The following is a 57,671-nucleotide window of genomic DNA, read 5'->3' as shown; positions in this document are numbered from 1 at the left end:
CAGACCAAACATGGGTCTGCTGTAGGTCACGTCACTAGGTCAACTAAACCGTCAGCAGACCCGTTCTCGAAATCACCGGGGCCAATGTCCCGAATGCCATCCACGCGGCGAGCGGCACCTGGATCCTGCACGAGTCAGATCTGGCTCGGGAGTTGTGACGAGTGCGTCACCTCGGTGGAAATTGACATATCACCATGTTTGGAGTTCTACAGAACTAGCGGCGGTAGCCCTCGACCTGCCGCGGAGCGGCACTCTTGCCATTACTAGGATTAGGCACAGGGCTACCGAGCGAGACCGCGTCGTAGTCGATCAGTTAACCCCGCCCACGGGTGCATCCCCTACCATCGGGATCAAGGTCTGGAACCCTCGCCACTGCGTGCCAGGTACTCGGATTGGTCCTCGCCAAACTGGCTGTGCACCACGAGGGCCCCAGCGCCATTGAGTGAAGTGGTATAGGGCCATCTCGCCGTTCGGGTAGATGCCTGCGATGAACCCCGAGTTCAGGGCGAAGACACGTTCGAAGACGTTCCACCCATTACCGATTTTGTGTGGGCCTTCGAGAGCCGTGCCCGGATTGGGCCAGGACGTGTGGCGGTGCCAGAAGAGGTCGCCGCTCTCATCGATGCCGTAGAGCACGCCCTCTCCGCCGCCAAAGAACTTGGGGTAATACCGCCACTGTGAAACGATCATGGAGCTCTTGCCCAACGAGCCTGTGCCATTGGATGCATCCCGGTGCCTGATCAACTCGAGCGAACGCTTGATGCGGAAGTCACGGGGATCATGGAAGGTTCGTACAAGCATGAAGCTGCCGCCCCCAGCGTTGACGTGCCATTGTCCTTCCCCTAGCAGCGGGAATTCGTATGGGGCTCGGATTCGTCGGGGGCCCGACCACCCGGCTGGACCTCTGCCGACGTCGTCGTGCCGATACCAGTTCACTGCACGGTCACCAGAGAACGCATACATGATCTTGTCGTACGTTCCGTGGACCTCGGTGAAGTTGTGCCAGCCGGTACCAACTACCCCACCTATCGGGGTGACTTTCGGAGGATCGGTGAGTGCAGTCGTAGTCTCGAGCTGGAAGCGGTGGAGATCGCCGTTGGGCCGGATCCCATACAACGTCAATCTGTGCGCTGTCCAGTTCGGAAACTGACCTATAAATGGGTCGACGAGGGTGCCCCGAGTCTTGATTCTAGTGACAGCATCCTCCAGCATGCGCAAGGTCATAAGTTGGGGGAACTCGTCTTCCAGGATTGCCTCGTCACCTTCGGCGATCCGCGGGTCGGCTGTGCAGAACGTACTGGTCGTGGGGCGACCGACGTGCATCGAGACTCCGCGCAGGCCCTTTCGCGTCCGTTCGATGTCGTTGACGGCGACGAAACTGTAGTCGCAGCGTCCGGTGGGGGTGACGTATCTGGTGCTTATGATGATTTCGACGCGTACTGCGTGCCGGAAGCGCTCCGCCAGCGATTGGGGGGGAGTCTGGTACTCGACGTACTCGGCGCGTGTGGCAACCCACGTGAGTACTTCGTCGGCGCCCTTGCGGTAAGTCGCGCGATCGCCGCTTGCGCGAATGGCTTCCTGCGCTGAGAACACCCATATCATCGCCCCGTACGCGAAGATTGGGAGGGGGAGTCCCTTGAATCGCGTCGGCGCCGGGCGCCAACTGCTCGGAGCGTCATCTGGCTTCTTAATCGCGTCGCTCCAGAGCCATAGATCGTCGTCTCGGTACATCGCGCGCAACCGGTCTAAAGCGTTGGCCGCAACGACTGCCGCATCCTGGGGTCGATTCGTGAGGTCGCGCCCAAGCTCACTGAAGGAGAGTTGGTGCTCTCGCATCGTGCGGACGCGAGCTCGATTCTCACCTTGGGCGACCTTCGCCTCCAGCTCGCTCAAGCGTTCATCAAGATCGGTGACGAACTGCTCTAACCGAGTAAGCCGCTCGTCCAACTCTCGAAGCGCCTTCTCGACCTTGCTCTCGCGACCGAAGTTGTAGATGGCCTCCAGGGCTTTATAGGCCGTCACGACGTAGTTCACGTACGGGACCATCTGCGCCACGGTGACGTAGACCTCGTCACCTTCGAGATCGGGCATCACTGCCTCCTTCACTGGTTCCCACGACGGACCACCAGCTACATGTGATATAGGATACTCGCCCAGGTTTCTCGCGACTAGGGCAAGACGAGCCTCATCTGCAGCGCACTCGGAAACAGAAGTCCAGCTGCCAGCGCGATGAAGGGAGTGTCCCGCAGAAGCCGACGCGTCGGTCGTAAAACCCCTATCCGAGACATACGAATCGGCAACTGGAAGCGGCGCCAACTGCGCTTTGGTCATGGGTGCGCTGATGGGGCTCGTGCGTCTTGTGCGGGCTCCGCGATGGACGACTGTTCCGGTCGCGGTCATCGGACTGGTGCTCTTCGTGCTGCTGGTGCACCCGGAGCCCAGTGTGATCCGTGCCGGGGTGATGGGCAGCATCGCGGCGGTGTCGCTCTTCGCCGGGCGCGGCCGGGCGGCGTTGTCGCTGCTCTGTGTCTGTGTGCTGGGCCTGTTGGTCTTTGATCCGTTCTATGCGACTGAGCCGGCGTTCCAGCTTTCCGCGGCCGCCACGGCGGGGATCGTGGTGATCGGGACCCGGATCCGGGAGCGGCTGGAGACGTTCCTGCCGGCGATTCTCGCGGCGCCGCTGGCCCTGGCGTTCTCCGCGCAGCTCTTCGTCACCCCGGTGCTGCTGCCGCTCTCGGCCGCAGTCAACACCTACGCGGTGCCCGCCAGGTGCACCGGCCCCAGGTCGGGGAGAGCTTCGAGTTCACCCAGGGGCTCAGTGTGCGGCTGACCATATGGGCCGCCGAGGCGCATCACGCTGAGGCCAATGACAACTCTCTGGTGGCGCTCTTCGAGATCGCGGATCCTCAGCTGGATGAGGGGGCGGTGGGCTCCGCGGGTCAGCCGCTGCGTCTTCTGGCCTTGGGGGATCTGGAGGAGGAGGTGGCTGCCTCGTGGCTGCGCCGGACGGGAGCCCCTGAAGGTGTTCATCTGCTCAAGGTCGCTCATCATGGGGCGGCCAACGGCGGCACCGAGGTGCTGGAGGTGACCCGGCCGGCGCTGGCGCTGATCGGGGTGGGGGAGGACAACACCTATGGACACCCCTCCGCTGAGATCATCGCCACGTTGGAGGACCTGGGTGCCGCGGTCTACCGCACTGATCTGCACGGGACGGTGGTGTTCACCTTGGATGCTGGTGGCTTGGACGCGACCGCTGTTCCTTGATTCGAGCCGAGATCGGATGGGCTTGGGAAGCCTTCGGATCTGCACCTTCCCGCGCCCGGTGATCCCGTTGAGCTGAATCCCCAGTGGTCCTGCGGACGAATCGATGTTTGATGCCCCCACCAATCTTGGGGTCTGCTCAGCCTTGTCTGCAGCGCTTCCCGAATGGGTGAGGGTCTGTGAGCCGGGCCGATCACGGACGTTTCCGCAGTGGGCCGAGTTCAGCGCCGGACACCGGCCAGGTGGGTGCCGGCCGACCTCTCCGATGAATGGACAAGTCTTCTGAAAGACACACGAAGCCGAGGTTCATTGGGTGTACGAGTAGCACGCGGTGGACGCTTGCGACGACATGAGTCTCGGCTTAGCCTCGCGGCGGGCAGGCCGCCCTGTGGGCTGAGTCGCTGACGCCGGCGATGACCGGCCCCGCCATTGGAAGGAAGGTTGCTCACCTCGCCTTCGGGCGCGTCTGCTCCGACGTCCTAGGGGACTCAGACACGGCGGCCCCCGCGGCCATCAGCCTGGGTACCAGCACGGGGAGTACAACGTCCAGGGACTCGGTAAAAATCAGGTGCTCGTCGCTGTCGATGATGAGCAACTCTTTGTTCGGGGCCTCGATCCGTTGGAACACCTGGCGGGTATAGGAGATGTCGAACAACGGGTCGCCGGTCGCGGCGATGACGACGACAGGGCAGCGCGCCGGGCCGGGCAGCTCGCTGGTCATCATCTCGGCCAGCAGGCTGAGGGGGTAGGAGCGCAGACCGAGGGGGTCGGTGTAGAACCGTTTGATGACCTCGGGGTTGCCACAGACCCGACGCGCGTCAAGGTAGGCGTCGAACGGCACGGGTGCCCCGGGAGCGACCCGGCCCAGGACGCCGATGCCCCGCCTTAGGGCGCCGTACACCGGGGACAACCAGGTCGGTGCCCGGGTGACCCCGAGAGTGGCGGGCAGAGCCGGGTCCAGGACGTTGTGAGCGAACACAGCTGCCACGCCGGGTGCGCGAGCTGCCACTGCCAGAGCCAGCACCCCGCCTTGAGAGGATCCGAGCACCATGACGGGGGCACCCGCGTACTGGCTGTGCATCCATGTGACGGCGTCCACAGCGTTCATAATGAGGTCACCGAAGGTCAGGTGTCGGCGGTGAAGCCGGGGGCTCTTCCCGTGCCCGGCCGGGTGAAGCCCAACGACGGTGACACCGGCGCGGTTCACTGCGTCCAGGAACTCCTCGTAGAACAGCGGGTGAGTCATCGTCCCAGGAAGGAAGAGAACCGCGGGCGCACCGGGCCCTGCGTCCCAGACCGACAGCGCGACCGGGAGCCCACCGGAGTCGATGAGGACTTCGCGGTACGCCTCAGTGCGCTGAACTGCATTCAGGCTGCGTTGTTCTGCTGTGCGCATCTGACACCTTTTCCACATTGGCGCTCCGCCCCTTCGGGTCGACGCGAGCCACCAGCGGCGCTACCCACTGCAGCGCCTCCTCGTACCGACCTTGGAGTGAGCAGCGTTGCCGAGGTGTCAGGCCGAGCAAGCCCGTGAGCAGGCGCCGTTCATCGGCCGTGCCGACCCGCCAACCACTTCCGGAGCCGAGGCTACCAAGTCAGCAAGGCGCCCGGCTAGAACCCACGGGAAGGTGACCTCCACCGAAGTCCACTGGCCTCGGTTCCCTGCAACAGCCTCGGACCGGTGCCGGATACCGGCCGGGTCTCTGACCGACGGGCTCACCGGATGTCCGTCGGCGGGCACGAGGTCCACGTCCTGAGTCAGTACCGCTCCGGCACGTCGTAATTGACATCGGTGATCGTCAGCCGGATGTAGGAGAAGTCACCGTTCTCGCGGGAGTAGGCCGCCTCGCCTTCGGTTGGTACGCGGACACCGTCGAACTCTCCATAAGCATTCATCGGCGTCGACCACGGCAACACCGCCCCGTAGTCACGGTCGTACCGCTCAGCGATCATGTTCGTGGGCCGACCTTCCCGGTCGAAGAAGAAGGTGGCCGTGCCACTGACGCCGCCGTAGGACATGGTGGCCCGGGCGGCGCCGTCGTCGATGGGGTCCCAGGTGATCTCGGGGATCAAGGAGCCGGCTGGGAACCACAGGATCTCGTTCAGGTACCGCAGCAGGTCGCCCTCGTCCATCTCGGGCCCAGTATCACGGGCCACCGGAACCAGACCCAGCACGCGCATCTCCAGCGCGCCGCGACCGTCGAGATAACTGTCCTTCCCGATCACCGGTAAGCCCGGTGCGATGCGGGTGTTGGCCTTCCAGACGAAGGCCGGCGGCTGCGTCGAGTAGTACTCCTCGGCGGTGAACGGGAGCCAGCCGAGGTCACCCACGAGCAGCTCGCCTTCCTGCTGCAACCGGACCGTGGAGGGGATCGGCTTGCCGACCACCCCGGACCACCGCAGCCAGCGTTGAACAGGCCCGGGGAGGCCCACGAGGTCTTCCTGGCACACTGGATCGAAGGTGACCGCAGCACCGGACTCCAGCACCTCGTCGATCTGGCCGTTGATCCGTCGCTCGAAGGTGTACCTGCCGAGGCCGATGACCGATGCCCCCACCAGGACGACAAGGGTCAGGCCGCCGTAGACCATCAGCGTGCGGTTGTGGATTCTGGCCACCCGTCTCACCTCTCATCGAGCCAGTGCGGGACGGACCCAGGACCTCCGTCACTGACGGTACTCAAGTTACCGCGCGAGACGCGCTTGGGGCGATCCGCTGCACGCTTGACCCTGCGATGAGACGCGGTGGGCGACCGGGCCAGCCGGGCCGGGGAGACGGTGGTGATCAGGGCGTCCAGGTGGGTCGATGTCACGAACTGGGAACCGTGCGGTCCGTCAGGGTGCGCCCACCCATGTCGTCTGTGCGCGGTCTGACCAAAGGCCCTTCACGGCGCGAGGAGAGATCCTTATGATCCAGAGCCAAGGGCTCGCGCCTGGCGCTGAGGATTCGACCGCGGAAGGGGTTGTCATGAAGGGAGCGTGGTGGTGGGTGACCGCGGCGATCATTGGGTTCCATGGCCTGATCCACCTTCTCGGCGCGGTCAAGGGATTCGGTTGGGCCGACGTAGAGGCGCTGAGCTCCTCCATCTCAGTCCTGGCTGCAGCGTTCTGGTTGCTCGCGGCCACACTTGTCATTGCGTCGGCCGTGACGCTCGCCCTTGGTCCACCTCGCTGGTGGGCGGCGCTTGCGGCGCCCGCTGCGATCGTTTCGCAAGTCATGGTCATCTCTTCCTGGTCGGACGCCAAGGCAGGCACCGCCGCCAACGTCGTCCTCCTTGGTGCCGCCATCTGGACAACTGCCTCGCAGGGGTCACGCGGCCTGGGGGCAGGAGGCCGGCCCCGCACTCGGCGCGTCACAAGAACAGGTGCTCCCAAAAGCTGAATCCGTGCCGGTCGTCAAGTAACACACACGGCCGTTCAGTGGGTTTGCGAGCAGCGCCGCGGCGGGCCGACGCCAGGTTGTGGCGGGTCGCCGGTCGGAACGCTCTGGGCTAGGTCCCAGCCCGTACGTGGGTTACCCGTCGCCGGCCGTCGTTCACTCGCAGTACGCCACGGCCCCGGACGTGCTGAGGTAAGCACTCGTGCCCGCGATGGCGATCGCCGTCGCACCGGCGGTCAGGGGCAGCTGTGGCGCGCCCCGATGGAGGGGGTGCGCGGGGCTGGTCAGCATGTGCCACCCCCCCCTAGACGGGTGATCTCGCCGTGCACCCATCTTGGGGACCAGGTCTCGTGCCGTCGGCTCGTAGGGTGCGGCCTTGGAGGAAAGCGAGCGTGGCGATCGGTAGCGACATCACGGCGCTGGTGAGGCTGACGATGCCCGCGAGGGGGCCCGTCCCTGCGGCGTACAGCACGAATGCCGCGATGGAGAGCGCACCCATCCCCGTGAGCCAACCAGCCAACCAGCGTCGACCGTGTTCGGCCAGGAGGCTGGCCAGGAGCAGTGCGGCGGCACCAAGGAGTGCGTAGCCGGCGAGGTCGATGGCGTAGGGGATGGACTCGACGTCGTGGAAGTACCATTGCGCGGCGATTGTGGGGTCGCGGTCCACGAGGTCGGGGAAGAACGTGTACTGGGAGGTGTAGGCCAGCGTCGCGAACGCGACGTAGGCGCCCAGGAGCACACCGGCTGTCGACCGGCGCACCGAGGACGGGGGTACGCCCGCCGCGGCTGCCAGAAGCAGCACGATGGAGACGAACGCGGGGGCGAGCAGCGAGGCACCGACGAACCCCCACTGGTATAGCGCGCGGCCCTGCTCGAAGTCGTACATTCCCTCGAGCAGCCGCGGCGGTGGGGAAGAGGCGAACACCAGGCCCATCATCGAGGCTGCAACCACATAGACGGCGCTCGCTACGACCAGGCCCGTGCCGACCCGGCGCCCCCAGGCAGCGCCTTCGTGCTGCTCGCGTGCCGAAGTTGTGTGCGGTGTGTTCATGGTTCCTCCCTGGTCCTGTGTCCGGACCGCACGTTCACGAGTTCCGGAACCATCGCGATGTCCACCCGGAGCTCGTGGGTGCGGCGCGATCCAGCGTCGCCAGCCAGCGGTGGCTCATCGGCCACCGGCGGAATATCGGTAACCGGAACAGCGCCGTGAGCAGCGGGCGGCGCTGCCGTGTGCGCCACGCTCCGACCCGATCGAGCGTGAGCGTCACCCGGTCCTCGGTACGTTCGAGTTCGCAGCGTCCGCGCAGTTCGGGGCTGCCGTCGGCGTGCAGCGCGATGGTCCCCTTGAAGCACGCAGGCGGGGACCGACGGCGAGGGGCCGCGCAGTGGCGGATCCAGCCGAACCCCGGCAGCCAACAGTCCGGCGGTGGCCGGTACGAGCACGGCCATGACGACCGACACAGCGGTCGACGGCTGGCCGTCCCGGACACCATGAGCTGGCGGCGTGGAAGCGCCTACGACTGAGGCGACGTGGGGCTTGCGCTGCCGTTTCGGCCCCTCAGTGAGCCACATATCAGTCATGGCAATCCTCCATCTTCGCGCCCCGCATCCTGGGCGACTTCGACTGACACGACCACCGTACGACGGCGCACAGACGACCACTAGTGGCGAAGGCCCGACCAGAAGTGACCAAAGGCCCTGTCGTGCGGACCGGGACGAGGCGCATGCTGAGATCGGCTGCAGGGGACCCGCCGCTGCAAACCCATGGCGCCCTCTGGAGGTCCCGTGTTCGCAGTTCCCGCTCACCCGCAACGCGTGCGACAGGTCGCTGTCGGCGGTTCACTCATGGTCGCTGCGGTCTATGGGGAGCGCCTCCGTCCAGGTCCTGCGCCCGTGTTGCTCCACTTGGTCCCCGGTTCCAGAGTTGTCGAGAGGCAACGGGGGTGACGCAGATCATCGCCGTCACACCGTCTGCTCCGTGTCGTCGTCGAGCGGTTGGAAGCACCCTGGGAATCAATGCCGCGCAAGTCCGGTACAGAGTGGCGGCGCCGAACTTGGGAGCAGCGGACCGTCTGGAGCCTCCACGAGGCGGAGCCTCGATGTACTGCGTCGTCATATGCCGCTACAGCTCTCGCACTATCAGGAGCCGCGACACGAGCACCACCGGTATCGGGCATGAGGGGATCCCTTCCCGGACGGCAGGACTCAGTGCCTCCTCTCACGCGACCGACGTTCGCGTGCCCGTCTGCTCCTCGCCGGCCCGATTCACATCCTCGTCTGCGATCAGGCACGATCCAGGTCAGAACAGGCCAGATGGTCGTGGGACGCCATGAAGCGGCTCCCGCGTGCCTTCACGGTTCGACCGCGCAGCCCTGAACGATCCCCCGTCGCAGGAGACTGGATGTGGGACGTCCGACGAGGACTCAGAAGGACAGTGGTCGTGATGCTGGTTCCGACACTGGCCGTCACGGGGCTCTTGGCGTGGTGGAGCCCAGGAACTACCGAGGCGTTCCTAGACGCCGACGGCCGCACGGTCCCCGGCAGCATCTCCGAGAAGCGTGCCGTGTCCATCAACGGTGTGCACCAGGGCATGGTCATCCGCGGCCAGGACGCCACCAATCCGGTGCTGCTCTGGGTGCACGGCGGGCCAGGCATGCCCGACTACCCCCTCACTCAGCAGTGCCCGACGGGCCTGGAGGACTTGTTCACCATCGTCTGGTGGGACCAGCGCGGCGCAGCCCTCTCATACGACCCCCGCATCCCGCCCGAGTCCATGACCATCGAGCAGTTCATCGACGACACGATCGCGGTGACCGACTACTTGCGCGGCCGGTTCGAACAGGACCGGATCTACCTGCTCGGACACTCTTGGGGCAGTCACATCGCCCTGCAAGCCGCCGCACGATCACCAGAGCGGTATGCGGCCTACCTCGGCATGGCGCAGATGGTCCACCAGCTTGAGTCCGAGAAGATCGCCTACGACTACATGCTGACCGAGTACCGTCGACGTGGAGATACGGGCATGGTGCGCGTGCTGGAGGCGAGCCCGGTCACCTTGACCGAAGGAACGCCGACCCCTTACCTGAAGGTCCGCGACACCGCCATGCACAGCCTCGGGATCGGCACCACTCACGACATGAGGTCTGTCATCTCCGGCATCTTTCTGGCCTCTTGGCGCTTCCGCGGCTACACACCGAAGGAGAAACTGAACCTGTGGCGCGGCCGAGTGTTCTCGCGGGGCTTCGGACTGTGGGACCAGTTCATCAGGACCGACTTACGCAGCACCGTCCCAGCACTGCAGATCCCGGTGTACTTCCTCGAAGGCAAATACGACTACACCTGTGCCACCTCTCTGGCGAGGGACTACTTCGAGCAGCTGCAAGCCCCTGTCAAGGGCTTCTACGTCTTCGACGACTCGGCACACAGCCCTCTTCTGGAGGAGCCCCGCAAAGCCCATCGCGTCGTCGAGCACGACGTACTCACCGGCACAACGGCCCTCGCAGATGGCAACGGTGCCTGAAGAGATGACTCTCGGCCGAGATGGGGCCATGCCCCCGTGGGGGAGTTGCCGACGGCCGGGTCCATGGTGACGAGCCAGAAGGTCGCGGGGGCCGATGCCGGTCCAGCTACCGGTCATCACCGCTGCGATCGGTCGCGGGGAAAGAGTCTTGCGCGGCCGACCAACCGAGTGCTTGACTAGTTTCACAAGCCGCTAGAGAGTGAGGCGTCGTGTACGCCCGCATGGTCCTCCGAGATTACCGTCGCAACCGCGGGGTCACCCTGATCCTCGTTCTGCTGATGATGCTCGCAGTGGTGCTGGCGACCGCGAGCGCCGGGACCCTGGTCCGGCTGGTCGGAGCGTCGGACAGTCTGATGACCCAGGCCGATGCTCCCCACGTGGCGCAGCTGCATGCGGGCCTCCACGACCAGGAGCAGCTTGACGCCTGGGTGGCCGGCCGGGAAGAGGTGGCCGACCACCAGACCATGCTGCTGCTGGGCATCGGTGGGTCGGACCTGTTCTTCGACGGGGTGGCCCAGACCGACAACATCCAGCAGAACTCGCTGGTGGTGCCGAACCAGGAGCGGGACCTGCTGCTCGACCTGGACAACGAGCCGATCCTCGAGGTGGAGCCGGGCACTATCGTACTGCCGGTCATCTACCAGGTGGAGGCGGGGCTGGATGTGGGAGACCCCGTGCGGATCACCGGTTCGGACGGCTTCGCCACCGAGCTGGTGATCGCCGGCTTCGCCCGCGACTCGATCATGAACCCTGCGGTGACCAGCTCCAAGCGGCTGGCGGTGTCACCGTCAGACCTGGAGGAGGTGCGTGCGCACACCGGGCAGGTGGAGCAGCTCATCGAATTCTGGCTGCACGACCCCGAAAGCCAGAGTGCGACCTTCCAGAAGGCCTACCAGGACTCGGGGATGCCGGCGGCGGGTCAGATGGTGGACGCCGCAGCGTTCCGCATGTTCACCATGGTCGGTGACGGGATGGTGGCTGCTGTCATCATCCTCGTGGCTGCGCTGCTGCTGGTCGTGGGGATGCTGTGCCTGCGGTTCTCGTTCCTGACCGCGGCCGAACAGGACTACCGCGAGATCGGGGTCCTGAAGGCCATCGGTGCCCCCGGGCGCGGCATCAAACGGATCTACCTGACCAAGTACGCGCTCCTGGCGGGGGTCGCCACGGTGCTGGGCCTGCCCGTCGGGTTGGTGCTGACGCCTGTGCTCACCCGCAACATCACCCGCTACATGGGCTCGGTCCCCAGCGTCTGGAACTGGGTGGTCCCCGTATTGGCCGCACTGGCGGTGCTGACCCTGCTCGTGCTGTTCGTGGTCCTGCTGCTGCGCCGCTTCGACAAGATCAGCGCCGTGGCCGCGCTCAGCGCGGGGTCCGCCGGCGGGCGGTCCAGGTCGAGTATGCGGCTGCACCGCTCGAGGATGCCGGTGCAGCTCCGCCTCGGTGTGATGGACGTCGTGAGCCGCGCGCCGACCTACCTGCTGCTCTTCCTCGTCTTCGCCGTGAGCACCTTCATCATCATCGTGCCTATCAGTTCGGCCGCGACGGCCAGTGCCCCCGGTTTCGTCAACTACATGGGTACCGGCCAGGTCGACATGCGCATTGAGCTGCGGCAGGCGGACCCCGCCTCGGCGGAGCAGTTCGCACGGATCGTCGAGCGGCTGGAGTCCGACCCCGAGGTGAGCGCCGTCGCCCCGATGGTCACCACCCGCAACGACACCATCGACAAGGACGGGAACACAGCGAGCCTCTACGTGGAGAACGGGAACCACACCCTGCTCCCGCTGACGTATGCCGAGGGTCGGGCACCGGTCGACGGCACCGAGATCGCGCTGTCACTGCTCGCGATGAACCAGACCGGGCGCCAGGTCGGTGACACCCTCCCGGTCCAGGTAGGAACCCAGGAACGGGAGCTGGCGGTCGTCGGGAGCTACCAGGACATCACCAACGGGGGGACGACGTCGAAGTCCGTGCTGCCCACCGGTGAGGGCGAGGTCATGTGGTACATGGCCGGTGTCGAGCTGGTGCCAGGCACCGATGCCGGTGACAAGGCCGCCGCCTTCGCCGACGAGTTCGCCCCGGCCACGGTCGCGGACATCGAGCAATGGCGGATCCAGACCCTGGGCCCGATCGCCGAGCAGATCACCATCACCGCGCTCGTCTCCGCCGCCGTGGCGCTGGCCCTGGCCGCTCTGATGACCGCCCTGTTCGTGCGGATGCTCCTGGCCCGCGACGCCGGCCAGATCGCCGTGCAGCGCGCGGTCGGTGCCGACGACGCCGGTCTGCGGCGGCAGTACCTCACCCGGATGCTGCTGGTGCTCCTGATCGGCGTCGTCGTCGGGACCGTGGCGGCCAACACCCTGGGCCAGGGGATGTTCAACCTCATGTTCGAGTTCGTCTACGGCGGCATCGAGTCGCTCGGACAGGGCACCAGCCGCATCGACTTCATGGTCAACCCCCTCCTCACCTACCTGGCCCTGCCCGCCGCCCTGCTCGCGACCGTGGCCCTCACCACCAGCGCCAGCTCCCGCTCCATCTCCGAGGCCAGCATCTCCACCCTCACCACCGAATAGGCGACCGCGATGAACACCGACACCCCCCTCCTGCAGGCGACCGGACTGACCAGGGCCTTCTCCGGACGGACCGTGCTGCACAGCGTGGACCTGCAGGTCCGCGCCGGCGAGTACCTGTCCGTGATGGGACCCTCGGGGTCGGGCAAGTCCACCCTGCTCTACACCATCAGTGGCATGGACACCATGAGCGCCGGCACCGTCACCTTCTCCGGTCAGGACCTGGCCTCGATGAAGCAGAAGGACCTGGCCCGCCTGCGGTTGACCAGCATGGGGTTCATCTTCCAGCACGTCCACCTGCTGAAGAATCTGTGCCTGCTCGACAACATCATCCTGCCGGCCTACCTTGCCGGACTTGCACCACGCACCGAGCTCAACGACCGCGCACTGGCGCTCATGCACCGGACCGGTGTCGCGGACCTGGCCGACCGCGACGTCTCGCAGGCCTCCGGCGGACAGCTGCAGCGCATCGGCATCTGCCGCGCCCTGATCAACTCCCCCACCATCCTGTTCGGCGACGAACCCACCGGCGCGCTCGACTCCGCGGCCGCCACCGAGATCATGGACATCCTCACCGAGCTCAACGACGACGGCATGACCCTCATGATCGTGACCCACGACCCCCGGGTCGCCGCCCGCACCGAGCGCGTCCTGTCCATGGTCGACGGCCGGATCATCGGTGACCGACGGCAGGGGCGGTACGACGGCACCCACCTCGACAAGCGGCAGACCGACCTGAGCCAATGGCTGATGGCCGGCGAACCGGTCCGCGCCCGATGAGACAGATCTCGACAACCGACAGGGAGTCCGCGGGAAGAGCTGTGAGGGTCGCGGCCAGACCTGGGGCACTGTTCGCCGGGGTGGGGAGGTCATGACCGTCCGAGTGTCTCGGTTCTGGCTGAGGGTGCTGACCGCGGTCGCCGCCGCGCTGCTGTTAATGGTGCCAGCGCCGACATCTGTCGCCGTGTCGCAGGGAGGGGTGCGTGACACTGCGGATGAGGCTGCGCGCTCGATCGAGCGCGCCGAGGACGTCCTGGGCGAACAGCTGGAGGAGGTCGGCATCCCCGGAGGTGCTGTGGCGGTTGTCTCTGGTGGACGGGTGCAGGCTCGGGGTGTGGGCGATGCCGGTGCGGGTCGGGCGGCGACTGGGGCCACCCCGTTCGTGATCGGGTCGGCGAGCAAGTCGTTCACCGCGTTGGCGGTTCTGCAGCTGGTCGACTCTGGTGAGGTCGAGCTCGACGCGCCGGTTCGTGAGTATGTGCCAGAGTTCGAGCTGGCGCCGGGGGAGCCCGTCGACGAGATCACGGTGCGTCACTTGCTGCAGCAGACCAGCGGTCTGGACGACCTGACGGGCGGGCCGTTGCTGGCGTCTGCCGCGGACGGGACGCCGGAGGAGGCGGTCGCCGAAGTGTCCGGGGCGGTGCTGGTGTCATCGCCGGGGGAGCGGTGGGCGTACGCCAACGTCAACTTTGTGCTTGCCGGGCTTGTGGTCGAGCGGGTTTCCGGTCTGACCTATGGGGACTACGTCCAACTGCGAATCTTCGACCCGCTGGAGATGACTCACAGCCACGTCGCCTCCGCGCCGGCGGCGGCCGACGGGTTGAGCAGCGGGCACCGATTCTGGTTCGGACTGCCGGTGGCGACCGACCCCACCCAGCGGCAGGCGACCCTGGCGGCCGGTTATCTCATCTCGTCGGCCGAGGACCTCGGCCGGTACCTTGCGATGTACCTCGCCGGTGGGCTCGCTGCGGACGGCACCCGGATCGTGTCCGCCGAGGCACTGGAGACCATGCTCGCGCCGGCCATGGACGCCCACCTCGGCCCGTGGGCCGACGGGCAGGCCTCGCACTACGCGATGGGTTGGTTCCGTGGCGGCCCGTGGGGAGACGACGTGGTCTTCCACCCCGGGAACACCCCGGACACTTCGACTCTGCTGCTCTTCTCACCGGCCGAGGACGTCGCGGTCGCGACCGTGGTCAACGCCTCCAACGAGAGCCCCGTGCCCGGGAACCCGTTCATCTCCGACCGTGTGACGCGCAACGTCGCCCACGCCGCCCTGGGCCAGCCTGTCCTGGAGCTGCCGTCCTTTCAGCGCTTCTACCTGTTGTTCGACCTCGCGGTGCTCATTCCCCTCGGTCTCGCCCTGTGGGGGCTGCTGCGAGCCTCCCGGGCCGTGGGCACCTCCATCCGTGAACGACGCCGGGTATGGCGGGGAGTCGGGGTCGCGACCAGGACGGTGACGGCTGCGGCCCTGGTGCTCCTGCTGATGACCCTCGGTTGGGCCAGCGCGTGGACCTGGGCCCCCGACCTCGCCCTCGTGGTTGCTGCCCTGGCGGTCATCCTCTTCCTCACGGCCGTGCTGCGGCTCCTCCCACTCCTCCGACGCCGTGATGACGCGCACGCAGCGGCCGGACCGGCTTCACGGGATCGACTGCCTGCCCGCCAAGGACCTCGCTCATGACGATGGCGTGCGATCACGCTCCTGGCGGCTAGTTCCAGACGTGGGGCGAAGAGCCGACAAGACTCCGCTACGAGCACGACCCCGCGCGCCAGGCAGGTCGGCGAGATGAGCACGTCCCGGCGTCCAGCGTGTCAGTCGACGATCACCTCTCGAGGTGGACGGCGAAGGCTGTACGGCGCCCTGGAACCGTGTCCGAACCGGACCAGGAGCTGTGGCTCCTCAGTGATGTGAAGGAGGGCCCTGAGTTCGTCGCGCAGCGCAGGCACCTCGATTGGCTGGTTCAGGAACGCCGAGCGGATGTCGAGGAGCTCGGCCTGCAGGGCGAACCGCTCGTAAGCGCGACCGGTCTCGACCCATGCCCCCTTGGTGTCGGTGGAGGCGAGGAATATCGCCACCCCTGCGGAGGACGCCAGCCGGGCGCTGTCCGTCTTGGCTTGCGCGGCCGCGTTGATCAGCACAGGAGCCATGGTCTTGCCGAGCGCCGTGGGCAGCGGTGGTTGCCGGTTCACCCGGCCCGTCAGACCATCACGTTGCCTCAGGGCCGACGCTGGGTTGAACCTGAGCCAGCTGAGCTGCTCTTCGCGGAAGGCCCCGTCAGTCAGTTGCGCAAGGTTTCCCCGCTCGACCAGTTCAGACACGGCGGAGATCTCGGCTGTCTCGGTGAGAATCAGGCAACGCACTTCTCGACCGGTGCCGGCTCCCATAAGGAGGGCGATATGCTCGGGAATGACCGGAGTCCCGTCATACATCCCCCTGTTGCATTGGCGGGTGACCAACGCCCTCGACAGCTCCGTCGCCGTTACACCAGGCACCGCATCTATCGAAACCACCACCGCGTCGGCTACGTCGTCGTAGTTCACCGTCGCGGCATAGCCCTGGAGCGAAGCGGCATGTACCAGGTTTTCTGCGGCACAGCCCAGGCTTCGGTAGAGGTGTGCGTCTGCTGGATCCACCACTGGGCATCGGCGGGTGCGGTCGGGTTGGATCGAGATGAATTGCTCACCGACGCGGAAACGCCATGGTTGAGTGTTATGGCTGGAGGCGGCGAGCGTGGCCAGGCGGACCAGCTCCAGATTGTCACGGTTTCCAACGCGACCAGGTTGCCGCGACATGGCCGCGACGCGATCATAGGTAACGGACTTGAACATCGCGGCCCACCCTTCGCCGTAAACGTGACCGAGCCTGCGGTTCCATCCTGCCTAGACCGGTGGGAGCGTCGCAAGGGCGGACAAGCTGGTCTCAGCCACGAGCTTGTTGACACCGCGCGATGGGCAACCGCTGCGGTCACCGGGCCTGTACCAGCCTGGTCCAGCAGTGCAGCGGCCTTGCTGCAATGAGAGGCAAGGGTTCTCGCAAAGGTTCTCCAGCGGATGAACCAGAGAACCCTGCCACTGCTAGTGCGCAGAACTAGGAGGAGTATGAGGAGCGTCTAGGCATGACCAGGTCAGAATTTCTCGGCATCTGAATCACTCAGGGAGCGTTGGCTCTGGGAGCCCTCATCGCGCAAGTCATCGTGGTTCCACGCATCGCCGCGGGCCTCGCCGAGGAGTACCCGCAGGTGGCACACCTGGAATCCCCTTGTTTGGCTGCCGTGACGGTTGCAATCGTGGGATTCGAGGTTGCACTGCTGGCGGGCTGGATGCTGGTCACGGGAGCCGTGGCGCAAGAACGCTTCGGCGGGTCGAGTGCGGTGGTGGGCGAACGGCATGACGGCGTCGCTGGGCATTGCGTTCCCTTTCCACGACGGTCCACGAACCTGTCTCGTGAGCAGTATGAGCTTCACCGCCATCTGGGGTGTGTAGCGCACCCCGCAAGTCTCCGTCGGGGACCAAACCGTCATGGACCCCATGCAATGGCGATTGCTACGGACCGGAGACCGTATAGGACAGGGATCCGTCGAGACCGTCTTTCGTCCAGCGGGGGCGACATCCAGCGATGCGAACAGACCACCGTTTACCGCTGTGATGATGCGCCAGACCGATGTGGCCGCCGGCAGATTGAGCAGACTAGGGTGAGGCCATGTCTGCACCTCAATCCGGTTCGTGGCAACGCCTGAGGGCGATGTCGGTCCATGCCTATACCGCGCTGGGTGTGGTCCTTGCGCTGCTGATGGTGCACATGTCCTATGCCGGTGAAGTCGAGGTCGTGCTGTGGCTCTTCCTCGCCGCAATGATCATCGACGGCTCTGACGGTTTTCTGGCACGCCGATTCCGCGTCAAGGAGGTGGTGCCGGGCTTCGACGGTGCGCTGCTGGACAACATCATCGACTACATCACCTACGCCTTTGCACCGATGGTGCTTCTGTGGAGCGCAGGCTATCTGCCGGGCGGCTGGCTCGGCGGCGTTGTGGCCTCCGTGCCTCTGCTCGCGTCCTGCTATCAGTTCTGCCGCAGCGACGCGAAGACCGACGACCACTTCTTCGTCGGGTTCCCCAGCTACTGGAACATTGCGGCGTTCTACCTCATCGTGCTCGGCGCCAGCACTGCCGCGACCACCACCGCGCTGCTTGTCCTGACAGTGCTCGTCTTCGTTCCGATCAAATACGTCTACCCCTCCAGAACCGAGACCGCGTGGTGGTTGACCATGACGCTCACCATGCTGTGGCTGGGCCTGTACGCGCTGATTCTTGTGCAGTACCCCTCACCGAGCCTGTGGCTGATCGCCTTGTCCGGCGGCTACATGCTCTACTACGTAGCCCTGAGCCTGCGCCTGACGCTGAATCGACGAAATCAGATCGGGGGCGCGGCGGACTCAGCCAGTGCGGCGGACAGCTCCTCAGCTGTGGGTGGCAATGTGGCTGTTCGGCACTGCACGCACTGTGCTGCAGAACTCTGATCAATCGGGGGCGTACCGCGGCACTTGCATGAACTGGTAGACGTAGGCCGGGCGTTCCATCGTCGGGCTGCTGACATCCTGGCCTACTTCGAGAGGCCGGGGACTTCCAACCGGCCCACAGTCATCAACGGCAGGCTCGAGTACCTGCGGGCACGGGCTCTGCGGATCCGGAATCTCGCCCGACGCATCACCAGATCGCTGCTGGATACTGAACGATTCAGGCCGTTGCTACACCCTGACCTGAGCTGGGATCGGCCGTCCTGCTGCACGGAGGGTTCTGGAAAGCACATGTAGACCGTCAGCACGCCAGTCACATGGCACACGCTCTGGCCGCCGACGGCTGGAAGGTGATCTCAGCGGAGGACCCGCGCGTACCGGGGCAGCCAGATCAGACGCATGACGCAGTAGAGCATGCACTGAGTGAGCTGATGAACCACCACATTGCGGATGCCCCCAGGTGGCACTGGCTCCGATAACGTCACTTCGTCGAGCCGAAGAACTCCGTCTGGGCGAAGGAGCCGTCCAGAGTTTCTTGGGCGGCCCAGCGTGGTTGAGGCCCGATTTGGACCAGAGCACCCACTGGCCAGTGGTCCAGGACGTGATTCGGCGGGCCGGAACCCCCGATAAGAGAATCCTCGACACCGTGACGTGACCTGACAAGCCTTCGACGCAATACCCAACCTGCCACAGATAGTGCTCGGAAGGCGTCTTGTGCACCGGTAGCCAGCTAAGGTACACCGGTGATTCCAACGTTTTAGGAGAGCAGATGATGACCGTCGCAGAACAGGTCGGCGCCTACCTGGCGCGCCTCGGTGTCGGCCATGCCTTCGGTGTAGTTGGCAGTGGCAATTTCGTCGTCACCAACGCTTTGCGTGACGCGGGGGTTCCGTTCACCGCTTCGAGGCATGAGGGCGGTGCGGCGACGATGGCGGATGCTTATTCACGAATGAGCGGACAGGTCAGCGTCTTGAGCCTCCATCAGGGGTGCGGCCTGACCAATGCCGGCACCGGAATCAGTGAGGCCGCCAAGTCACGCACTCCCATGATCGTGCTGGCAGCTGAGACCGCCGCTGCCCAGGTCCATTCCAATTTCGCAATGGACCAGAGGGACTTCGCCCGCGCTCTGCTCGCAGAACCCGACCGGGTCCATTCAGCAGAATCCGCTCTCACCGACACCCTGCGGGCCTATCGGACAGCCGTGAGGGACCGTCGCACGGTGGTCTTGAACCTGCCCCTGGATGTCCAGGCATCCGAGGCGATCGGAGAGATTCCCCACCTCACCGTTGAGCCACGACCCGAGACCGCGCCTTCCGAGGGGGACCTCGAGAAACTCATCGAGGCGATATCTCACAGCGAGCGGCCGGTATTCGTGGCAGGGCGCGGCGGACGCGGCGCGAAGAGGGACATCGCAGCGCTGGCCCGGGCGACTGGAGCCCTGCTGGCCACCAGTGCCGTGGCGAAAGGGCTGTTCCATGGGGACGACTTCGACCTCGGCATCTCTGGCGGCTTCTCCTCGCCCTTGACCGCAGAGTTGATCAGTGATGCCGACCTGATAGTAGCGTTCGGCTGCGCGCTCAACATGTGGACGATGCGCCATGGGAAGCTCATCGGTCGTGACACCGTGGTTGCTCAGATTGACGTGGAAGACTCCGCACTCGGTGCACAGCGTCCTGTCGACATACCGGTCCTTGGGAGTGCTGCCGGCGTCGCCCAGGCACTGTTGGGAGCGTTCGATGGTCGGGAGAGGACCCGCTACCGCACCACTGAAGTGCGACAACGCATTGCGACTCTCTCGCGTTGGGATCAGACGCCGACCGAGGTCTTGGGCACTCCAGGACAGAGTGTCGATCCGCGCGAGCTCTCCAAGGAGATCAATCGGATTCTTCCTGCTGAGCGCATCGTCAGCATCGACTCCGGCAACTTCATGGGTTACCCAAGCCAATATTTCGACGTCCCCGACGAGTTCGGTTTCTGCTTCACGCAGGCTTTCCAATCGATCGGGCTGGGCTTATACACCGCTATTGGTTCAGCACTGGCGCAACCTCACCGGATGCCAGTTCTGGGAACAGGTGACGGTGGGTTCCTTATGGCCGTCCAGGAATTGGAAACTGCCGTGCGCCTTCAACTGCCACTGGTGGTGGTGGTCTACAACGATGCTGCCTACTCAGCTGAGGTACACCACTTCGGAGAAGACCAGGACCTGACAACGGTGACTTTTCCAGACACAGACATTGCTGCCATTGCGCGAGGATTCGGCGCCACAGGTATCACCGTACGCTCCACAGAAGACCTCGAACCCCTACGTGAATGGGTTTCGTCTGACCCCAATTGTCCGGTGGTAATCGACGCGAAAATCGCAGACGATGGAGGTTCATGGTGGCTGGCAGAAGCTTTCAAGGGGCACTGAAGCTCCGATACACTCACCGCAGATCAACTCTCGAGAATAAGGTATAGCCAAGTGACTGCAGTCAATGCTCTGATCGCCGGTTTGTTCGACAAATCCGTCAGCATCGTCGATCTCACAAATCCGCTGTCCGCCTCAACTCCTACCTTGAAGCTGCCTGAACCCTTCGTCAACCTGATCGACTTCAGCTTGGACAAGGTCGCTGAGTACGACGCACAGGGGCCGTTCTGGAAACACCACAACATTCACACTGGTGAACACGTCGGCACCCATATCGATGCCCCGGTTCACTGGGTGTCAGGACGAGGAGGTCACGATGTATCCTCTATCCCGCCTGAACGGTTGATCGGCCCTGCCGCGGTGCTGGACGTCAGGGCGCAGGTCGAAGATGACCCGGACTTCCTGCTCCAGATCAACGATATTCGTGTCTGGGAGACCGAGAATGGGCCGTTGCCACATAACGGTTGGCTGCTCCTGCGCACCGGGTGGGACCGATTCTCTCAAGATCAGGAGTCGTTCCTCAACGCCGACGACACCGGCTCACACACTCCTGGGATCTCGGCAGAGGCGGCCCTTTGGATCGCAGAGGAGACTTCGCTCTCCGGCATCGGAGTAGAAACGGTCGGAATCGATGCCGGTCGCGGTGCGGAACTGGACCCGCCATTTCCTGTCCACTATCACTTGCTGGGCAATGACAAGTATGGAATCACCTCGCTGCAGAACTTGGACAAACTTCCAACCGTAGGAGCGATGCTGGTGGTAGCTCCTTTGCCCATCGTGGACGGCACAGCGAGCCCGTCACGGGTCTACGCGCTCATCTGATCACCGTCTAGTGGTTCAAGGTCGGCGCGACTAGCCGAATGCGCAGGTGTGGCCAGACGACGTCTACAAAGGACCGTCCAGGCGAGGATCTCGCCGCGCCACCGACAGTGCTCCCGAAGTCAATGAGGCTCACTTCAAGGGCAACAGGGACGCCCCGTTCGACGAGGCACACCGGGCTTGGTGCACCGAGCTGGTATCAAGCATTCCGCGCAAGTCGGACGGTTCCTACTGCACGCGCCAGGCTGCCGCCGTCCACCCGTCCTTCGCCATGGTGGCAGTCCCAAGATTCTGAATTCTGAAGTTCAGGAGAACACCTATGGGCATCCCGCTGCGGAGATCATCTGCACGTTGGAGGGCCTCGGTGCCGCGGTCTACCGCACTGATCTCCACGGCACCGTGGTCTTCACCTTGGATGAAGACGGTTTGGAGGCGACCGCTGTTCCTTGATTCGAGCGACATCGGATGGGCTTGGGAAGCATTCGGATCTGCGCCGGGAACCTTCGCGGCGTCAGATTCGGCCGGTCTCGTGGGCCCACATGGCGACCTCGACGCGGTTTCGGGCGCCGATTTTTCGCATGAGGCTGGCGAGGTGGGCTTTGGCGGTGCTTGGGGTGATGTAAAGCTCGCTGGCGATCTCGTTGTTGGTGTGACCTTGGGCTACAGGCACGAGGACCTCCTCCTCGCGGGCGGTGAGCGGTTCTATCGGCTGCCTCGGTGGTGAGGTCTGTGCGTGCGCGAATGCTGCGAGCAGTCGGACGGTCACGCTGGGAGCGATGAGTGCGTCTCCGTCGGCGGCGGCGTGGATGGCCTGGGTCAGCAGGGCGGGTCCGGCGTCCTTGAGCAGGAACCCGCGGGCGCCGGCTTTGAGCGCCCCGTGGACATACTCGTCGAGGTCGAAGGTGGTGATGACCACGATCGGCAGGGGGTCGGTGACGTCGGGGCCGGCGAGGCGTCGAGTGGCTTCGATGCCGTCCATCAGCGGCATGCGGATGTCGAACAGGCCGACGTCGGGGCGCAGCTGGAGGGCCAGGCGGACTGCCTCGCGCCCGTCGGCGGCCGCGCCGACCACTTCGATGTCGGGTTGGGCGTCGAGCAGCATCGTCAGCCCGGTGCGCACGATCGGCTGGTCGTCGGCGATGAGGACCCTGATGCTCATCGTGGCGTCCCGGTTCGGGGCAGGACCACTTCTACCCGCCAGCCCCGCTCGGCGGCGGGGCCTGCGTGGAAGGTGCCGCCGAGCAGTGAAGCGCGTTCCCGCATGCCCACCAGGCCGAAGCCCGCTGGGGCGCGGCCGCCCGCGGCGGAGCCGTCGTCGTCGATGGTCAGCCGTACCTGGTCGGCGTCGCCTGTGATGGCGACGGTGACCTGGGTCGCGTGGCGCGCGTGCCGTCGTGCGTTGGTGATGGACTCCTGGGCCAGGCGGTAGATCGCGGCCCCGACGGCCGGGCTGAGGTCATCGAACTCGCCGGAGAGCGTCACCTTGACGCAGGGACGAGTCTGGCCATCGGTGGCGAGCTGCTCGACCTCGGCCACGCCGGGCTGCGGCGCGAACTCGGTGTCCTGTGAGGCGCGGAGCACGCCGACGATGGCGCGCAACTCGGTGAGGGTGCGGGTCGCTGCGTCTTCGATGGTAGCCAGGGCCTCGATGGCACGCTCGGGGTGGGAGGCCGCGTTGGCACGTCCTGCTTGGGCCTGGATGGTGATGCCCGAGACGTGGTGGGCGACGGTGTCGTGGAGCTCACGAGCGAGCTGTTCGCGTTCGCGGGACTTGGCTTGGTCGATGTCGCGGATGTGGATCTTCGTGCGATAGCGGATCGCGGCGCCGAGCGCGGCGGCGAACAGGAAGAACGCATACCCTGCGACCGTCTCCGCCAGGCTCATGGGGTCGGCGACGTAGGTGATGGCCAGCCAGAGCAGGATGACGCCGAGGCCGCGCGCGGCTTCCCGGCCGGAGCCCCACCGGAACAGGGCGTAGGCCAGGATCAGCACCGCCGACATGCTGTTCAGCAGGCCACCTTGAGACCCGGTGAGGATTCTGACGATGTCTACGATCGTCAACGTGCCGAAGGAGATTGCAACCGCGACGAGCGGGTGCGTGCGTCGCCACAGCAGGGGGCCGAGGACCGCGAGCACCGCGAGCAGCAGCAGCGGGAGCGGCGCCAGGTCCTGGCGAAGCACGACTTCCAACAGGGACCAGCAGATCAGTACAGCGACCAAGGCCCAGTCCCGCGGCCCTCGGTCCGGGGCATTCGCGGGTCGAGGTTCGGCCCAAAGCGAGCGAAGTGCGTTGGTGGCCATCTGATCAGCCTAGGCAGCCCGAGTGCTCGGTGCATCCGCCGAAAGTACAGGAGCTCGGCTGTACCAACGGCCAGGTCGAATCAGGCTCCGGGGCTGATGTGCCCGCCGCCGGCATCCGTGAAGGTGGAAACACCCACCCAATCTAACCAAGGAGCATCGTGATGAGAACGCCTCAATCCCACATCCCACGAGAGAATCCGCCGTCCCGGAGCAGGTTGGAAGATCTGCGCATGCCCGTGCAGGCCAAACTCGCAGCAGCATGGACGAGCTTCATGTTCCTCTACATCTACGTCGACTACCTCGCCCTGTACAAGCCCGGCGTCGTCGATGACATCCTGGCCGGCATCGTCTACGAGTTCGACATCGGCCCAACCTTTGTCGCAATTTCGCTCACGCTCATGGCGATCCCGATCCTCATGATCCTGGTTTCGACGACACTGCCTGCCCGTCTCAGCCGCACCATCAACCTCGTCGTGGCAGCGCTCTACATCCCCGTCTCGATAGTCAACGCGGCAGGGGAGTCCTGGACCTACTTCTACTTCTACGGCCTCTCCATCGGACTCGAGGTGCTGCTCCTGGTCTTCATCCTGCGTTCCGCCTGGACCTGGCCCCGCCGCACCGCATCACCGGCGACCCTGGCCGCCAGCCTCGACAGCGAGCCGCTCCGCACACCCCGGCAGGCATGACTGCCCGCCCCGCGCACGAGCTCACTAGGCGCTGCGGCGAGACCGCCGCCGTGCACTCCTTCACCTTCACGATCGCGCCCGGGACCGGCCGACGTCGGGTACCGTCACTCACTACATCAAGGCCTCACGGGTCAGCGAGTTCATTGAGATGACCGGCCTGGCCGGGGTAGCGACGACGCACGTCGGAGGGTTCTCTCTCGGCCCTCCAAGCCCAGCACGGGGATGCCCACGCCGATAGTCAGACGGCTGCCGAAGGGAATCCATGCTGGAGACCATCACCCCCGGTGATTTTCTGGGCGGTCCTGCCCCGGGCTGGGGTCGCAGCCATGCGCTCAGGTCGCGGCAGGCTAGGTCCAGGTCCCTTTTGGTCACTGCGCAATCCAGTGAAGGAGCGGTCAGGCGCCCCCGAGCCCATTGAGCAGGAACCAGAAGATGAGTAGGCCGACCATGCCCGCGAGCAAGCCCCATCCGGCACCGATGAGCGCCCGTACAGCAGTGAAGGCGCCGGTCGGCGCCAGGGCTGGCAGGGCAAGGCCACACGCCGCACCGATAACTGCCATGAGACTCGCCTGCACTGGGAGAATCCAGTTCTCAGTCCCCGGACCGTCCAGGAACAATGCCGTCACCGGGAGACTCAAGGCCCCCGCGCCGAGCAGAATGACGACACCGATGACGCGTTGGAAGGTCTTGGACATGACGTGCCTCCGAATGAAGAAGGAACTCACGAGCGTCACGCCGTTGACGCCTAGGTGGCGCCAACACTACCGTGCCGGAAGCGGCATCTCAGTGCATCACGCCCGGCCTCGGCCATTCCAGCACCCGCCGCGGTCTTTCTTGATCGAGGACAGCGACCCTTCCGTGGAAAGGTCCCAGGAGAGTCCTGACTGGTTCTCAAGGTGAGGCGGTGAGGGCGCGGCCGCTGACCCCGAGCTCTCTGGCGAACAGCTGGACACGCCGGTCGACGTCGTCTCGGACCAGGTGCATGCGCTCCAGCCTGGTGGGAACGTGGATGGGCCCGAACGCTGAGGGTGACCTATGACCTCACGGGCGACGCTGTCTACGCTTTCCTGGGCCCCGAGATGGAAGTGGGCGGTGTGGCTCGAACCGTTCCCGTGGACGGCGATGACGACCCGTGAACGGTGAACCTCGATGCAGCCAGGGTTGGTCCGATCATCGGCATAGAAATGCCTGATACGAGCAAGAGGCTGCCCATCGAGCTGCTCGGGAACCTGACCTGATGCGGCATGACCGCGAGTTTCAAGGCTGCCCGGTCCATGCGACGAGGTGCTTGACCTGACCCGCCGTGATGGGTGGCCAGGGGGTAGGTAGTCGGGTTTCAGCACGTCGGTTTCGGGGCTCATCACAATGCATGGTGTGTACCTCGACGACGAGCAGGGCTCGCATCTTCACGACCTGGTGTCGCCGACCGCTGGCCCTCGGGAGGACCCGTGCAGAATCAGCGCCACGCCGCTGAGCAGTGACACCGCGGCGGTGAGGACGAGCAGGGCACCCAGGCCCAGGCCGGGGATCACCGCACCAGCCACAGCCGGTGCTGCGACAGAGCTGAGGGCTCCTACGACCAGGCAGGCCGTGAACGCCGCGCCGGCGCGCTCGGGCACCAGCTCGGCGGTCCAAACTGCGAGCACCGCCGATCCTGTCATGTACCCCACGCCGAAGATGCACGCCGAGACCGCCGTTGCGATCAGGGAGTCGCTGGCCAACCCCAGCAACGCCAGCGCCACACCGACCGTTGCCAGGCACAACGCGGCGACCCGCACGCTGCCGATCCGCCGCGCGAAGGTCCCGGTGGCCACGCCCACCATGCCGCAGAAGCCGATGGCGGCGTAGAGCGCCGGGACGGCTGCCGCCGGAAGGGTGCCGTGCTCGAGGACGTCGGAGGCGTAGGTGAAGTAAATGACGATGACCGCGAAGTAGACCACGGAGTAGGCGCCCGGGACGCGCAGCGCCCGGACCAGCGAGGAGGCACCGCCGCGTGCGACCGGGCGCGAATCCGGCTTGGTTTTCGGCACCAGGCTGAGGTTCACGAGTGCGGCGGCCACCGCAGCCAGAGCGATGCCGACCCAGACCAGGCGCCAGGAGCCCAGCAGTGCCAGGGCGGCGAGCCCGCCCAGCAGTACGAGTCCGCCGCTGGTGCCGGTCGTGATGATCGCCAGCGCTCTGGGCTGCTGCCGCAAGGGCACCGAACGGGTCACGATGTCGGAGTAGGGCGCCCAGACCCAACCGCCGGCACTGCCAGCCAGGACGACACCGACGGCGAGCAGCCAAGGCGACGGCGCGAGTGTCACGATCACCGCCCCCAGAACGCCGCAGACCCCGCCCACGGTCGTCGGGGCACGCGACCCGTGCCGCGCGGCGAGCCGTCCCGCGAGCAGCAGGCCCGCCAGGTAGCCCGCGAAGGTTGCGCTGGCGATGAGGCCGAGCACCAGCTCGGAGAGCCCCAGGTCCTCCCGGATGCTGGGCAGCGTCAGGCCGTAGGCGTAGCGGGCCATGCCGAAGGCGACCCCGACCACCGCCGCACCGGCCAGACCGATCCGGCCACCCGCGGAGAGCGTCATGAATTACTCCTTATCCTGTGACATGCACAGGCTTCGTTGCCGGCCTCAGCGGGATCGGCATCAAGATGCGCTCAGCCCGACTGCCAATCGGTGGGCTGCGGCGCGAGAACTGACGGAGCCGCTTGTACCCTCGGCCCGAGCGTGGGGCCACATCGATGGCCCATCAGAGCCCGGGGCTGCAGCGCACGAGTCCGGCGGTGGTCGCGATCAGCTGCCATGTCGCGGAGCACCTGAGTTCGCATCGCACCTCTCCCCGAGAACCACTAGAACGGTCGTAATGTTACACCACAACGCCCGTTCTGAACCGGTGGTCCCTACACTGGTGTGATGACCACGGCCCAGCGAATCCCTGCGCGCACCCGGTTGCTGGAGGCGGCCGATCGCGTGCTGTTCGAGCGCGGCATCCGGGACACGCCTGTCGATGAGCTGCTGCGTCAAGCGGAGGTCTCGGCGGCCACCTTGTACACGCACTTCGGAAGTAAGGATGCCTTGGTTGCCGAGGCGCTGAGGGTTCGACTGGCGGACTGGCGGGCGGTCTGGGACCAGTACATCGTTGCGGCCGACAATGACCTGGATCGGTTGCTCGCGGTCTTCGACGCCCTCGCCTCCTACCGGGGGGACCGGCGTCATCCGTCACGGTGGTGCGCCTTCCTGGCCGCGGCCAGCGAGCTCCCCGAGGCCGCGGAGGAGATCAGCGACGTGCTGGCCGGGGACACCGCCCTGCTCGCCGACCGACTCCTGCACCTGTCTCGTCCGCTTGCCGGGGGACATGCTCAGGACCTGGCCGATGAAGTGCTCCTGGCCTACAGCGGGGCCCTGGCCGGATTCCTCCGCGGCTCCCCCCGGTCACCGATTGATGTCGGCCGCCGTCTGGCCCACGCAGCAGCTCGAGCCCACAGCCGCGACTGAGGCTCTCAGCTGCGGCCTGCGGCACCGGGCAGTCCCGGGAGACAGGACGGCCGTCCACGGAGGTGAACCAGCTCATCACAGGTGAGGATGCAGTCGGGAGCCGCGCGTCGGACGAGCTCTGCCTGGAGGCCGTTGGGCAGCGTATCGAACCTGACCATACGGTACTGGCCTGCCGGATCGTGGATCCGGATCAGTGGTGCCGTCGCTGCGGAAGTGAGGGGACACCCCGGAAGACGGTGGTGCGGCGGTTGGCGCACGAGCCACTGGGCTGGCGTCCCATGAGGTTGGAGATCGGCTCTTAGAGTCTTTCTGAAAGCATCCGGAGTCTATTTCGGTCCGCAACTATAGCGGTCCATCACCTCGCACGAGTAGGGTTTGCAAGCGGCGCTCATCGGGCAATTACACCCTCCCGAAAGAAGAGTCATGAGCAGCGGGATGATGGTCGGCAAGACCGCGCTGGTCACAGGGGCAACGGCTGGAATCGTCAAGGCGACCGCAGTGGGTCGGGCCAGAATGGGTGCGCATCTCGCGATCACCGGACGGGACCACGGGCGCACCGAGAGTCCGGCGTGCGAGATCCGGGTGGCAGGTAGGGAAACGGTCGATACCTTGCTCGCGGATCTGTCTTCGCAGCGAGAAGTGCGGTGCTTGGCTGAGGAAGTACTCCAGAGCCCTTCTCGGAATGGTGTGCTGATCAACAATGTCGGCGGTTATCGGGACACTCGGGATGTCACCGTTGACGGGTTCGCGCACACCACAGGGCCTATCGGCTTCAACGGCCTGCAGTGCGAACGGTCCTACTCCGGATCGCGGGCCTACAGTCAATCCAAGCTCGCCGAGTTCCTGTTCACCTATGAGTCGGCCAGGAAGCTGCAAGGCACGTTGGTCACTGCCAACGCACTGCATCCCGGCGTGGCGAGCACGTCCGCCACATCGATCTATGTGGCTTCGGTTCCCGATCTTGAGCCGGTCACGAGCCGCTTCTTCGCCCACCGCAAACCCAAGAGATCATCACAGCCCAGCTACGACGAAGCCACCGCCGATCAGCTAGGGAGGGTGAGTGCCAATTTGGTCGGATTGCCACAGTGATTGCCCCAGTATCAGCGTTAGGAAAACATCATGTCATCTCAAAAAGACCACGCCACGACGGGCGGCGCACCACACGGTTCGCACAGGGAAGAGGTCTTGATGCAAGCCATCGTGCAGAACGGGTACGGCTCCACCAACGTCTTCAACCTCGCGAAGATCCCCCGCCCCAAGATCGCCGAGAATGAAGTGCTTGTGCGCGTCCGCGCAGCGGGCCTCGACCGCGGAACCTGGCACATGATGGCTGGCCGACCTTATCTGATGCGGGTCATCGGCTTCGGCTTCCGCAGACCGAAGAACCCGGTGCCGGGAATCGACGTCGCCGGAACGGTCGCCGAAGTCGGTTCCGCTGTGACCAAGTTCGCCGTCGGTGAGCCGGTGTACGGGATGTCCCGAGGCTCCTTCGCCGAGTACGCTCCGGTTTTAGAGGCCAAGTTGGCCGACAAACCGGCGAACCTCACCTTCGAGCAGGCCGCGGTCGTCCCCATCTCGGCCGGTACCGCCCTCCAGGCGCTGTGTGACTCAGGCCATGTGGAGCAGGGGCAGAAGGTGCTGGTACTCGGTGCCTCCGGCGGTGTCGGCAGTTTTGCCGTGCAATTGGCGAAGGCACTGGGCGCGGAGGTGACAGGCGTCTGCAGCCCCGGAAAGCAGGACTTCGTGCGATCCCTCGGCGCGGACCACGTCATCGACTACACCCGGGACGACTTCGTGGACGGTTCACACCGCTACGACCTGATCCTCGACATCGGAGGCAATCCCACTCTCGCCCGATTGCGGCGCGCACTGGCTCCTACGGGGACAGCCGTCGTCGTCGGCGGTGAGGAAGGCGGTGACTGGACCGGTGGGTTGGGGAGAAGTCTGCGGGCGCCGCTGCTGTCCCGGTTCGTGAGCCAGCGACTCACGATGCTCGCCTCCAAGGAACGCGGAAGCGACCTGGACCGGCTTTCCGGACACTTCCAGAGTGGGACGGTCACGCCGAGTCTGGACCGGACCTTTTCACTGGCGGAGGTTCCAGAGGCGATACGGTACCTTGCAGCCGGAGACGTGCGCGGCAAGGTCGCGATTACCGTTTCCACCGAAGAAGGACGCTCATGATCACTTCCGGCACAGAACAGAAGCGAGCGATATCGGCAGCTACGAATCATGATCGGGTCTCTCGCACAGCTGGGGCAGGTGCAGTTGCGCGCCGCAGGACCTCGACCTCGTGTTCCAGAAGCGGGGTTCGTTTGCGGGCTTCGCCCAGCTCGGCTGCTTCGCCGCCGGTCTGACCGGGCTTGGCGCCGGACTGAGTCTCGGCCCGGTTCAACCATGTCTGCATCGTCATGGGATGAACGCCGAAGTCTTTGGCGATCCGATCGACCGTGACTCGGGTCTCACTCTTGCTGGCCAGGCGGACAACGTCGTCGAGCAGGTCAGCAGGAAACGGCCCCGGCACGCTGACACCCTTCCAGGCCGCCCGCAGGCAAGCCAGATCAAGATGGCACCTATCGGTGCGGCAGACCCACCCGATCTTGGGGTGTTCAGAACGCATGCTGCGACACAGGTCGATCCGGGTACCGTCGGGCGAGTACATGTCCTGCCCATTTCGGGCTCGATCGTCAAGAACGAAGCATTGCGTTCAAGGGCTGTTGATCTCGAGTCCTCGCCAGCTTCTGAGGTTGCCAGTTTCGCTCACAATCCGCCTTCGTCGGGACTTAGCAGTCAAACGCATTGACGGAGACCGATCTACCCGCGGTGCTCTCGGTGCTAGACGTGTCGGGACTCCTGGCACGACGCGCAATCATCTTAGGTTACCGATTTTTGGACGACCGATTAGGTGATTGGCCTCTCAGTGACGCCGGCATATGTAATCAATTTCCTTGACTTCTCCGGGCGAAAGGGAGCGCTCACCTTGCCATGTTTCCTGTGGAACCCCTCACGACGAGCTCGGTCGCGAAGCGTTTCTCGGCCACCGCAGCGTTGGGGTCCTCGATGCGGGCGAGGAGAATCTCTAGCGACAGTCTTGCCATGTCATCGATGGGTTGGCGGACTGTCGTGAGGTCGAGCACTCTCCATGCAGACATCGGGATGTCGTCGTAGCCCGTGACCCAGAGATCTTCGGGCACACGCATCCCACGTTCCATCGCGGCGTCGATCACGCCGAAAGCGATGATGTCCGTGGTGCAGAAGATCGCTTGGGGTGGATCATTCGCGAGCAACACTCTTCCGGCGTCGAGACCCGCTTGATGGGTGAACGCCGTCTCTGGGATATGGGTAGGAGGGATGTGGATCCCCGCATCGTGAAATACGTCCAGGAACCCTTTGCGCCGCTCGCGTCCGGTGCTGACCCATGGGCCACCGCCCACAACGGCGACACGAGTGCGGTCGTGGGCGAGGAAGTAGGTCGCGACGGCGGCGCCACCGCCGACGTTGTCGCCAGTCACCTGATCACTCGTGATGTTCTCAAGGCTGCGGTTGACAAGCACGACGGGTAAGCCAAGCTCAAGGGCTGTGGGCAACGCCTGTGAATCACGCGTTGCGGTCGTGAAGATCAGCCCGTCGATGAGCTTCGAACGGATCGCCTCAATCGCGGCCTGCTCGCTGTTCTCACCGTCGGATACCCAAAAATTGATGCGGAGATCAGCTCGGGCTATCTCCCTGGCCAGCGCATACATCATCACGGGGTACCAGGGGTTCGTGAACTCGCCGACGATGACCCCGATCACACCCGACCGCTGGGTGCGCATGGCACGCGCCTGTGCGTTGGGGACATATCCGTACTTCGCCATGGCTTCCTCGACACGGCGGCGGTTCTTTTCGCTGACTCGCGCCGAGCCCTGCACCACGCGTGAGACGGTCGCCTGGGACACTCCCGCGGCTTGCGCGATTTCCCTGCCCGTAAGCATCGACATTCCTCCTCCGCGCCGCAGCGTGCGTCACCGTATTCACCTTCTCACGTACGGCGCGAAGAAGAACATCTGGGATCAAGCGGGTTGCCGGAGGGTCGATCGGATACTCGGTCGCCCTCCGGCAGCGTCGCCTAGGCGGCTTCCCCCTCAAGGAACTTAGCGACGAACGCGGTGTTGAAGTCACCGCTGCGAAAGACCTCGCTGTTCAGGATGTCTCTCTGGAATCCAGCGGTGGTAGTCACGCCTTCGATCTGCATCTCATCGAGAGCGCGCAATGCCCGAGAGATCGCCTCATCTCGGTCATTGCCCCAGATGATCAGTTTGCCTACCATCGAATCGTAGAACGGGGGAATCACGTATCCGGCCTCGATATGGGTGTCGAGACGAACGCCGAATCCACCGGGGGCACGGAAAGATTCGATGCGGCCAGGCTTCGGCGCGAAACCTTGAGCGGGATCCTCGGCGTTGATGCGGCACTCGATCGCGTGACCGCGGATGATGATGTCGTCCTGGGTGAGGGGCAACGGATTACCCGCTGCGATCTCAAGCTGGAGCTTGATCAGGTCAATGCCGGTGACCATCTCGGAGACCGGGTGCTCGACCTGGATGCGCGTATTCATCTCGATGAAGTAGTACCTTCGCTCGAGGTTGTCGAACACGAACTCCACTGTTCCGGCGTTGCGATACCCGACTTCCTGACACAGAGCGACAGCGGCCTCCGCCAGACTCGCTCTCAGCTCACTGTCGAGGACGGGGGAGGGCGACTCCTCCACGAGCTTCTGGTTGCGGCGCTGGGCGGTGCAGTCACGTTCACCGAGGTGCACAGTCGACTCACCGTCGGACACGACCTGGATCTCAATGTGACGAATGTCAGTGAGATACCGCTCAAGGTAAACGGACGGGTCGCCGAAAGCCGTCTCCGCCTCTGACATGATCTCGGCGAGATCGCGTTCAAGCGTCTCTCCCGATTCGACAACGCGCATACCTCTGCCTCCACCGCCAGCGGAGGCCTTGATAAGCAGGGGGTATCCGACCTCGCTGGCCACAGCAACCGCCTCAGCGTGCTGAGCGATCGCGCCGTCGGATCCAGGGACCGTGGGAACACCCGCACGGCGCGCGATCTTCTTGGCCTGGATCTTGTCACCCATATTCCGAATGACGCTTGAGGCGGGGCCTACGAAGCCGACCCCTTCGGTCTCGCACATCTCCGCGAAATCTGCATTCTCGGCCAGGAATCCGTAGCCGGGATGGATCGCGTCGACTTTGAAGGCGAGTGCGGCGCTGATGATCGCGCGCGGATCCTGGTAGCTCTTGGAGGCGTTCGCCGGACCGATGCATACCGCTCGGTCGGCTAGCTTCACGGGCAGAGAGCCTCTGTCTGCCTCGGAATAGGCCAGAACACTGGTGATCCCCAGTTCTTTGCAGGCACGGACGATGCGAAGCGCGATCTCCCCGCGGTTGGCGATCAGGACGCTGTTGAGCTGCTTAGCTGTCACGTTTGATCACCATCAGCGGCTGACCGAACTCCACTGCCTCATTGTTCTCCACGAGGATCTCGGTCACGACACCGTCGACCTTGGCCTCCACGTTGTTCATAAGCTTCATGACTTCGAGGATGCACAGGACGGAGTCGGCTGAGACCCGGTCACCCACATTCACGAAAGCGGGGGCACCGGGGTTCGGTGCGGAGTAGAACGTACCCACCATAGGCGCCGCGATGGTGACTTCGTCCTCTGCGGCCGCAGCTGGTGCACCGGCCGCCAAGGATGCCGCACCGTTCGCCGGCACCGAGGCGGGAGTCGGAGCTGTCGCTTCTGGAGGCTGCGCAGCGGTTGTGGGGGACTGTTCGGGCGTTGGGGACGGCGCTGGGGCCGCGGCGGGGACTCCGGAAGGGGCGTGCCCATTGCGAGATACGAAGAGCTCGACGTCGCCGTACTTGATGGAGAGCTCACGCACGTCGGGGGTGGTGTTCACCCAGTCGACCAGGGACTTGAGCTCGCGAATGTCAGGCTGGTTCAGCGCCATGATTAGTTCTCTCCCTTAAGGATGTTGATCTGGAGGTCCCCGGCGGTCAGTGAGTTGATGCCGGGTTGGCCGTTTTCGTGGAGCGACTTCACGATTCCGAGCAAAGGCGCCGGGATTTCGTCGGGGTTGCCGCCTGCTGCCACCGTCTTCTTCATCTCATCGACTTGACCACCTGCAAACATCGCACGCAGCAGGTGAAACTCGATGGATTCGTCGGGGTATTGCGTGGCGATCTTGTCGAGCATGGGCTCCGGCTCGGATGGATCGAGGGGGATATCAGATGCCCCATTGTCGATGATCTTCTGACGCAGTTCAGGATCAATGTCGGCGAGAAGGTCACCGTAGTATCCGAGTGCGTACTTTTTGATCTCATTGGGCACCATTTTGTACCGTTCACCGGTTGAGACGTTCATGGCTGCCTGAGTGCCGACGAACTGGGCGAACGGAGTGATCATGATCGGGTATGCAAGCTCGGCTCGTACACGCGCGATCTCGAGTAGCAGCTCTTCGTAGCGATCTCCGAGACCCGCGGTTGCGAGCTGAGATCGGAAGTTCGATAGCATCCCTCCCGGAGTCTGGTGCATGAAGTGCATCCCGTTGTACTCCACCGGCTCGCCAAGGGGCTTGTCCTCTGTGTCAGCGATCAACCGGATCCGGTCACTGATCTGGTCAATTTTCTCGTCGTCGAGATTGACCGTGTAACCCAGCGCCCGCAGATCGCGAATGACGTTCTGGACGGAGGGCTGAGCATTTCCAGCTGCCAGGGGGGCAACTGACAGGTGCAGCGAGTCGGCTCCGGCCTCTGCAGACTCGAGACAGACTAGTGGAGCGAGGCCTGTAAGCGAATGTGTGTGGACTTCGAGCGGACGATCGCCGATGACTGCCTTGAGCGCCGGAACGAGGGTGCGAATGCGTTCAGGAGTGAGCAGACCACCCGCGTCCTTGAGCATGATCCGGTCGACGTCCGCTTTCTCGATGAGCTCCTGCGCTTTGGACACGAAGAGCTCGTCGGTGTGGACGGGGCTCTCGCTGAACGAAACCGCACCGAAAGTCTCAGCTCCGAGTTCTTTTGCTCGGCGCAGCCCGGGCGCGATGTTGTCGATGTCATTGAGTCCGTCAAAAGAGCCAATCACGCGGAAACCGTTGGCATATAGGCGCTCAATCCAGGCCATGATGACGTCATCAGGGAGGAAGTCGAAAGCTGCGATGTTGCGTGAGCGTATGAGCGCCCGGAACTTAGTGTTCGGAGCGAGCTCATGAGCCCTTCGCACGCGCTCCCACGGGTCTTCCTTGAGGTATCGCACCGCCACGTCGAACTGGATCGGCGCTACAAGATCGACGTGCTCATAACCAACTGTGTCGAACTCGGGTGCCAGCTGTTCGATGTGGTCGGTTCGCATCCGGGTGGCCCAGAGGCTCTGGTGGCCGTCACGCAAAGTGGTGTCGATGATCTTGATCTCGCGACGGCTATTGGCGGGCCGCCCACCGCGACTCATCACGGAGGCAATGGTTTCCGTATCGTTCGTCAATTCTGACCTCGCTTATTGGCGCCACCTGCGTCGCCATCGATTGTGCAAACGTATTCACGTCCTATGAAATCGTACTCACGCCGCCCCGTCAAGCGCTCCATGTGATATTTGACACATCCGCTGTGTGGCGTGAGACTGGCACAACGCTCGGCAGGCTTGACGCGAGGAGCACCTCCTCAGGGCTGCGAGATCTTTGATTAGAATCTCTGGTTAATTCTCTTCCTGGGCAGTCGTAGGCTATATGTCGTCGATGAACCCGGACCGTTTCTTACTGAAAGAAGCAGACTATGGTTAATGTTCAAAATGATCTAAAGGATGATCCTGTGTCCTCGGGGGCACGTGCGGATGAGCAATTGGATCCCAAGGCAAAGAAAGCTGCCCACGGGGCGTTTTCCGGCTTCTTTATCGACATGTACGACATCTACCTTCCTGTTGTCGCACTCGGTCCGGCGATGGTCTATTTCCTCTCGCCGACTATGCCCGCAAGCCAGGTCGTGATCGTCACGTCTCTGATCTTCGTGTCGACCCTGCTTGGGCGTCCGCTCGGAGCCCTCATCGGCGGGAGGTTTGCCGACCAGATTGGCCGCAAGAAGGTTAATCTCATCGCGGTCTCCGGTTATGGCCTCATGAGTTTCGCAATGGCAGCGATGCCTGGATACGAGACCTGGGGAATTGCAGCCGTGATCGTGTTTATCGTGCTGCGCCTGGTCGACGGCGTGTTCGTGGGAGGCTCCTATTCTGCGGCTAGCCCGCTTGCCATGGAGCGTCTTCCCAGGAAGAAGCGTGGTGTTTGGGGTGCCTACATCATGCTAGGTTTCCCAGCTGCCTTTGTAGCCATTTCGGCGCTGACTTTGATCATGCTTCAGATTGCCCCTGCTGATGGGCTGGGTTCGCCATATGTCCAGTGGGGCTGGCGAGTTCCATTCATCATCGGCGGGCTCATGGCTATCGCTTATGTCTGGTGGTACGCGGTCAGCGTCGAGGAGTCGGAGGTCTTCAAGAAGACTGGTGGAACTAAGTCGCCACTGAAGACGCTGTTCGGGAGCAAGCGGAGCCTCAAGGCCTTCGCTCAGGTCTTCGTCCTGATGAGCGGGTTCTGGATGAGCTTGAATACAGTGACGGCCATGCTTCCAGGAGCCTTGCAGAACTCCGTAGGGTTGACCTCTACAGAGGTCACGATCCTCCTATGCATCACCTTCCTGTTCCTCGGAGTCGGGTACATGGTCGCTGGGAAGATCAGTCAGCATGTGGGACGTCGTCCATTCCTGATCTTCTCCGGACTTGGTGCTGCAATTCCTGGTACTGCGCTGTACTACTGGTTGCTCACATCCCCACCCAGCACCTTCCTGGGGACTGTTCTCCTCGCAGGTGTCATGATCTGGGTCATCGTGTGGTTCTGGGGTCTCGCGACCACTTACATCAATGAGAGATTCCAGACCGGCGTTCGCGCGTCTGGGTTTGGCCTCGGATACAGCCTGGCCGTCATCCCTCCGTCGTTCTATGCCTTCTACCAAGTCGGCCTTGAAAACTTCATGCCGCTGGAGCTGACCGTGCTGCCGCTCCTGGTCATCGGTGGGCTGCTGGTTGCGCTCGGAGCCTTCCTCGGACCAGAGACGAAGAACGTTGATTTCGCGACGGACATGGACTTTGATCCCGAGACGGAAGGAACGGCGGTTGTCTAAATGGAACAAATGAGAGCGGTAGTTATCGACCCGCACATGGGTGGGGTCCCGGACGCACTCGTCCCGATGAGTGTTCCGCGCCCAACCCTGGGAAAGGGCGAAGTGATGCTCCAAGTTGTGACTGCCGGTGTGAACCGCGCGGATGTCATGCAACGCCACGGAGTTTACCCACCACCGCCGGGTGCCAGCGAGATACCAGGACTCGAGGTCAGTGGTCGAGTGACTGCTCTTGGAACCGAGACCGAAGGTTCAGGTCTTCACGTCGGCGATGAAGTGTGCGCACTGTTGTCCGGTGGCGGCTATGCCGAGTACGTCGCGGTTCCCGCGAGTCAGGTCCTTCCTGTGCCTGCGAGCGTGTCCTTGTCAGACGCCGCCGCGCTGCCGGAGGTGGCTTGCACAGTATGGAGCAACCTCGTGATGGAAGCAGGACTGCGTGAGGGGGAGACCCTCTTGGTTCACGGCGGTTCGAGTGGCATTGGCACCATGGCAATTCAGGTGGCGGCTTCTCTGGGAGCCCATGTAGTGGTCACTGCCGGTTCAGACGAAAAGCTGAAGGCATGCTCAGAGCTCGGCGCTGAGGTCTTGATCAACTATCGAGAAGAGGATTTCGTCGAGAGGACGCTGTCAGCGACAGGTGGTCGCGGTGCAGATGTGATTCTCGATGTAGTCGGCGCTGATTATCTCGGACGGAATGTGCAGGCCCTTGCCCCGGACGGGCGATTGGTCGTCATTGGTCTGCTCGGTGGTCGTGTGGGAGAAGTCGATCTAGGAGCGTTGCTCGCCAAGCGGGGACGAATCCTTGCGACATCGTTGCGGAGCCGGTCGATTGAAGCCAAGGCGGAGATAGTGAGTCAAACCAAGAACCACCTTTGGCCGCTCTTTGGGCCAAATGGGAAACACTCGATGCGATCGATTATTCAGTCTCGCTATCCCTTGGAGGGAGCTGCTAGCGCGCACCGAGAGATGGAGGCCAGTAATCACATCGGAAAGATCTTGTTGGATGTGTGAAGTTGTGTCGGTACTCGAGGTTGCGCGCCGACGACTGTAACCGTCTTGACGTCCATAGGACGAGGCCTACAGGTGGGCCCCCAAAGTATCAGGTTTTGGGGGCCCACCTGGTCGTCTGTAAAACAGAGCTGAGTTCTTAAAATCTATTCTCGTATCACCAGAAAAAGTCTCTTAACGACGAATAACATCTTAAATAAATGTAATGATGCCGATTAGCTGTAGGTGGCCTATGTGCGTGTTAGAAACGAACTGAGATGGTAATCCACCCCTCGATCTTGGGATTCCAGACGTCAGACGCCTGGATAGAGCTTCCGTGCGACCCGATTCGCTGAAACCATGGCTTCCACCCGCGCTCAGCTTGTTCTTGATTGGTTGGGGGGCAAATCAGTTCGCATCGATGCTGTCCTTTTACCAAAGTAGCTACGGTATCTCCCGACTGTCAGTCACTCTGATGCTCAGCATATACATTGTAGGGCTTTTGCCTGCCTTGTTGCTGGGGGGATCATGGTCCGACAGATCAGGCAGAAAATGGATAACTCTTGCGGCTTTAATTCTAGCTATGCTCGGGAGTGTTGCCATGATTATCGGAGCTTGGTTGCCACCCTGGATCTTCCTCGGTCGCTTGCTATCTGGTGTGGCAACCGGGATCGCCATGGCTGCGACTACGAGCTGGATCAAAGAACTGTCGCTACCGCCGTGGGATCCTGCGGCCAGTGTCAGTTCCGGTGCCCGACGTGCCTCGCTTTTTATCACAGGAGGGTTCTGCATAGGGCCCGTGGTGAGCGGCATTCTCGCCACCTACGCTCCTGCGTCGGCAGTGTTCCCATATGCCACCCATATCGTGTTGTGTACTCCGCTAGTTTTTATGCTGCTCTGGTCACCAGAGACTCGTTCAGCAGCTTCAGGTTTCCGTACAGCAACTGACGCGGTGGACCAGCTTTGGGAGTACGCGGCAGCGCCAACAAGATTCCGGACGGTGATCATCCCGGCTGCCCCTTGGGTCTTTGGATCCGGCACGATCGGCTTTGCCGTCGTCCCTCAGCTGATGGCATCCTCCAGCAATCCGGTGCTGCACTCAACGATCACGGTAGGCGTGACAATGGGGTCCGGTGTAGCAGTACAGTCGCTCGGCAGAAAGCTAGACACACCCAAGTCAGCGAAGGCGATCATAACTGCCCTGTGTCTGAGCCTCATCGGACTTGTACTCGCTCTAGCGACACTGTTGAGTCAGAGTCTGTGGATTGGTCTTCTCGCTAGCAGTCTTCTTGGCGCGGGATACGGACTGATGCTTGTCGCCGGGACGCTCGAAATGCAACGACTGGCATCGCCGCAACACTTAGGGGGTGCCATGGGGAAGTTTTATGCTCTTGCATATTCGGGTTTCCTTGTTCCGAGCATAGTATCCGTCGCGGCGCTGTTCTTTAGTGACAAATCGATTCTGCTGGCCATTGCCATACTTGCATGTGTGACAATAACTGCCATCGCCATCAACTCCTCGCGAAATGTGCGGTGATGCCTTTGCTGGGAGTGCTCCCGACCCTTCAGCTTGCGCATTCCTGACCCTTCAGTAGTCAAGGAATCTACCTTTGCCGGGGTGGGAGCCTGCTAGCCCGGGGCACTTCGTCGGGCGGCGTGCAACAAGAGGCTGCCGGGGAACGCCTATTGAGCTCCCGCGTAGAAGTACAGATGGGCGTGGAGTCGGCACCTCGGGTTGAATGAAGTACGGCATTGCGGGCAGTTTTCTGCCCCGAGGTATCTGCTGATGGAGAATTCGTGGCGGCAGACCCCGCAGAGCACGGCCAGGGTCTCGTGTTCCTCCACCGACCACTGCAAAGCCGGGTGATCGGCGCACTCTTGATGGCACAAATGACAGGGGTAGTACTCCAGGCAGCAACGGAACTTGATTGCGACCACGTCCAGTGGTGTCCGGTAGTGGATGCACCGTGTTTGTCGATCGACAAGATTCCCTAGAACTTGCTTCACCATCATTTTCTCCTGATTCGACGCGGACTGTACTCAGGTGCGTCGCCATCATGCGGCGACGATCACGGGCCCCACCTACGCCGAATATTGTTTGGGGAGCGGTCGGGCCACGAAGCTTGGGGTGGACCGAATACGGCAAGTCGGCGTCAGAGGAACAGCGCCCTGAATCTCCGCTGTGTCCCTGTGCTTACTGCTCAGCAACATAGCTATGCCTCAAAACCGCGGGCGGTCAGCGCGTCTCCGACGTCGTCGGCGTGTTTGAGCGAAAGCACCAAGGTGGGCACGACCCATCCCCAAGGGGCGAGCCGGACACCCCGGGAGCGTTGCGCATCACGGACCTGGCGGATGACGGCTGCGAGCTGACCCACCGAGGTGAGCACCAGGGCCACTGCTAGCCCGATCTTGGCCGGGTTGGCACCGAACCGTCTCAAGGGCGTGAACAACTGCTCAGCGGTGGCGATGATCGACTCGATCTTCGTCGTGCGGGTCAGGACTTGGGCCAGCAGCACGATGCTGATGACGCGGGCGGTGTTAGTGGCGGCCGCGGTCGGGTCGAGGAATATCAGCTGGGTGACAGTTAGAAATACCAGCAGCATCAGCACACGGCGCAGGTCGGTGAGCAGCAGCCGGGCGGGCAGGCCCGCAAGTCCGTAGCCGAGTACAGGCAGGACAAGCAACGTCGCGGCGGACTCCCACGCATCGGGAAGGAAGAACAGCGTCAGGGCGAGCAGCGCGAAACCAGCCAGCTTGAGCCCAGCGGGAATTCGGTGCAGCAGCGATGTGCCGGGGTGGTAGAGGGAGATCATCAGGGCCGCCCCTTCGGTGGCGTCATCTGAGTAGTACCTTCGAAATCCGCAGTCGATTCTGCCTCGGTTTCGTCGAGCATGTTCAGATAACTTTCGACCACGGCACTCGAGGACCCGTGTCCCGCCACCTGACCCTGGTGGATCCAGACAGTCTCCTCGCAGCGGCGCACCAGGTCGAGGTCATGGGAGACCAGGACCAGCTGCGCATCTGCAGGCTGAGAGAATAATCTTCGACTGACGAGTCGCTGGTGGCGGGCATCAAGCATAGAGCTAGGCTCATCGGCGATCACCACGTCGGGCTTGCCGACCAGCACCGAGCACAGGGCTAGTCGTTGCAGCTGCCCAGATGACAGTGATAGGCACGAGCGGTCGGCCAGCTCGGTCAGCCCATGCTCCGCCAGAGCAGCGTCCACCTGGTCCTCGAGTTCTCGGCGGTTCAGGCTGCGACTGCGCAGAGTGAGCGCAACATCCTCGCGCACGGTGGGCATGATGATCTGGGCGGCGGCGTTGGCGATGATGAACCCAGTGTCTCGGCGGAGCCGCTTGGCGTCGCGGACGACATCGAGCCCGTTGACCGTGACGGTACCTGAGGCAGGGCTGAGCAGTCCTCCGATCACCTTCGCCAAGGTGGACTTTCCAGATCCGTTCTCCCCGATGATCGCCGTCGTGCGGGCCTCGAGGCATGCGCTGACACCGCGCAACAGGGGAGTGACGCCTTCAGGCCCGGTGGCGGTGACGGTGAGCTGGTCAATTTCGATGGTCATCCCTGGTCTCCTCGTGGATCTTCGAGTCTCTCGACGATGACGGCGGAACCCATGCCACCAGCGATGGCGCAGGCCGCGACCCCGAGTGCGCCCGGTTCAGCGGCCGCGAGCCGGCGGACGAGTCTTCCCAGAGCTATCGCCCCTGAGGCTCCCCATGGGTGGCCTAATGCGAGAGCGCCCCCTGCGGCGTTGACGCGAGGGTCGAGCTGTGGTGGGGCTCCTGTCTCTGTGGTCCCCGCCGTGGTGAGTCCCAACTCGTCGACAACAGCAAGCAGCTGTGCCGCGTAGGCCTCGACGATCTCGACGGCTGAGAGCTGTTGCAGACGGACGCCCGCGGCGGCGAGACAGGCGCTGATCGCGTTTGCTGCGACGATGCCGGGTTGCTGCGGGTCAGCCCCGACTAGTGCCGTGGCCCGGATCCGGCATGCCGGAAGAATGGTCCTATTCGACGTCGGCGCTCCTCCGGCGACCTCATGCAGGCCGCCTCCCATCGGGGCGAGCAGCACGGCGGCGGCGCCATCGGCAATCCGGGCGGCGGTGGTGGGTGTGACTGTGGCTCGGGGAGAATCGCGCACAGGAGAGAACCGGGCGGCTCTGGTCGAATCGAGACGACGAGGTCCGTCGTCGCGACCCAGGCTCAGACCGTCATGGGTCTCGGCGATCTCTGTCGTTGCCAGCGCAGCATGCCGCAGCGACAGGGCGTGGCTGCGGAGCGCAGCGTCTTCCTGTCGGGCCCGAGAAATGCCGCGGGCTGTGGCGAGGTCATCGGCGGCTTCGGTCATCGAAGGATCGGGCCAGCCGGAGGGGGTGAACGGCGCCTGGTCGTAGCTCACGCCTCGGAAGGTGCGAATCGGAGCGGTCGAGGGACTCTCAGTGCCTCCTGCGATCAGTGGAGCGCCCACGAGCTGGGACTGTCCCGCAGCCTGGATGATCGCCACCAATCCGGAGCCGCACTGAGCATCTACGGTGATACCCGTCACCCTCTGATCAAGGCCGGCCCCCAGCGCCGCGACCCGGGCGATATTGCCTCCGGGACCGATGCAGTTCCCCAGCACCACTCCCGTTGGCTCCACTCCGAGGTGAGCGCGAGCGTCAACGGCGAGCGGAGCTATGACGTCAGCAGCCAGCTGGTATGCGGTGCGGTGGGACTGTGCCCGGGATCGACCGGTCACCGGCGTACGTGCAGCTGCCAAGACGACGACATCCAAAGCAGAGGTGACGATCATGTCGCCTCCAGCCGCTGGGCGTCGGTGTAGGACAGCCTGCGGACCTTGCCTGAGCCGGTGCGGGGCAGTGAGGCCACGAGGCGCGTGACCCGTGGGTATTGAGCAGGGGTGAGTTCCGCGCGAGCGGCGCGGAGGAGAGCTCCTTGGTCCAGTACGGCTGCTGGTTCGGGCTCGATGAATGCGGCCACACGTTGGCCCAGAGCTCGATCCGGTGCGGCCACCACGAGGCTGGCCCGCACACCCGGGAGCCGGCTGAGGACCGCTTCGACGTCACTGGGCAGCACCGTGGCCCCCGCCGTGAGAATGGCGTCACCAGAGCGACCGTGCAGAGTCAGGACGCCGTCCGTCAGTGAGGCCTGGTCACCGACGGTCACCCAGGGGTACACCCCGGACTGGGGCTCGAGGTCGGACCCACCCGCAGTGCGCAGCGAGGAGCCTTTTCCAATCACGGTGGAGCAGACTTGCTCAGTGCGGACCCACAGCACGCCGCAGTCGTCCACCTTGAGCTGCACGCCAGGGAAGGAGCGCAAGCCGGCCCCAGCGTCTACAGCGACGAAGCTCAGCTCGGCCGCACCCGCATAAGTGACTACCGAGAGTCCGAGTTGACGGGCCTGCATGGCCAGATTCTGGTCCAGCCGGTCACCGCCGATCAACACGGCCCTCAGCGTGCAGTGCGCTCCGGCCTGGACCAGGCTGACGACTTCGCGCAGGTGCCAAGGCGTGCCGTGCATCAAGCCAGGTCCATCCAGGTCAGCGGCGCGCAGTCGGGCGGTGTGTGGAACGGTGAACCGCAGGCCGGAGCTCTGGGCGTGTGCCGCGGCGTAGAGCGCCATCGATGACACCGGGTGTACAGGGATAAGCATGGAGTCGCCAGGTCGGGCGCCAAGCAGCTTGTCGATCACAGGGAAGGAGCATGCCCAGGAGGCGTGGCTGCGCACTACGACCCGTGGGGCCGCCGTCGATCCGGAGGTGAATCCGGCCCATGCGGCATCCTCTGGGAGCGCGTGCTGGGACGACGCTGTGACGAGTTCACGCCAATGCTGATCGTCCCACCGTTCATCGCCTATCAGCGGAACCCCGCCTTGTGCGCGGATCTTGAGCGCAGTCTTGAGTACCGTGGCATGGTCTGCGCCTCGGAGCGGCTCAAGGACAGCTCGCCGCCGGCCGGCTGAGTCGTCGGCCGGGACCTTGTCACTCAAGACTGAAAGGCTCGTGGGTAGGCCCGCCAGAGAGCCATGGTGACAACGACGGTCACTGCGACCTTGATGATGTCCCCGGGGAGAAACGCCAACGAGGTCAGCATGGTCTGCCCCAGATCGAGACCAGTCACGACAGACTGCACCGGGATCCCGCAAAGGTAGATGACACCGATGCCACCGAGGGCCGCGCCAGCGAGCACGCGTGGCCACGTCAGGCTTGGGCGACCTCGAACACCATGCACGACGAGGCCGACAACCATCGCACCTACGATCCATCCGATCAGGTAGCCGGCGGAGGGACCGACGAATACCCCTAGCCCACCGCGGCCACCCGAGAGGAGCGGCATGCCGAGAGCGACGACCATCAGGAGCAGTGCGACCGAAGCTGACCCGCGCCACGGGCCCAGCACGGCCCCTGCCAGCATGACGCCAAGCGTCTGCGCGGTCATCGGAACCAGCCCGGGCACAGCAATCGCTCCCATCAGCCCGAGTGCGCCGATCAGTGCGGCGAAAACGGCCATCTGCGCGACGGCGCGCATCGAGACGCCGGATGTAGTTGAGTCGACGATCGGCTCGGTCTCGGTCTCGGCCCGGTCGGAAGGGGCGCTTGTGGTCATGCCAGCTCCTGAATGGTGTTCAATGAATGGTGTTCAGTAGACTATAGGACTATGGTCCGGCATAACTCAACTTCAAGAATTTCCTTGTCCGACGTGGTCGAGGCGGCGACGGAGATTCTCGAGCAATATGGGTTGGCCGACCTTTCTATGCGAAGAGTGGCCACTCGCCTGGGTGTACAACCCAGTGCCCTTTACTGGCATGTCAGGGATAAACAGTCGCTACTTGCCCTCGTCGCAGACAGATTGCTCGACGGAGTCGTGTTCAGCGCGCCGCTGCCCGAGTGGCGCGCTGAGCTTCGAGCCCGTGCGGTGACTCTGCATGGAGCGCTACTGAGTACCCGGGACGCCGCCGAACTCGTCGCATCGGTGGTCGCCTTAGACATTGGTGGCCAGAGGTTTCGAGCGCTGATCGCGGAGCCGGTTCCGCGGAGTCTGACTGGGCTGAACTACAGGGAGAACGCTGGTGGCGACATAGTCGCTGACACGCTGGTCGATGGAGTCTGTTCCCTGCTGCTCGGCCACGCAGTTATCTCCCAGCAGCGCGCTCAGGCTATTGAGTTTGAAGCGGGAGGCACGAGTCCCAGGCCTATTGCGGAATTCTCAGCGATGCTGGACCTGTTGCTCGTCGGGTGACGCTCTCCGGATCTACATGTGGGCGAAAACGATGTCAGTCTCTAGGCGGGTCTGCCACACGGGTATGACAGGTGCAGTCAGGTCGCGGTGCGACCTGTCGAAGCTTCCTGCCGTCACACCCAGGTGCCAGACAGCCCCGGTAGGAGTGTCCGGAACCCGAGAAAATGCAAAGAATCCCTGATGGTGCGGCGTAGAGTCGTAGGCGGCCTCATCGCTCCATAATGCGCTGCCTCCACAACATAAAGAGTACGCCGGGGCAAAGACTAACCGCGGAGGGCGACCAGGCGCTCAAGTCACTCCTGCTCGGACGCTCGAAACCGAATACAGGCAGCTCGACCAAGCATTTGCAGCGGCAGGAGGAGGCTTGGCTATTCTCACCGATGATCCTCGGTAGTACCTGCACTCTCTGCGCATTCTCGGAGGTGGTGTGCCGCTTCAGATCCATCTCTACGCGGCCCGGCGCGATGAACGCCACGCGGTGCGGAGTCTCGAAGCCATGACTGGAAAATTAAGGACTTGTTGCCAGACGCGTTCCCCGAAGCCGAAGCCGAAGCCGAACACGGTCTCGGCCGAATGTGGTCGACCTGAGCCGTTCTAGGACGACACCTTCCCGGACCGCAAGGCTCTGAATCAAGTTTGGGAAGGGGTGCCTCTATGGTTTTCGCCAACCGCCGGTGAGTGCTCTGATGTGCCTGACGCGGCTGGGTCTTGGTAGAGACCGCCATCACGGAGCATCGCGTAGAAGGTATCCAGCCGGCGCCGGGCCGCGAACGCTGAGTTGTGGAGACTCGATTCAAGTCGTTTGTTCCCGCCGCGGTGGGCGAACTCTCCACGGATGGAAGTCCTGGAACGCCGCGTGGTGGGCGCGTCGAGGACGCCGATATGGTGCAGATACGGGCCCCCGGCCCGTTCCACAGGGGGGGTGGATCTGGGTGAGTAGTCCGAGCAACCGGTTCCTGGCAGCCGCTGTCGGGGCCAGCAGGTCATCTTCGAAACCGGCCAGCACGGCGAGCTCAGCGCCCTGTTCATCAGAGATCGCGATCGAGCGCAGCGCAGCACGCATGGTGAGCGGGTTCAGCGATGATAAGTGCGTCCCGGGCATCGGTCTTCTCGGATCCGGCGTGCAGATCAACCATCCCGCACATCCTGAACCCCGTCAGGTAGGCGATCTCGATCGCCTCGGAGACTCTTCTGGGTCAGCGTGCACATGGGGACGTAATCGCAGTCCTGAGTCCGAGCAAAGGGTCCGCGCTGTGATCGGTGGCTGATCAGAGATCAGACGGTCTCAGGCATGTCCTCTTGTTTGTTCTCCTCGCTGCTGCCGCCGGCGGGACCCTCCGCCGCACGCTCCAACCGGATGATCACACCCTTCGATACCGGAGTATTGCTGCCCTGGACGGTGTCATCGAGCGGCACCAGAACGTTGCCCTCGGGATAATACACAGCGGCAGAGCCCCGGGCCGTAGGGTACGACACCGCACGGAACTTCCGCAGCACACGGTCTTTGCCGTCTATGTACTCGCCGTGCACGTCCACCAGGTCACCATCACTGAAGCCAAGCTGCGCGAGATCCTGTGGATTGACAAGGATGACGTGTCGGCCCTTCTTGATACCGCGATACCGGTCGTTGTAGCCGTAGATGGTGGTGTTGAACTGGTCGTGTGAGCGCATGGTCTGCAGAATCAGTCGATCAGGCGGGCAATCCATCGGGTCCAGCTCATTCACAGTCATCATGGCTTTACCGCTGGGGGTGTCGAAGGTACGGGAATCGCGTGGCCCGTTCGCCAGCAGGAATCCATCCTTCTCCCGAATGCGACGGTTGTAGTTCCCGCAGTCGGGCACAACACGCGAGATGTGGTCACGGATGAGATCGTAGTCAGCCTCAAAGCCTTTCCAATCAGCTGCGACGCGGCTGTCCAGGGTCGCTCGTGCAAGTCGGCTGACGATGGCGATCTCGGAAAGCAGGTTCGGCGCTACCGGCCGGACCCTGCCTTCGGAGGAATGGACAGCGCTGACGGTGTCCTCGACCGAAACGAACTGCGGACCAGACGCCTGCATGTCGATCTCGGTGCGGCCCAAAGTCGGCAGTATGAGCGCTTCCTGGCCGACCACGGTGTGGGATCGATTCAGTTTCGTGGAGATCTGCACGTTCATCTCGAGCTTCTGCATCGCCGCCTCGGTTGCTGCGGTGTCAGACATCGCGGCCACGAAGTTTCCTCCCAGGGCGAGGAAGAACTTGATGCCGCCGTCGCGCATTCCCCGCACAGCCGCGACCGCGTCGACACCGTGCTCACGCGGAGGTTCGAACGAGAACTCTTTGCCGAGCGCATCCAGGAACGACGCCGGCATCTGCTCCCAGATTCCCATCGTTCGGTCCCCCTGCACATTGGAGTGCCCGCGAATCGGTGACGCACCCGCTCCCGGTCGGCCAAAGTTTCCACGCAGGAGGAGTAGATTGATGATTTCCTTGATCGTCCCTACACCATTCTTCTGCTGCGTGACACCCATCGCCCAGGTGATGATGACCGATTCAGCGTTGATATAACGGTCGGCGAGTTCGTCAATCTCGTCCGAACGCAGCCCCGTCGCCTCCAACACTGTCTGCTCATCCAAGTGAGACAGGTGCTCGCGCAGCTCGACCAGCCCCTCACAGTGTTGATCGATGAATTCATGGTCGAGCACGCTGCCAGGGCTTCTGTCCTCCGCTTCAAGCACACGCTTGGATACTGCCTGAAGCAGCGCCATGTCTCCGCCCGCACGGATTTTCAGGAACTGATCGGCGAGTTCCGTTCCACGGCCAACAACGCCCTTCGGCTTCTGCGGGTTCTTGAACCGGCGCAGTCCAGCCTCGGGCAAGGGATTGACCGCGACAATCTGGCCGCCATTCTCCTTCTGCTTCTCCATTGCGCTCAGCATGCGCGGATGGTTGGTGCCAGGGTTCTGGCCTATCACGATCATCAGATCGCAGTTGAGGAAGTCGTCGTAGGCGACCGTCGCTTTGCCGACCCCGATCGTCTCGCCCATCGCCACGCCGGATGATTCGTGGCACATGTTCGAGCAGTCGGGCAGGTTGTTGGTTCCGAACCCGCGGATGAACAGCTGGTAGATGAACGCTGCCTCGTTCGAAGCACGGCCGCTGGTATAGAACGCCGCTTCATCGGGGGAAGAGAGGCTCTTGAGCTTCTCCGACACGATTTTGATTGCCGTGTCCCAGTCAACGGGTCGGTAGTGTTCGTCACCCGCAGCCTTGTAGACGGGTTCTGTGAGTCTGCCCTGCATCCCGAGCCAGTACTCGGAGCGTCCACGCAGATCGCTGATCGGGTGTTCGGCCCAGAAGTCAGACGCCACCGTGACCGGTGTGGCTTCCCATGTGACCGCCTTGGCCCCGTTTTCGCAGTACTCGAACTTGCTCCGGTGACCGGAAGGGTCCGGCCACGCGCAGCTCATACAGTCGAATCCCTGTTTCTGGTTCATCGCGAGCAACGTACGTGCACTCCGCTCGATGCCCATGTGCTTCAGCGCCGGCTGCATGGAGTGATACACGCCTTGCATTCCGGCAGCCCAATCCTTGGGCTTGTCGACTTCGAGATCGTTCTCGTCGGCTTCCTCGACGGATGGGTTGGAGCGAGTCATCGGGCATCCCTTCTAGGCTGCGTCTCGATATTCAGTGGTCCTGCTCGTGCCATTGTGACTCAAGAGCCACGTCAGGGTCCCTGGGTGCCGTCCCCTTCTAGGCCGAACTTGGTGCCTGGAATAGATCCCGCCCTGAAGAAGCGCACTGTCTGATTCATGTAGAACCTCCAGTCAAGATACTCCGCCCGCACCGAGGGGATGTGATCACCTCCTCCGCCCGGGTCGGACCAGAGTTAGTCGATGCCAGAGAAATTCTGCCAACCGGTGGGGTGAGCAGGTCATCTCCGGCGTCCTGCCCGCGTGTGCGATCCACAGCTGGCAGGGACCAGTCTCAGGGGAGTGACAGTAGTGGGTGATGAGCACCCGGGGGCCATGGATTATTCCCAGAGACTGGACCGGCTGACTCTCTGCATCCTGCTGGAAGAAGGGATCCCTTTCGCGGCCCAAGAAGACCTCCGGCAGTAGGAATCGGCGAGGGGGTTGACACAAACGCTGAGATCACCAACACTTTCAACTGGAAGTATTTCAATACAACCCTATTAGGAGCATCTCATGCGGCACGGTGATATCTCTTCAAGCCCCGACACAGTCGGTGTTGCAGTCGTCAACTACAAGATGCCTCGGTTGCATACGAAGGGCGAAGTCCTCGAGAACGCCCAGAAGATCGCGGAGATGATCAAGGGAATGAAGCAGGGGCTGCCGGGTATGGACCTCGTGATCTTCCCCGAGTATTCAACGCAGGGCATCATGTACGACAACGATGAAATGTTCGCAACGGCGGCTACGGTCCCTGGAGAAGAGACCGAGATCTTCTCCGCCGCGTGTCGTGAGGCGGACACCTGGGGTGTCTTTTCGATCACCGGTGAGCAGCACGAAGACCACCCGAACAAGCCGCCCTACAACACGCTCATCCTGATCGACAACACAGGTGAGATCGTCCAGAAGTATCGGAAGATCCTGCCGTGGGTCCCGATTGAGGGGTGGTATCCGGGGGACACTACCCACGTCGTGGAAGGACCGAAGGGGTTGAAGATCTCACTGATCATCTGTGACGACGGGAACTACCCTGAGATCTGGCGTGACTGCACGATGAAGGGCGCTGAGCTCGTGGTGCGCTGCCAGGGTTACATGTACCCGTCGAAGGATCAGCAGGTGTTGATGTCGAAAGCCATGGCATGGGCGAACAACTGCTATGTGGCGGTGGCCAACGCTGCCGGTTTCGACGGTGTCTATTCCTACTTCGGTCACAGTGCCATCATCGGCTTTGACGGTCGGACGCTCGGTGAGACGGGCGAGGAAGAGTACGGGATCCAGTACGGTCAGTTGTCCGTCTCTGCGATCCGTGATGCCCGCCAGAACGATCAGTCCCAGAACCACCTGTTCAAGTTGTTGCACCGCGGATACTCGGGAGTTCACGCTGCGGGGGACGGCGACAAGGGGGTCGCTGAATGCCCGTTCGACTTTTACAAGACCTGGGTCAATGATGCACAGAAGGCCCAGGAGAACGTCGAGGCCATCACCAGGGACACCGTAGGGGTGGCCAGCTGTCAGGTCGGATCTCTGCCGTCAAAGAAAGAGATGACCGCCTAGTCCATTCGTACGGAAAGTCAGAGCCGGGCGCTGGGCGTCCGGCTCTGACTAGTTTGGAGACTCAGATGCCATTCATCAACGATCGCCTCAACGAGATCAAGCAGCAACAGATGGACGAGCAATTGACCCGCATGGAACGCGAGGACTTCTTGAGTGACGGGATCGGAGCCGGATCGGATGGAGTCGATCTCGAGGCCATACGGTCGCGCCTCCTCCAACGGATCGTTGGCCAGAACGCTGCCGTCGAAGCGGTCACTCGTTCCGTGGCGGTAGGTCGCGCCGGAGTGGGCGACCGCGATCGTCCTCTGGCGAATGTGTTGTTGCTGGGACCGACTGGTGTCGGGAAGACGGAACTGGTCCGCCAGCTTGCTGCGAGCCTGCGGACAGGGCCGGACGACCTGTCTCGAATCGATATGAGCTCTCTGTCTCAAGAGCACTACATGGCATCTCTGACAGGTGCGCCCCCAGGCTATGCCGGCTCCAAGGAGAGTTTTTCCCTGTTTGACCGGTCCAAGATCGGAGGGGACCCCTATATGCCGGGAATCGCCCTTTTCGATGAGGTGGAGAAGGCGCACCGTTCTGTTCACCGAGCGATGCTCCAGGTTATGGATCATGGCCTCTTGAAGCTTGCAAATGGTCAGGAGACCATCAACTTCCGAAATGCCTATGTATTTATGACTTCGAACCTAGGCTCCGCCGAGCTGATGGAGCGTAGCCGTAGCCGCGTCCGGAGAACGCTCACGAAAGCTGCTGAACGCGCAGGCATATCCGAGACGCCGCTCTACCAACGCCTGTGGGGTGATGACAGCGTGGTCGTCCGGAAAGCACTCGAAAGCTTCTTCGAGCCTGAATTCATCAACCGCATTGACGAGGTTGTGGTCTTCAATCCGCTGACGGATCAACATGCAGTCGCCGTCGCTGATCTCGAGATACGAGACCTCATGCGCAGGTGTGCTTCCCGAGGCATCGACCTGAAGGTGGAGCCCCAGGTGGCTGTTTTCGTGAGCGCCCAAGGGTACGACCAGGCCTACGGTGGTCGAAGCATCAAGCGGCTAGTCCGTGAGCAGGTGGCGACCCCGGTGGCCCGCGCGGCACTCAGTGCCAGAGGTGTCTCGGGTCAGAAGATCCAAGTATCGGCCAGTCTGGATGGGGGAGAGGTCGTCGCGCTGCCCAGAGTGTCAGAGCCTGTCGATGACCTCGAAATCTAACCCACTCACTCGCGCGAGATGAACGGGATGAACCGCCTGGTTGCCGTGGAAGACGACGGGCCCGCGTGGCCCGTCGTACCCGAGTGTCCCGATCACGCGGTTCATATCGTTTGCCTGCGTCGACCTAGCAATGCGGGTGAGATTGGCCAGAGTATGCATGCCTTCGTAGCACGACTCAGCGACGTTGTTCAGTGGAGGTGCACCTGCTCCATGGAAGGCGGCGTACTGGGCCTGTAGATCGAAAGAACCCGCTGTGATGAGGGTGCGGAAGAACCCTGCGGAGACATAGAGATCCTCCGTGGTGTCAGGGCCGCTTGCCATCACCATGTTCTCTTCCATGAGAGGGCTGAAGCGCACCATCTTGGTGTGGAGTCCCCGCTCGGCGAAGATGCGGTTGAACACCGCCGCTTCGTGTCCTACCAGGAGCATCAGAACTCCATCACAATCAGCCTGAGCTACCTGTTCGACCAAGTGGTCCATCTGGTCCGCATCCATCGGCACGTAAGCTTCTCCGGCGAGGTTGATCCCGAGTCGCGCGCAGGAATCCCGCAGGACGCCCGCGGTCTGACGTGGCCACACATAGTCATGGCCGACGACGAACCATTTCTTCTTCCCGAGGTGCTTGGCGATCCAGGCAAGTGCGGGAAGGATCTGAAAGTTCGGCACTTCGCCGCTGCAGTAGACCCCCGGTCGGTTTTCACCACCCTCAAACACTGAGGTGTAGACGTACGGAAGGCGGCCGTCGATTGCTGGGACCAAGGCATTCCGGACCGATGAGATGTGCCATCCCGTCACCGCATCCAGGCGGTCCTGCGAGACGAGGAGAGACACCTCGTCGGCCACTTCGTGGGCGGGGCGGCTAGCGTCTATGACTTGGAGTTCCACTTCGCGGCCTAGTACGCCACTGGCACGGTTGAGCTCTGCGGCGGCTAGTTCGGCCACGGCCTGACATGAGGGTCCAAAGATTCCCGCGCTGCCTCCCAGAGGGATGACCATGCCCACACGCCAGATCGGTGATCGATGCGGCACGTAGTTCCTTCCGTGAGATCCTGGTCACTAACCATGACATGAAATAGTTCCGTATGTAAAGATTGTTGTGTAACAGGGAAGTAAAAGAAAAGGAGTGCGGGCATGTCGGTGGCAACGTCCCATACTGGGTTAGGATCGGCGTTGGCTGCGGCCACACGTAAGGTTCATGGCCGCATCCACGTCGTGGTGTCGAGTGCAGAGCTGACGGTGGACCAATGGTCGGTGCTGGACAGGATAGCTGCAATGAAGGGCCCGGTGTCGATGGCAGCGGTTGCCGAGACCACGGGGCTGACTGGCCCGAGTCTGACTCGGGCGGTCGACAAGTTGGTGACGGCGGCCCTGGTGTTCCGAGAGGTTGATGCCAGTGACAGGCGCCGAGTGCTGGTGGATCTTTCAACGAGGGGCGTCGCATTGCATGCCGAGCTCGCGCCGCTGGTGTACTCCGCGGAGAGTGAAGTGGTAGAAGGTTCCTCTACCTCTGTCGACGAGCTTCTCCGAGTTCTACGTGGACTGACCCGCTAGCTCTTCTGGTGACCGAGCTAAAGAGGGCTCCTCTGCTGGGGTCCTCTTGGCGAGAATCCATGCGATCAATGCGAGGATGCCCAGGGCCACCAACATTCCCAGGGCCCCCACGACACCTGGAACCCACGCGTCCCGAAGGAGCAATACTGCCGGGACAGAGGTGGTAGGGATCGCCCACAGAGTAACCAGCCAGCCGCTGAATGGTGTCCAAGCTGCCTTTTCGAGTGCGAGAAGGGCGAAGAACAGGAACCACAGAACCGACCAGGCCAGCCAGACGACCCCGAAGGTCAAGTCTCCTGCCGCGATAGAGTCCAGCGCGAAGTAGACCGCCGATGCGGAGACGAATAGGGAGAACCATCCCACGCCCTCGGCGGAGATGCTGGTGAGGTTAGTGATGCCTACGTAGAGATATGTGAATCCGAAAAGCAGGATCGGGAAGGTGGCGTGCAACGTCGCATGGTCACCTCCTGATTGTGCGACGATCATCAGCGGAATCACACACTGAAGTCCCCCGACGAAGAGGTTGAAGACGCCTGCGCTTCGAGGAGTGACTCTACCGAGAAGCATCAGTCCGTTGATGAATAGGACCGCACCGACGTAGAACAATCCGACTGCGCTCACAGCACACCTCCACGAGACCAAAGGTCAATTAGTTCTATATGGAAATACTCCAATAGAAACTACATCGTCGACAACTGCTGGTCAATGCTCTGCACCAGAGCCGTTATCCCTATGGAATACGACTTCGGCACCGACTGTCCTGTACGGCCTCCTCCCGATGCGGGGTCCCGCCAACCGTCGTCGGCGCTTGCTTCGGTCAACTGAGGCTCTGTTCCGCGCCGATGGGCGGAGATTCCGCGTCACCGATGCCGTGGTCATCGACGACATTCCCTGATCAGCCCGCGCGTGGGCGAGGTGCTTACAGGGTGGACGGTCTGTGTCGCCGAGCTCCGTCCAGTCACGGTGTCAGGGCAAGGTTGAGGACAAAGAGGAGCGGCGAGCATCTCCGGACCCGGTCAGCAGATGACCGAGGCGACGGACGCCGGCGACCATCTCCTCCTGCTGCACGCTGGCGTAGCTGAACCGGGCGTAGTGCGCGGCCTGGGTCATGGGGAAGAACGTCCCGCCTGGGACGTAGGCGACCCTGGCCTGAGGCAGCGAGTATTCGGCCATGAACCGTGCTGAGTCGAAGTCTTCTGGGAAGGTGACCCAGGTGAACAGACCGCCTTGGGGCCGGGTGTATTTCACGTCGGCGGGGAAGGTTTCAGCCATGGTGCTGAGCATCGCGTCGCGCTTGGCGCGATAGACCGGACGGACGGCCTCGAGGTGCGCGTCCAGGTCGAACTCGGTCAAGAACCGGGCCGTAGCCGTCATGTTCAGGGTGGACGATTGGGTGTCGGCGGCCAGTTTGAGCAGCTCGAGCTTCGTCAGGATTGTAGGGCTGGCCACGGCATAGCCCATGCGCACGCCCGGGGCGAGTGTCTTGGAGAAGCTGCCCAGGTGGATGACTCGACCCTCGGTGTCAAGGGATTTCAGGGTCGGGAGCTGCTCGCCTTCGAACCGGAGCTCGCGGTAGGGGGTGTCTTCCAGAACGATGATGTCGTGCTGGTTGGCCAACTCCAGCAGACGGTGGCGTCGCTCCAGGCTGAGTGTGACTCCGGTGGGATTCTGGAAGTCCGGAATCACGTAGATGAATTTCGCCCGCGGGGTGTTCGCCAACACCCATTCGAGCAAATCCGTATCAATGCCGTCCTTGTCCATGGTCACCGGGGCGTAGTCCGGCTCGTAGGGGGCGAAGGCGACGAGGGCGCCCAGGAACGTGGGGTTCTCTGTGATAATCACGTCGCCGGAATTGATCAGCAGCTTGGCCACCAGGTCGAGACCCTGTTGAGCGCCCTGGAGCACCAAGACGTCTTCGGCGCTGCAGTCCACGCCGTCGCGGCCCATTCGATCTTCGATCCTCTCGCGCAGTTCGGGGATTCCGGCGGTGGCCGTGTATTGCAGAGCGGTGCGCCCCTGCTCGCGGAGAACGTGGTCGTAGACGCTGCGAAGCTGGTCGAGGGGGAACAGGGTGGGGTCCGGGTAGCCGCCCCCGAACGAGGTGATCGAAGGGTCATCGCCCAGCTGCAGCAATTGGCGGATGGCCGAGGGTCGGACTCGTCCGATTCGCTGCGCGAAGTGGTGTTCCATGTGTCCTTTCGAGGGCAGAGTCGAGGGTTGAAATCAATGAGAGGAAATGTGTGGTCTCGTTGAAGCGCTGCAGTCAGGCGGCGTTTGGTGATCGCCCTCGACCATGCGCCGCCGCAATGGTTGGCCGCGCAGATCTGTCCTAAGTCCGCCTCAGTGGGACCCGACGGTGGACTCTCTGACGACCAGGTGAGGTTGCACCAGGTGGAAATGTTCCTCGGGGGGATCGCCTTTGATGGCAGCGGAGAGCAACCCGCCTGCCAGCGTCCCGATCGCCTTGAATCCAAGATCAATACTGGTCAGCGGTGTCTGCCCACCTTCGGCGATGGCTTTCCAATTGTCGAAGCTTGCGATTGCCACATCACCTGGGACGCGCAGGCCGGATTCTTGCACGGTGTCCGCGATGCCTCGGGATATCTGATCGCTGCCCCCAATGATGGCGTCGACTTCGATGCCGCTCTGCAGCAATGACTTGGTTGCCGCCCTGCCCCACGCCTCGCTCCAAGATCCAAATCGTGGTGGGCCCACCATTTCGAGGCCTTCCTTGGCCAGTTCATCGGAGATCCCCCGAGCGCGGTCTTGAGCTGCGGTGTAGGTGGGGTCCCCCGTGATGTGAGCGATTCGCCGCTTTCCCAAGGCTCGCAAGTGGTCTGTCACCAAAGCACCCGCATGGTAATTGTCGGCAACGACTGAGATGTCTCCCGTGTCAGCCGAGGGTGCGTACGCATAGACGACAGGCACCGTCACCTGATCGCTGATCGACGCCCTCTGGTCAGGTCGTGAGCCGACGACTATCAATCCGTCCACATTTCGACTCACGAGAGCTTTCAGATGGTGCTGTTCCCGAATCGCGTCGCCTCGCGCATCACATAGCAGCACGGACATCTTGCCGGCTCCGAAGGCGTCCTCGGCCCCCATGAGGATGGGGAGGCTGAAACGACCCTCCAGATCATCGGTGAGGAGTCCGACAGTCCCGCTGTGTCCAGAGAGTATGGCTTGGGCGAGTGCATTAGGAGTGAAGCCGAGCCGATCAGCGGCGGCCAGTACGCGCTGGCTGGTCGCAGCATTGACTTCACTGGTCCGACCGTTCATGGCCTTGGACGCCGTACTGAGAGATACCTCGGCCACAGCAGCCACGTCACGCAACGTGACCTTCTTTCGAAGGTTTTCTCTCTTAGCTTTCGACATGGTTCCTCATCCAGGTATTTTACCCCGGCTGTTCTCCGCGATTGAAGCACTTGGAGGGTCTTGTGTGTGATGCACCTCACTGTTACCGTGACAGAAACCGTTTTCGGTAAATTTCGAAATCCTGATCGAGTCGCGTCTCGGCGGTCGACAGGCTTGACAGAAGGAGGGGACATGCAGAGTCCACGAATCTCGAAATTGGGCGTCACAGGCACCTCGATGGCTGCGATCCTCGCACTGAGCGCCTGCACCGGCGGTGGGGAAGGCGGGGAAGGTGGGGAGCAGGGGGCCGAGGATCAGACCGTCACAGTCTGGCATTACTTCAGCGACGACAACCAGGTCGAGTTGATGGACCAATACAAGGAGAAATTCGAGTCGGAGAACGAAGGCGTCACTGTTGAGAACGTCTTCGTCCCCTATGACCAGATGAACTCCAACCTGCTCTCCGCCACCGGTGCAGGTGAGGGCCCAGATGTCGCCGTCTTCAATGGTGCCGACGCGTCGACGCTCGCTTTGGGCGGCGCGCTCACCCCCATGGACGAGTATTGGGAAAACTTTGAGGACTCTGACCAGTTCTCGGAAGCTGCGCTCCACGTCGTGGATGATGAGACCTATGCCGCCCAGGGTTACGTCAACCTGCTCGGGCTTTGGTACAACGCTGACATTCTCGCGGAACTTGGTATCGAGCCGCCCACCACGATGGAAGAGTTAGAGGACGCCCTCCAGCAGACGGTGGATGCCGGAAATGGAGGCATTACGCTTTCCGGCCTCCCCAACTCCCAGGGCGAATGGCAGGCATACCCGATACTCTCCGAAGCCGGCTTCAGCTACGAATCGCCGGAAGAGGATGCCCTGGCTGAAGGTCTCGGACGTGTTCGGCAATGGGTCGAAGACGGATGGCTCTCCCAGGAGGCGGTGAACTGGGACCAGACTGTTCCGTTCCAAGAGTTCGCAGCAGGGAATTACACCTTCGCATTGAACGGCAACTGGCAACAGGGGACCGCGGAATCCGAGGCCGACTTTGAGTACGGAGTCGTCCCATTCCCCGTAGGTGAACAGGGCGGGGTCTACCTGGGCGGTGAGGGGCAGGGTATAGGTACGAACAGCGAGAACCCTGACCTGGCTTGGGACTACCTGGAGAGCACCTACTACGACC

46 protein-coding genes and 3 pseudogenes (1 of these 49 cut by a window edge) are annotated in these 57,671 nt (G+C 63.1%); 24 read left to right on the top strand and 25 right to left on the bottom strand.

The window, feature by feature from the left end; translation table 11 throughout:
* Positions 1 to 309 precede the first annotated feature (309 nt).
* Entirely contained in the window at positions 310 to 2,091 is a 1,782-nt protein-coding gene (locus LTH93_RS01065) for a tachylectin-related carbohydrate-binding protein (RefSeq protein ID WP_241469644.1), read from the bottom strand.
* Positions 2,092 to 2,317: 226 nt separating this feature from the next.
* Here LTH93_RS01065 and LTH93_RS01060 point away from each other — a divergent pair.
* Both LTH93_RS01060 and LTH93_RS01055 read left to right on the top strand, forming a co-directional pair.
* A pseudogene (locus LTH93_RS01060) lies at positions 2,318 to 2,830 on the top strand (ComEC/Rec2 family competence protein); the annotation flags it as partial.
* Entirely contained in the window at positions 2,821 to 3,264 is a 444-nt protein-coding gene (locus LTH93_RS01055; protein ID WP_241469640.1) for a ComEC/Rec2 family competence protein, read from the top strand. The pseudogene LTH93_RS01060 and the gene LTH93_RS01055, both read left to right, overlap by 10 nt.
* Positions 3,265 to 3,706: 442 nt before the next feature.
* On the opposite strand, the gene LTH93_RS01050 is transcribed toward LTH93_RS01055, so the two are convergent.
* Together LTH93_RS01050 and LTH93_RS01045 are read right to left on the bottom strand one after the other, a co-directional pair.
* On the bottom strand, positions 3,707 to 4,657 hold the full coding sequence (locus LTH93_RS01050; RefSeq protein ID WP_241469638.1) for an alpha/beta fold hydrolase: 951 nt from the start codon (positions 4,655 to 4,657) through the stop codon (positions 3,707 to 3,709).
* Positions 4,658 to 5,019: 362 nt separating this feature from the next.
* Positions 5,020 to 5,877, bottom strand: a complete 858-nt coding sequence (locus LTH93_RS01045; protein ID WP_241469635.1) for a DUF6544 family protein — start codon at positions 5,875 to 5,877, stop codon at positions 5,020 to 5,022.
* A gap of 289 nt (positions 5,878 to 6,166) precedes the next feature.
* Between LTH93_RS01045 and LTH93_RS01040 the strand changes: the two genes are divergently transcribed.
* Positions 6,167 to 6,640, top strand: a complete 474-nt coding sequence (locus tag LTH93_RS01040) for a hypothetical protein (protein ID WP_241464586.1) — start codon at positions 6,167 to 6,169, stop codon at positions 6,638 to 6,640.
* Between the two features lie 301 nt (positions 6,641 to 6,941).
* Here the strand turns inward: LTH93_RS01040 and LTH93_RS01035 are convergent, their stop codons facing one another.
* The gene (locus tag LTH93_RS01035; RefSeq protein ID WP_241469633.1) at positions 6,942 to 7,688 is read right to left on the bottom strand and encodes a hypothetical protein; all 747 of its coding nucleotides are present in this window, start codon (positions 7,686 to 7,688) and stop codon (positions 6,942 to 6,944) included.
* Between the two features lie 1,392 nt (positions 7,689 to 9,080).
* Here LTH93_RS01035 and LTH93_RS01030 point away from each other — a divergent pair.
* The 4 genes from LTH93_RS01030 (at position 9,081) to LTH93_RS01015 (ending at position 15,185) form a co-directional block, all read left to right on the top strand.
* Entirely contained in the window at positions 9,081 to 10,157 is a 1,077-nt protein-coding gene (locus LTH93_RS01030; RefSeq protein WP_241469626.1) for an alpha/beta fold hydrolase, read from the top strand.
* A gap of 221 nt (positions 10,158 to 10,378) precedes the next feature.
* On the top strand, positions 10,379 to 12,727 hold the full coding sequence (locus LTH93_RS01025) for an ABC transporter permease (RefSeq protein WP_241469624.1): 2,349 nt from the start codon (positions 10,379 to 10,381) through the stop codon (positions 12,725 to 12,727).
* A 9-nt stretch (positions 12,728 to 12,736) separates the two neighbouring features.
* On the top strand, positions 12,737 to 13,504 hold the full coding sequence (locus LTH93_RS01020) for an ABC transporter ATP-binding protein (protein WP_241469623.1): 768 nt from the start codon (positions 12,737 to 12,739) through the stop codon (positions 13,502 to 13,504).
* Between the two features lie 91 nt (positions 13,505 to 13,595).
* Positions 13,596 to 15,185 (top strand): serine hydrolase domain-containing protein, encoded by a 1,590-nt coding sequence (locus LTH93_RS01015; RefSeq protein WP_241469620.1) that lies wholly within the window; start codon positions 13,596 to 13,598, stop codon positions 15,183 to 15,185.
* A 131-nt stretch (positions 15,186 to 15,316) separates the two neighbouring features.
* Here LTH93_RS01015 and LTH93_RS01010 read toward each other — a convergent pair whose 3' ends face one another.
* Entirely contained in the window at positions 15,317 to 16,333 is a 1,017-nt protein-coding gene (locus LTH93_RS01010) for an Acg family FMN-binding oxidoreductase (protein WP_241469618.1), read from the bottom strand.
* Between the two features lie 871 nt (positions 16,334 to 17,204).
* On the opposite strand from LTH93_RS01010, the gene LTH93_RS01005 reads away from it, so the two are divergent.
* The 4 genes and pseudogenes from LTH93_RS01005 (at position 17,205) to LTH93_RS00990 (ending at position 21,246) form a co-directional block, all read left to right on the top strand.
* Complete coding sequence (locus LTH93_RS01005) at positions 17,205 to 18,020, top strand: CDP-alcohol phosphatidyltransferase family protein (protein ID WP_241469616.1); 816 nt, start codon at positions 17,205 to 17,207, stop codon at positions 18,018 to 18,020.
* Between the two features lie 9 nt (positions 18,021 to 18,029).
* Positions 18,030 to 18,314: pseudogene (locus LTH93_RS01000) on the top strand (hypothetical protein); the annotation flags it as partial.
* Positions 18,315 to 18,789: 475 nt separating this feature from the next.
* Positions 18,790 to 20,427, top strand: a complete 1,638-nt coding sequence (locus LTH93_RS00995; protein WP_241470341.1) for a thiamine pyrophosphate-binding protein — start codon at positions 18,790 to 18,792, stop codon at positions 20,425 to 20,427.
* 51 nt (positions 20,428 to 20,478) lie between these two features.
* Complete coding sequence (locus LTH93_RS00990; RefSeq protein ID WP_241464594.1) at positions 20,479 to 21,246, top strand: cyclase family protein; 768 nt, start codon at positions 20,479 to 20,481, stop codon at positions 21,244 to 21,246.
* Positions 21,247 to 21,754: 508 nt separating this feature from the next.
* On the opposite strand, the gene LTH93_RS00985 is transcribed toward LTH93_RS00990, so the two are convergent.
* Positions 21,755 to 22,402 carry a response regulator gene (locus tag LTH93_RS00985; RefSeq protein WP_241469614.1) on the bottom strand — a complete coding sequence of 216 codons (648 nt, stop codon included), beginning with the start codon at positions 22,400 to 22,402 and terminating at the stop codon, positions 21,755 to 21,757.
* Entirely contained in the window at positions 22,399 to 23,544 is a 1,146-nt protein-coding gene (locus LTH93_RS00980; RefSeq protein WP_241469612.1) for a sensor histidine kinase, read from the bottom strand. Before LTH93_RS00980 ends, LTH93_RS00985 begins: the two co-directional genes overlap by 4 nt.
* A 230-nt stretch (positions 23,545 to 23,774) precedes the next feature.
* Here LTH93_RS00980 and LTH93_RS00975 point away from each other — a divergent pair, with 230 nt between their 5' ends.
* Positions 23,775 to 24,230, top strand: coding sequence for a DUF6326 family protein (locus LTH93_RS00975; protein ID WP_241464597.1), 456 nt, complete (start codon positions 23,775 to 23,777; stop codon positions 24,228 to 24,230).
* 395 nt (positions 24,231 to 24,625) lie between these two features.
* Here the strand turns inward: LTH93_RS00975 and LTH93_RS00970 are convergent, their stop codons facing one another.
* Together LTH93_RS00970 and LTH93_RS00965 are read right to left on the bottom strand one after the other, a co-directional pair.
* The gene (locus LTH93_RS00970) at positions 24,626 to 24,925 is read right to left on the bottom strand and encodes a hypothetical protein (protein WP_241469610.1); all 300 of its coding nucleotides are present in this window, start codon (positions 24,923 to 24,925) and stop codon (positions 24,626 to 24,628) included.
* Between the two features lie 711 nt (positions 24,926 to 25,636).
* Positions 25,637 to 26,806 (bottom strand): MFS transporter, encoded by a 1,170-nt coding sequence (locus LTH93_RS00965; protein WP_241469607.1) that lies wholly within the window; start codon positions 26,804 to 26,806, stop codon positions 25,637 to 25,639.
* Positions 26,807 to 27,133: 327 nt separating this feature from the next.
* On the opposite strand from LTH93_RS00965, the gene LTH93_RS00960 reads away from it, so the two are divergent.
* From LTH93_RS00960 to LTH93_RS00945, 4 genes and pseudogenes are all read left to right on the top strand, one after another.
* Complete coding sequence (locus LTH93_RS00960; protein WP_241464600.1) at positions 27,134 to 27,715, top strand: TetR/AcrR family transcriptional regulator; 582 nt, start codon at positions 27,134 to 27,136, stop codon at positions 27,713 to 27,715.
* A gap of 62 nt (positions 27,716 to 27,777) precedes the next feature.
* Positions 27,778 to 28,008: pseudogene (locus LTH93_RS00955) on the top strand (hypothetical protein); the annotation flags it as partial.
* 130 nt (positions 28,009 to 28,138) lie between these two features.
* On the top strand, positions 28,139 to 28,804 hold the full coding sequence (locus LTH93_RS00950; protein WP_241469605.1) for an SDR family NAD(P)-dependent oxidoreductase: 666 nt from the start codon (positions 28,139 to 28,141) through the stop codon (positions 28,802 to 28,804).
* A gap of 30 nt (positions 28,805 to 28,834) precedes the next feature.
* Positions 28,835 to 29,896, top strand: coding sequence for an NAD(P)-dependent alcohol dehydrogenase (locus tag LTH93_RS00945; protein ID WP_241469603.1), 1,062 nt, complete (start codon positions 28,835 to 28,837; stop codon positions 29,894 to 29,896).
* Positions 29,897 to 29,942: 46 nt separating this feature from the next.
* Here LTH93_RS00945 and LTH93_RS00940 read toward each other — a convergent pair whose 3' ends face one another.
* The 5 genes from LTH93_RS00940 to LTH93_RS00920 all read right to left on the bottom strand — a co-directional run bounded on the left by LTH93_RS00940 (position 29,943) and on the right by LTH93_RS00920 (position 35,243).
* The gene (locus LTH93_RS00940) at positions 29,943 to 30,374 is read right to left on the bottom strand and encodes a hypothetical protein (RefSeq protein ID WP_241469601.1); all 432 of its coding nucleotides are present in this window, start codon (positions 30,372 to 30,374) and stop codon (positions 29,943 to 29,945) included.
* A gap of 313 nt (positions 30,375 to 30,687) precedes the next feature.
* The gene (locus tag LTH93_RS00935; protein ID WP_241469599.1) at positions 30,688 to 31,692 is read right to left on the bottom strand and encodes a LacI family DNA-binding transcriptional regulator; all 1,005 of its coding nucleotides are present in this window, start codon (positions 31,690 to 31,692) and stop codon (positions 30,688 to 30,690) included.
* Between the two features lie 128 nt (positions 31,693 to 31,820).
* Positions 31,821 to 33,185 (bottom strand): acetyl-CoA carboxylase biotin carboxylase subunit, encoded by a 1,365-nt coding sequence (gene accC, locus LTH93_RS00930; protein ID WP_241469597.1) that lies wholly within the window; start codon positions 33,183 to 33,185, stop codon positions 31,821 to 31,823.
* Positions 33,175 to 33,714: an acetyl-CoA carboxylase biotin carboxyl carrier protein gene (gene accB / locus LTH93_RS00925; RefSeq protein WP_241469590.1), complete on the bottom strand. Its 540-nt coding sequence runs from the start codon at positions 33,712 to 33,714 to the stop codon at positions 33,175 to 33,177. The genes accC and accB overlap by 11 nt, the downstream gene beginning before the upstream one ends.
* 2 nt (positions 33,715 to 33,716) lie before the next feature.
* Positions 33,717 to 35,243: a pyruvate carboxylase subunit B gene (locus tag LTH93_RS00920; RefSeq protein WP_241469589.1), complete on the bottom strand. Its 1,527-nt coding sequence runs from the start codon at positions 35,241 to 35,243 to the stop codon at positions 33,717 to 33,719.
* Between the two features lie 287 nt (positions 35,244 to 35,530).
* Here LTH93_RS00920 and LTH93_RS00915 point away from each other — a divergent pair, with 287 nt between their 5' ends.
* The 3 genes from LTH93_RS00915 (at position 35,531) to LTH93_RS00905 (ending at position 39,446) form a co-directional block, all read left to right on the top strand.
* Positions 35,531 to 36,925 carry an MFS transporter gene (locus LTH93_RS00915; RefSeq protein WP_241469588.1) on the top strand — a complete coding sequence of 465 codons (1,395 nt, stop codon included), beginning with the start codon at positions 35,531 to 35,533 and terminating at the stop codon, positions 36,923 to 36,925.
* The gene (locus LTH93_RS00910; RefSeq protein ID WP_342357811.1) at positions 36,926 to 37,933 is read left to right on the top strand and encodes an NAD(P)H-quinone oxidoreductase; all 1,008 of its coding nucleotides are present in this window, start codon (positions 36,926 to 36,928) and stop codon (positions 37,931 to 37,933) included. It abuts the gene before it with no gap.
* Positions 37,934 to 38,246: 313 nt separating this feature from the next.
* Entirely contained in the window at positions 38,247 to 39,446 is a 1,200-nt protein-coding gene (locus tag LTH93_RS00905) for an MFS transporter (protein ID WP_241469587.1), read from the top strand.
* A gap of 146 nt (positions 39,447 to 39,592) precedes the next feature.
* Here LTH93_RS00905 and LTH93_RS00900 read toward each other — a convergent pair whose 3' ends face one another.
* From LTH93_RS00900 to LTH93_RS00875, 6 genes are all read right to left on the bottom strand, one after another.
* Entirely contained in the window at positions 39,593 to 39,919 is a 327-nt protein-coding gene (locus LTH93_RS00900) for a CHY zinc finger protein (protein ID WP_342357810.1), read from the bottom strand.
* A gap of 203 nt (positions 39,920 to 40,122) precedes the next feature.
* Positions 40,123 to 40,722, bottom strand: a complete 600-nt coding sequence (locus tag LTH93_RS00895) for an energy-coupling factor transporter transmembrane component T family protein (RefSeq protein WP_241469585.1) — start codon at positions 40,720 to 40,722, stop codon at positions 40,123 to 40,125.
* Positions 40,722 to 41,486 (bottom strand): energy-coupling factor ABC transporter ATP-binding protein, encoded by a 765-nt coding sequence (locus tag LTH93_RS00890; RefSeq protein ID WP_241469584.1) that lies wholly within the window; start codon positions 41,484 to 41,486, stop codon positions 40,722 to 40,724. Before LTH93_RS00890 ends, LTH93_RS00895 begins: the two co-directional genes overlap by 1 nt.
* On the bottom strand, positions 41,483 to 42,712 hold the full coding sequence (locus tag LTH93_RS00885) for an acetyl-CoA C-acyltransferase (protein ID WP_241469582.1): 1,230 nt from the start codon (positions 42,710 to 42,712) through the stop codon (positions 41,483 to 41,485). Before LTH93_RS00885 ends, LTH93_RS00890 begins: the two co-directional genes overlap by 4 nt.
* Positions 42,709 to 43,911: an AMP-binding enzyme gene (locus tag LTH93_RS00880; protein WP_241469580.1), complete on the bottom strand. Its 1,203-nt coding sequence runs from the start codon at positions 43,909 to 43,911 to the stop codon at positions 42,709 to 42,711. Before LTH93_RS00880 ends, LTH93_RS00885 begins: the two co-directional genes overlap by 4 nt.
* Positions 43,908 to 44,528, bottom strand: a complete 621-nt coding sequence (locus tag LTH93_RS00875) for a biotin transporter BioY (RefSeq protein ID WP_241469578.1) — start codon at positions 44,526 to 44,528, stop codon at positions 43,908 to 43,910. Before LTH93_RS00875 ends, LTH93_RS00880 begins: the two co-directional genes overlap by 4 nt.
* A 51-nt stretch (positions 44,529 to 44,579) precedes the next feature.
* Between LTH93_RS00875 and LTH93_RS00870 the strand changes: the two genes are divergently transcribed.
* A complete protein-coding gene (locus tag LTH93_RS00870; RefSeq protein ID WP_241469576.1) occupies positions 44,580 to 45,161 on the top strand; it encodes a TetR family transcriptional regulator in 582 nt (193 codons plus the stop codon).
* A 1,275-nt stretch (positions 45,162 to 46,436) separates the two neighbouring features.
* Here the strand turns inward: LTH93_RS00870 and LTH93_RS00865 are convergent.
* Entirely contained in the window at positions 46,437 to 48,794 is a 2,358-nt protein-coding gene (locus LTH93_RS00865; protein WP_241469574.1) for an FdhF/YdeP family oxidoreductase, read from the bottom strand.
* A 552-nt stretch (positions 48,795 to 49,346) separates the two neighbouring features.
* Between LTH93_RS00865 and LTH93_RS00860 the strand changes: the two genes are divergently transcribed.
* On the top strand, positions 49,347 to 50,384 hold the full coding sequence (locus LTH93_RS00860) for an aliphatic amidase (RefSeq protein WP_241469572.1): 1,038 nt from the start codon (positions 49,347 to 49,349) through the stop codon (positions 50,382 to 50,384).
* Positions 50,385 to 50,449: 65 nt separating this feature from the next.
* The gene (locus LTH93_RS00855; RefSeq protein WP_241469569.1) at positions 50,450 to 51,592 is read left to right on the top strand and encodes an AAA family ATPase; all 1,143 of its coding nucleotides are present in this window, start codon (positions 50,450 to 50,452) and stop codon (positions 51,590 to 51,592) included.
* Here the strand turns inward: LTH93_RS00855 and LTH93_RS00850 are convergent.
* The gene (locus LTH93_RS00850; RefSeq protein ID WP_241469567.1) at positions 51,563 to 52,588 is read right to left on the bottom strand and encodes a substrate-binding domain-containing protein; all 1,026 of its coding nucleotides are present in this window, start codon (positions 52,586 to 52,588) and stop codon (positions 51,563 to 51,565) included. The genes LTH93_RS00855 and LTH93_RS00850 overlap by 30 nt on opposite strands.
* Positions 52,589 to 52,762: 174 nt before the next feature.
* Here LTH93_RS00850 and LTH93_RS00845 point away from each other — a divergent pair, with 174 nt between their 5' ends.
* Positions 52,763 to 53,143 (top strand): MarR family winged helix-turn-helix transcriptional regulator, encoded by a 381-nt coding sequence (locus tag LTH93_RS00845; RefSeq protein WP_241469565.1) that lies wholly within the window; start codon positions 52,763 to 52,765, stop codon positions 53,141 to 53,143.
* Here LTH93_RS00845 and LTH93_RS00840 read toward each other — a convergent pair.
* The 3 genes from LTH93_RS00840 to LTH93_RS00830 form a co-directional block, all read right to left on the bottom strand.
* Positions 53,123 to 53,764, bottom strand: coding sequence for an AmiS/UreI family transporter (locus LTH93_RS00840; protein ID WP_241469563.1), 642 nt, complete (start codon positions 53,762 to 53,764; stop codon positions 53,123 to 53,125). The genes LTH93_RS00845 and LTH93_RS00840 overlap by 21 nt on opposite strands.
* A gap of 345 nt (positions 53,765 to 54,109) precedes the next feature.
* Positions 54,110 to 55,333 (bottom strand): aminotransferase-like domain-containing protein, encoded by a 1,224-nt coding sequence (locus LTH93_RS00835; protein ID WP_241469562.1) that lies wholly within the window; start codon positions 55,331 to 55,333, stop codon positions 54,110 to 54,112.
* A gap of 150 nt (positions 55,334 to 55,483) precedes the next feature.
* A complete protein-coding gene (locus LTH93_RS00830) occupies positions 55,484 to 56,518 on the bottom strand; it encodes a LacI family DNA-binding transcriptional regulator (RefSeq protein ID WP_241469561.1) in 1,035 nt (344 codons plus the stop codon).
* 171 nt (positions 56,519 to 56,689) lie between these two features.
* Here LTH93_RS00830 and LTH93_RS00825 point away from each other — a divergent pair, with 171 nt between their 5' ends.
* Positions 56,690 to 57,671: the 5' portion of a sugar ABC transporter substrate-binding protein gene (locus LTH93_RS00825; RefSeq protein ID WP_241469560.1), read on the top strand. It continues 284 nt past the right edge of the window; the window shows 982 of its 1,266 coding nt (coding positions 1-982); the start codon lies at positions 56,690 to 56,692; its stop codon lies off the right edge, out of view.

Source organism: Nesterenkonia sp. DZ6 (genome assembly GCF_022565835.1).
Lineage (GTDB): Bacteria > Actinomycetota > Actinomycetes > Actinomycetales > Micrococcaceae > Nesterenkonia.
This window is presented reverse-complemented; position numbering and strand designations above follow the sequence as displayed.

Coding starts and splice junctions, on each gene's coding strand:
- LTH93_RS01050 (WP_241469638.1), bottom strand. CDS start 4,657: ATGCGCACAGCAGAACAACGCAGCCTGAATGCAGTTCAGCGCACTGAG.
- LTH93_RS00830 (WP_241469561.1), bottom strand. CDS start 56,518: ATGTCGAAAGCTAAGAGAGAAAACCTTCGAAAGAAGGTCACGTTGCGT.
- LTH93_RS00945 (WP_241469603.1), top strand. CDS start 28,835: ATGTCATCTCAAAAAGACCACGCCACGACGGGCGGCGCACCACACGGT.
- LTH93_RS01010 (WP_241469618.1), bottom strand. CDS start 16,333: ATGTTCAAGTCCGTTACCTATGATCGCGTCGCGGCCATGTCGCGGCAA.
- LTH93_RS00910 (WP_342357811.1), top strand. CDS start 36,926: ATGGAACAAATGAGAGCGGTAGTTATCGACCCGCACATGGGTGGGGTC.
- LTH93_RS00835 (WP_241469562.1), bottom strand. CDS start 55,333: ATGGAACACCACTTCGCGCAGCGAATCGGACGAGTCCGACCCTCGGCC.
- LTH93_RS00885 (WP_241469582.1), bottom strand. CDS start 42,712: ATGATCGTCACCTCTGCTTTGGATGTCGTCGTCTTGGCAGCTGCACGT.
- LTH93_RS00855 (WP_241469569.1), top strand. CDS start 50,450: ATGCCATTCATCAACGATCGCCTCAACGAGATCAAGCAGCAACAGATG.
- LTH93_RS00895 (WP_241469585.1), bottom strand. CDS start 40,722: ATGATCTCCCTCTACCACCCCGGCACATCGCTGCTGCACCGAATTCCC.
- LTH93_RS00850 (WP_241469567.1), bottom strand. CDS start 52,588: ATGGTCATCCCTCTGGGAGGCAGCGCGGGAATCTTTGGACCCTCATGT.
- LTH93_RS00890 (WP_241469584.1), bottom strand. CDS start 41,486: ATGACCATCGAAATTGACCAGCTCACCGTCACCGCCACCGGGCCTGAA.
- LTH93_RS01030 (WP_241469626.1), top strand. CDS start 9,081: ATGCTGGTTCCGACACTGGCCGTCACGGGGCTCTTGGCGTGGTGGAGC.
- LTH93_RS01005 (WP_241469616.1), top strand. CDS start 17,205: ATGTCTGCACCTCAATCCGGTTCGTGGCAACGCCTGAGGGCGATGTCG.
- LTH93_RS01020 (WP_241469623.1), top strand. CDS start 12,737: ATGAACACCGACACCCCCCTCCTGCAGGCGACCGGACTGACCAGGGCC.
- LTH93_RS00875 (WP_241469578.1), bottom strand. CDS start 44,528: ATGACCACAAGCGCCCCTTCCGACCGGGCCGAGACCGAGACCGAGCCG.
- LTH93_RS00995 (WP_241470341.1), top strand. CDS start 18,790: ATGACCGTCGCAGAACAGGTCGGCGCCTACCTGGCGCGCCTCGGTGTC.
- LTH93_RS00975 (WP_241464597.1), top strand. CDS start 23,775: ATGCCCGTGCAGGCCAAACTCGCAGCAGCATGGACGAGCTTCATGTTC.
- LTH93_RS01065 (WP_241469644.1), bottom strand. CDS start 2,091: ATGCCCGATCTCGAAGGTGACGAGGTCTACGTCACCGTGGCGCAGATG.
- LTH93_RS01040 (WP_241464586.1), top strand. CDS start 6,167: ATGATCCAGAGCCAAGGGCTCGCGCCTGGCGCTGAGGATTCGACCGCG.
- LTH93_RS00980 (WP_241469612.1), bottom strand. CDS start 23,544: ATGGCCACCAACGCACTTCGCTCGCTTTGGGCCGAACCTCGACCCGCG.
- LTH93_RS00935 (WP_241469599.1), bottom strand. CDS start 31,692: ATGTCGATGCTTACGGGCAGGGAAATCGCGCAAGCCGCGGGAGTGTCC.
- LTH93_RS00915 (WP_241469588.1), top strand. CDS start 35,531: ATGGTTAATGTTCAAAATGATCTAAAGGATGATCCTGTGTCCTCGGGG.
- LTH93_RS01025 (WP_241469624.1), top strand. CDS start 10,379: ATGGTCCTCCGAGATTACCGTCGCAACCGCGGGGTCACCCTGATCCTC.
- LTH93_RS00870 (WP_241469576.1), top strand. CDS start 44,580: ATGGTCCGGCATAACTCAACTTCAAGAATTTCCTTGTCCGACGTGGTC.
- LTH93_RS00865 (WP_241469574.1), bottom strand. CDS start 48,794: ATGACTCGCTCCAACCCATCCGTCGAGGAAGCCGACGAGAACGATCTC.
- LTH93_RS00965 (WP_241469607.1), bottom strand. CDS start 26,806: ATGACGCTCTCCGCGGGTGGCCGGATCGGTCTGGCCGGTGCGGCGGTG.
- LTH93_RS01035 (WP_241469633.1), bottom strand. CDS start 7,688: ATGAACACACCGCACACAACTTCGGCACGCGAGCAGCACGAAGGCGCT.
- LTH93_RS00960 (WP_241464600.1), top strand. CDS start 27,134: ATGACCACGGCCCAGCGAATCCCTGCGCGCACCCGGTTGCTGGAGGCG.
- LTH93_RS00950 (WP_241469605.1), top strand. CDS start 28,139: ATGAGCAGCGGGATGATGGTCGGCAAGACCGCGCTGGTCACAGGGGCA.
- accB (WP_241469590.1), bottom strand. CDS start 33,714: ATGGCGCTGAACCAGCCTGACATTCGCGAGCTCAAGTCCCTGGTCGAC.
- LTH93_RS01015 (WP_241469620.1), top strand. CDS start 13,596: ATGACCGTCCGAGTGTCTCGGTTCTGGCTGAGGGTGCTGACCGCGGTC.
- LTH93_RS00860 (WP_241469572.1), top strand. CDS start 49,347: ATGCGGCACGGTGATATCTCTTCAAGCCCCGACACAGTCGGTGTTGCA.
- LTH93_RS00900 (WP_342357810.1), bottom strand. CDS start 39,919: ATGGTGAAGCAAGTTCTAGGGAATCTTGTCGATCGACAAACACGGTGC.
- LTH93_RS00970 (WP_241469610.1), bottom strand. CDS start 24,925: ATGTCCAAGACCTTCCAACGCGTCATCGGTGTCGTCATTCTGCTCGGC.
- LTH93_RS00940 (WP_241469601.1), bottom strand. CDS start 30,374: ATGTACTCGCCCGACGGTACCCGGATCGACCTGTGTCGCAGCATGCGT.
- LTH93_RS00985 (WP_241469614.1), bottom strand. CDS start 22,402: ATGAGCATCAGGGTCCTCATCGCCGACGACCAGCCGATCGTGCGCACC.